At 61.3% G+C, this 48,121-nt stretch carries 53 protein-coding genes and 1 tRNA gene; 41 read left to right on the plus strand and 13 right to left on the minus strand.

Going from position 1 to position 48,121, the window contains the following annotated elements; genetic code table 11:
- The coding region (locus PLN84_RS05540) for a VWA domain-containing protein (RefSeq protein ID WP_348531965.1) at positions 1-2,965 on the plus strand (2,965 nt) is incomplete at its 5' end.
- 39 nt (positions 2,966-3,004) lie between these two features.
- Here PLN84_RS05540 and PLN84_RS05545 read toward each other — a convergent pair.
- Positions 3,005-3,076 (minus strand) — tRNA-Arg (locus tag PLN84_RS05545).
- 55 nt (positions 3,077-3,131) lie between these two features.
- Here PLN84_RS05545 and PLN84_RS05550 point away from each other — a divergent pair.
- Both PLN84_RS05550 and PLN84_RS05555 read left to right on the plus strand, forming a co-directional pair.
- On the plus strand, positions 3,132-3,557 hold the full coding sequence (locus PLN84_RS05550; RefSeq protein WP_292382448.1) for a dCTP deaminase: 426 nt from the start codon (positions 3,132-3,134) through the stop codon (positions 3,555-3,557).
- A complete protein-coding gene (locus tag PLN84_RS05555) occupies positions 3,554-4,522 on the plus strand; it encodes an NrpR regulatory domain-containing protein (RefSeq protein WP_292382447.1) in 969 nt (322 codons plus the stop codon). Before PLN84_RS05550 ends, PLN84_RS05555 begins: the two co-directional genes overlap by 4 nt.
- On the opposite strand, the gene PLN84_RS05560 is transcribed toward PLN84_RS05555, so the two are convergent.
- Positions 4,506-6,401, minus strand: a complete 1,896-nt coding sequence (locus PLN84_RS05560; RefSeq protein WP_292558964.1) for a tubulin/FtsZ family protein — start codon at positions 6,399-6,401, stop codon at positions 4,506-4,508. The two genes, PLN84_RS05555 and PLN84_RS05560, sit on opposite strands and share 17 nt — an antisense overlap.
- Positions 6,402-6,755: 354 nt before the next feature.
- On the opposite strand from PLN84_RS05560, the gene PLN84_RS05565 reads away from it, so the two are divergent.
- From PLN84_RS05565 to PLN84_RS05575, 3 genes are all read left to right on the plus strand, one after another.
- The gene (locus tag PLN84_RS05565; RefSeq protein ID WP_292382443.1) at positions 6,756-7,748 is read left to right on the plus strand and encodes a 5,10-methylenetetrahydromethanopterin reductase; all 993 of its coding nucleotides are present in this window, start codon (positions 6,756-6,758) and stop codon (positions 7,746-7,748) included.
- A gap of 175 nt (positions 7,749-7,923) precedes the next feature.
- Positions 7,924-8,853 (plus strand): galactose-1-phosphate uridylyltransferase, encoded by a 930-nt coding sequence (locus tag PLN84_RS05570; RefSeq protein ID WP_292382442.1) that lies wholly within the window; start codon positions 7,924-7,926, stop codon positions 8,851-8,853.
- A 25-nt stretch (positions 8,854-8,878) separates the two neighbouring features.
- On the plus strand, positions 8,879-10,300 hold the full coding sequence (locus PLN84_RS05575) for an aldehyde dehydrogenase family protein (RefSeq protein WP_292382441.1): 1,422 nt from the start codon (positions 8,879-8,881) through the stop codon (positions 10,298-10,300).
- A 188-nt stretch (positions 10,301-10,488) separates the two neighbouring features.
- On the opposite strand, the gene PLN84_RS05580 is transcribed toward PLN84_RS05575, so the two are convergent.
- Positions 10,489-11,331, minus strand: a complete 843-nt coding sequence (locus PLN84_RS05580; RefSeq protein WP_348531966.1) for a F420-dependent methylenetetrahydromethanopterin dehydrogenase — start codon at positions 11,329-11,331, stop codon at positions 10,489-10,491.
- A gap of 143 nt (positions 11,332-11,474) precedes the next feature.
- On the opposite strand from PLN84_RS05580, the gene PLN84_RS05585 reads away from it, so the two are divergent.
- From PLN84_RS05585 to cmk, 28 genes are all read left to right on the plus strand, one after another.
- Positions 11,475-11,879: a Tfx family DNA-binding protein gene (locus tag PLN84_RS05585; protein WP_292382437.1), complete on the plus strand. Its 405-nt coding sequence runs from the start codon at positions 11,475-11,477 to the stop codon at positions 11,877-11,879.
- Between the two features lie 818 nt (positions 11,880-12,697).
- Entirely contained in the window at positions 12,698-13,711 is a 1,014-nt protein-coding gene (locus tag PLN84_RS05590; protein WP_292382435.1) for a 50S ribosomal protein L3, read from the plus strand.
- Positions 13,712-13,717: 6 nt separating this feature from the next.
- Entirely contained in the window at positions 13,718-14,467 is a 750-nt protein-coding gene (gene rpl4p, locus PLN84_RS05595; protein ID WP_292382433.1) for a 50S ribosomal protein L4, read from the plus strand.
- Positions 14,464-14,712, plus strand: a complete 249-nt coding sequence (locus PLN84_RS05600; RefSeq protein WP_292382431.1) for a 50S ribosomal protein L23 — start codon at positions 14,464-14,466, stop codon at positions 14,710-14,712. The genes rpl4p and PLN84_RS05600 overlap by 4 nt, the downstream gene beginning before the upstream one ends.
- A gap of 12 nt (positions 14,713-14,724) precedes the next feature.
- Positions 14,725-15,444 (plus strand): 50S ribosomal protein L2, encoded by a 720-nt coding sequence (locus tag PLN84_RS05605; protein ID WP_292382430.1) that lies wholly within the window; start codon positions 14,725-14,727, stop codon positions 15,442-15,444.
- Between the two features lie 10 nt (positions 15,445-15,454).
- Positions 15,455-15,868, plus strand: coding sequence for a 30S ribosomal protein S19 (locus PLN84_RS05610; protein WP_292382428.1), 414 nt, complete (start codon positions 15,455-15,457; stop codon positions 15,866-15,868).
- Positions 15,869-15,873: 5 nt separating this feature from the next.
- Positions 15,874-16,335: a 50S ribosomal protein L22 gene (locus tag PLN84_RS05615; RefSeq protein WP_292382426.1), complete on the plus strand. Its 462-nt coding sequence runs from the start codon at positions 15,874-15,876 to the stop codon at positions 16,333-16,335.
- A complete protein-coding gene (locus PLN84_RS05620; RefSeq protein ID WP_292382424.1) occupies positions 16,335-17,039 on the plus strand; it encodes a 30S ribosomal protein S3 in 705 nt (234 codons plus the stop codon). Before PLN84_RS05615 ends, PLN84_RS05620 begins: the two co-directional genes overlap by 1 nt.
- Positions 17,040-17,243, plus strand: a complete 204-nt coding sequence (gene rpmC / locus PLN84_RS05625; RefSeq protein WP_292382422.1) for a 50S ribosomal protein L29 — start codon at positions 17,040-17,042, stop codon at positions 17,241-17,243.
- Positions 17,240-17,512, plus strand: a complete 273-nt coding sequence (locus PLN84_RS05630; RefSeq protein WP_292382421.1) for a ribonuclease P protein component 1 — start codon at positions 17,240-17,242, stop codon at positions 17,510-17,512. Before rpmC ends, PLN84_RS05630 begins: the two co-directional genes overlap by 4 nt.
- A 13-nt stretch (positions 17,513-17,525) precedes the next feature.
- Positions 17,526-17,852: a 30S ribosomal protein S17 gene (locus PLN84_RS05635; RefSeq protein WP_292382419.1), complete on the plus strand. Its 327-nt coding sequence runs from the start codon at positions 17,526-17,528 to the stop codon at positions 17,850-17,852.
- Positions 17,849-18,247, plus strand: a complete 399-nt coding sequence (rpl14p, locus tag PLN84_RS05640) for a 50S ribosomal protein L14 (RefSeq protein WP_292382417.1) — start codon at positions 17,849-17,851, stop codon at positions 18,245-18,247. The genes PLN84_RS05635 and rpl14p overlap by 4 nt, the downstream gene beginning before the upstream one ends.
- Positions 18,248-18,260: 13 nt before the next feature.
- A complete protein-coding gene (gene rplX, locus PLN84_RS05645; RefSeq protein ID WP_292382416.1) occupies positions 18,261-18,626 on the plus strand; it encodes a 50S ribosomal protein L24 in 366 nt (121 codons plus the stop codon).
- Positions 18,626-19,351: a 30S ribosomal protein S4e gene (locus PLN84_RS05650; RefSeq protein WP_292382414.1), complete on the plus strand. Its 726-nt coding sequence runs from the start codon at positions 18,626-18,628 to the stop codon at positions 19,349-19,351. The genes rplX and PLN84_RS05650 overlap by 1 nt, the downstream gene beginning before the upstream one ends.
- A complete protein-coding gene (locus PLN84_RS05655) occupies positions 19,348-19,851 on the plus strand; it encodes a 50S ribosomal protein L5 (RefSeq protein ID WP_292382412.1) in 504 nt (167 codons plus the stop codon). The genes PLN84_RS05650 and PLN84_RS05655 overlap by 4 nt, the downstream gene beginning before the upstream one ends.
- A 3-nt stretch (positions 19,852-19,854) precedes the next feature.
- A complete protein-coding gene (locus PLN84_RS05660; protein WP_292382411.1) occupies positions 19,855-20,034 on the plus strand; it encodes a 30S ribosomal protein S14 in 180 nt (59 codons plus the stop codon).
- A gap of 11 nt (positions 20,035-20,045) precedes the next feature.
- Complete coding sequence (locus tag PLN84_RS05665) at positions 20,046-20,438, plus strand: 30S ribosomal protein S8 (protein ID WP_292382410.1); 393 nt, start codon at positions 20,046-20,048, stop codon at positions 20,436-20,438.
- 14 nt (positions 20,439-20,452) lie between these two features.
- Positions 20,453-20,977 carry a 50S ribosomal protein L6 gene (locus PLN84_RS05670; RefSeq protein WP_292382408.1) on the plus strand — a complete coding sequence of 175 codons (525 nt, stop codon included), beginning with the start codon at positions 20,453-20,455 and terminating at the stop codon, positions 20,975-20,977.
- 5 nt (positions 20,978-20,982) lie between these two features.
- Positions 20,983-21,411 carry a 50S ribosomal protein L32e gene (locus PLN84_RS05675; RefSeq protein WP_292382406.1) on the plus strand — a complete coding sequence of 143 codons (429 nt, stop codon included), beginning with the start codon at positions 20,983-20,985 and terminating at the stop codon, positions 21,409-21,411.
- On the plus strand, positions 21,404-21,856 hold the full coding sequence (locus tag PLN84_RS05680) for a 50S ribosomal protein L19e (protein ID WP_292382404.1): 453 nt from the start codon (positions 21,404-21,406) through the stop codon (positions 21,854-21,856). The genes PLN84_RS05675 and PLN84_RS05680 overlap by 8 nt, the downstream gene beginning before the upstream one ends.
- On the plus strand, positions 21,856-22,383 hold the full coding sequence (locus PLN84_RS05685) for a 50S ribosomal protein L18 (RefSeq protein ID WP_292382402.1): 528 nt from the start codon (positions 21,856-21,858) through the stop codon (positions 22,381-22,383). Before PLN84_RS05680 ends, PLN84_RS05685 begins: the two co-directional genes overlap by 1 nt.
- A gap of 1 nt (position 22,384) precedes the next feature.
- Entirely contained in the window at positions 22,385-23,002 is a 618-nt protein-coding gene (locus PLN84_RS05690) for a 30S ribosomal protein S5 (RefSeq protein WP_292382400.1), read from the plus strand.
- Positions 23,002-23,463, plus strand: coding sequence for a 50S ribosomal protein L30 (locus tag PLN84_RS05695; protein ID WP_292382755.1), 462 nt, complete (start codon positions 23,002-23,004; stop codon positions 23,461-23,463). The genes PLN84_RS05690 and PLN84_RS05695 overlap by 1 nt, the downstream gene beginning before the upstream one ends.
- A gap of 5 nt (positions 23,464-23,468) precedes the next feature.
- Positions 23,469-23,894 carry an uL15m family ribosomal protein gene (locus PLN84_RS05700; RefSeq protein ID WP_292382398.1) on the plus strand — a complete coding sequence of 142 codons (426 nt, stop codon included), beginning with the start codon at positions 23,469-23,471 and terminating at the stop codon, positions 23,892-23,894.
- 20 nt (positions 23,895-23,914) lie between these two features.
- The gene (gene secY, locus PLN84_RS05705; RefSeq protein WP_292382395.1) at positions 23,915-25,348 is read left to right on the plus strand and encodes a preprotein translocase subunit SecY; all 1,434 of its coding nucleotides are present in this window, start codon (positions 23,915-23,917) and stop codon (positions 25,346-25,348) included.
- A gap of 366 nt (positions 25,349-25,714) precedes the next feature.
- Complete coding sequence (locus PLN84_RS05710; RefSeq protein ID WP_292382394.1) at positions 25,715-26,290, plus strand: adenylate kinase; 576 nt, start codon at positions 25,715-25,717, stop codon at positions 26,288-26,290.
- A gap of 6 nt (positions 26,291-26,296) precedes the next feature.
- Entirely contained in the window at positions 26,297-26,917 is a 621-nt protein-coding gene (locus PLN84_RS05715) for an EMC3/TMCO1 family protein (protein WP_292382392.1), read from the plus strand.
- On the plus strand, positions 26,917-27,465 hold the full coding sequence (gene cmk / locus PLN84_RS05720) for a (d)CMP kinase (RefSeq protein ID WP_292382390.1): 549 nt from the start codon (positions 26,917-26,919) through the stop codon (positions 27,463-27,465). Before PLN84_RS05715 ends, cmk begins: the two co-directional genes overlap by 1 nt.
- Here the strand turns inward: cmk and PLN84_RS05725 are convergent.
- From PLN84_RS05725 to PLN84_RS05735, 3 genes are all read right to left on the minus strand, one after another.
- Positions 27,462-28,106 (minus strand): V-type ATP synthase subunit D, encoded by a 645-nt coding sequence (locus PLN84_RS05725; protein ID WP_292382389.1) that lies wholly within the window; start codon positions 28,104-28,106, stop codon positions 27,462-27,464. The two genes, cmk and PLN84_RS05725, sit on opposite strands and share 4 nt — an antisense overlap.
- Before the next feature lie 9 nt (positions 28,107-28,115).
- The gene (locus tag PLN84_RS05730; protein ID WP_292558921.1) at positions 28,116-29,243 is read right to left on the minus strand and encodes a V-type ATP synthase subunit C; all 1,128 of its coding nucleotides are present in this window, start codon (positions 29,241-29,243) and stop codon (positions 28,116-28,118) included.
- A gap of 217 nt (positions 29,244-29,460) precedes the next feature.
- The gene (locus PLN84_RS05735; RefSeq protein WP_292382386.1) at positions 29,461-30,219 is read right to left on the minus strand and encodes a GyrI-like domain-containing protein; all 759 of its coding nucleotides are present in this window, start codon (positions 30,217-30,219) and stop codon (positions 29,461-29,463) included.
- On the opposite strand from PLN84_RS05735, the gene PLN84_RS05740 reads away from it, so the two are divergent.
- The 6 genes from PLN84_RS05740 (at position 30,218) to PLN84_RS05765 (ending at position 34,920) form a co-directional block, all read left to right on the plus strand.
- The gene (locus PLN84_RS05740; protein WP_292382384.1) at positions 30,218-31,210 is read left to right on the plus strand and encodes a histone deacetylase; all 993 of its coding nucleotides are present in this window, start codon (positions 30,218-30,220) and stop codon (positions 31,208-31,210) included. The genes PLN84_RS05735 and PLN84_RS05740 overlap by 2 nt on opposite strands.
- Before the next feature lie 27 nt (positions 31,211-31,237).
- Positions 31,238-31,471: a hypothetical protein gene (locus PLN84_RS05745; RefSeq protein ID WP_292558922.1), complete on the plus strand. Its 234-nt coding sequence runs from the start codon at positions 31,238-31,240 to the stop codon at positions 31,469-31,471.
- A gap of 206 nt (positions 31,472-31,677) precedes the next feature.
- Complete coding sequence (locus PLN84_RS05750; protein WP_292382381.1) at positions 31,678-32,244, plus strand: hypothetical protein; 567 nt, start codon at positions 31,678-31,680, stop codon at positions 32,242-32,244.
- Positions 32,234-33,778 (plus strand): energy-coupling factor transporter ATPase, encoded by a 1,545-nt coding sequence (locus PLN84_RS05755; RefSeq protein ID WP_292382379.1) that lies wholly within the window; start codon positions 32,234-32,236, stop codon positions 33,776-33,778. Before PLN84_RS05750 ends, PLN84_RS05755 begins: the two co-directional genes overlap by 11 nt.
- Positions 33,709-34,494 carry an energy-coupling factor transporter transmembrane component T gene (locus PLN84_RS05760; RefSeq protein ID WP_292382378.1) on the plus strand — a complete coding sequence of 262 codons (786 nt, stop codon included), beginning with the start codon at positions 33,709-33,711 and terminating at the stop codon, positions 34,492-34,494. The genes PLN84_RS05755 and PLN84_RS05760 overlap by 70 nt, the downstream gene beginning before the upstream one ends.
- 6 nt (positions 34,495-34,500) lie before the next feature.
- Positions 34,501-34,920: a hypothetical protein gene (locus PLN84_RS05765; protein WP_292558923.1), complete on the plus strand. Its 420-nt coding sequence runs from the start codon at positions 34,501-34,503 to the stop codon at positions 34,918-34,920.
- Between the two features lie 5 nt (positions 34,921-34,925).
- On the opposite strand, the gene PLN84_RS05770 is transcribed toward PLN84_RS05765, so the two are convergent.
- From PLN84_RS05770 to PLN84_RS05790, 5 genes are all read right to left on the minus strand, one after another.
- Positions 34,926-35,669, minus strand: coding sequence for a sugar phosphate isomerase/epimerase family protein (locus tag PLN84_RS05770; RefSeq protein ID WP_292382375.1), 744 nt, complete (start codon positions 35,667-35,669; stop codon positions 34,926-34,928).
- A gap of 10 nt (positions 35,670-35,679) precedes the next feature.
- A complete protein-coding gene (locus tag PLN84_RS05775) occupies positions 35,680-38,787 on the minus strand; it encodes a helical backbone metal receptor (RefSeq protein ID WP_292382373.1) in 3,108 nt (1,035 codons plus the stop codon).
- Positions 38,784-42,452 carry a PQQ-binding-like beta-propeller repeat protein gene (locus PLN84_RS05780; RefSeq protein WP_292382371.1) on the minus strand — a complete coding sequence of 1,223 codons (3,669 nt, stop codon included), beginning with the start codon at positions 42,450-42,452 and terminating at the stop codon, positions 38,784-38,786. The genes PLN84_RS05775 and PLN84_RS05780 overlap by 4 nt, the downstream gene beginning before the upstream one ends.
- A gap of 408 nt (positions 42,453-42,860) precedes the next feature.
- Complete coding sequence (locus PLN84_RS05785; protein WP_292382370.1) at positions 42,861-44,105, minus strand: ABC transporter ATP-binding protein; 1,245 nt, start codon at positions 44,103-44,105, stop codon at positions 42,861-42,863.
- Entirely contained in the window at positions 44,102-45,052 is a 951-nt protein-coding gene (locus tag PLN84_RS05790) for an iron chelate uptake ABC transporter family permease subunit (RefSeq protein ID WP_292382368.1), read from the minus strand. The genes PLN84_RS05785 and PLN84_RS05790 overlap by 4 nt, the downstream gene beginning before the upstream one ends.
- A 152-nt stretch (positions 45,053-45,204) precedes the next feature.
- On the opposite strand from PLN84_RS05790, the gene PLN84_RS05795 reads away from it, so the two are divergent.
- Complete coding sequence (locus PLN84_RS05795; protein WP_292382366.1) at positions 45,205-46,170, plus strand: EF-Tu/IF-2/RF-3 family GTPase; 966 nt, start codon at positions 45,205-45,207, stop codon at positions 46,168-46,170.
- 164 nt (positions 46,171-46,334) lie between these two features.
- On the opposite strand, the gene mtrH is transcribed toward PLN84_RS05795, so the two are convergent.
- Both mtrH and mtrA read right to left on the minus strand, forming a co-directional pair.
- Positions 46,335-47,372 carry a tetrahydromethanopterin S-methyltransferase subunit H gene (mtrH, locus tag PLN84_RS05800; RefSeq protein ID WP_292382364.1) on the minus strand — a complete coding sequence of 346 codons (1,038 nt, stop codon included), beginning with the start codon at positions 47,370-47,372 and terminating at the stop codon, positions 46,335-46,337.
- Between the two features lie 15 nt (positions 47,373-47,387).
- The coding region (gene mtrA / locus PLN84_RS05805) for a tetrahydromethanopterin S-methyltransferase subunit A (protein WP_348531967.1) at positions 47,388-48,121 on the minus strand (734 nt) is incomplete at its 5' end.

A 48,121-nucleotide genomic window follows, 5' to 3' on the forward strand; every position in this document is an offset into this window, starting at 1 on the left:
TGATCTCAGCATGAATTTCCAGAAAATAATCATCCTCACGATCTTGCTCGGCCTGATCGTTCCTGCGGTGGGTGCGGCAGACCCAGGCCGGATCGTCCTCTCGAGCGATATCGGCTGGCTGGTGGCAAACGGGGCCGATTCCTCCGGAATAACCGTGCAGGTTCTCGACGGGGACGGGGCGTCGCTTCCAAACTGCACCGTGGCGCTCGACGTCGACCCGATCTACGGCCGCCTCGCGCCCGCGACCGTCACCACCGGTGCGTCGGGGACTGCCGTCACCACGTTCACGGTTAACAAGACGAGCGGCGTCGCCGTGATCACCGCCCGGGCCGGAGCGGTCGAGGAAACCCTCTCCCTCTCAATCGACCATGACCTGCCCTCCCGCATCGTATACCTCCACTACGACTCTGAGGTGACCGCGGGCAATACCACCACCATCACTGTGGGCGTGGCCGACCGGCACGGCAACCCGGTGGACGATCGGAGGGTCGCCGAGACGGTACGTTTCAGCGCCGGTTCGGTCGACGACGATGCCGTCTTCATCGACGACGGGGGCTCGCCGGTGCCGGTGCTCGAACGGAGCACCAACGTCACGGGCTTTGTCCGGGCGGAATTTCGAACCGGCCGCACCGTCGGTGAGAATATCGTCCGGATGACCGTCCTCCCGGCCGGCGTCGACCGCTACATCTCCATCCGCGGGCTGCCCACCGGGCTTCCCGCCGCAATCGACGTCTCGGTCAGCCCTGATGCCGACCCTATCCCCTATCGGTCCGCGAACGGGGAAGATACCTTCACCCTGACCTACAGGCTCTTCGACGCCTGGGGCAACCCGGCGGCCGGCCGCGGCCTCCAGGTCAACACCTCCCTTGGAGAGAATGCCGTCCTGACGACGAACGGCACGGGCATCGCCTGCCTCACCTACGGCCCGAAGGACACCACCGGCAGGATCACCATCACCGTGACGACCGTGGACAACGCGAGCGTGACCTCATCAGAGACCGTCGAGTTCATCCACACCGACCCGGTGGATATGCTCCTGTCGGCAAACCCCCAGTCCATGCCGAGCCGGGATGTCAACCGAGATTCCATCTCGGAACTCCGGGCCAAGGTGATGGATATCAAGGGGAACCCGGTCGCGGACGAGACGGTGACGTTTGAGATTGTTCCCGGATCGGTCAATGTCGGTGGATACACCAAAATTCAGGATCCGGCACTGACTACGACGTCTGCCGAGACCGATGAATACGGGTACGCCACCGTTGAGTTCCAGCCGGGGACGTTTGCCGGTCCGAAGGAGAATGGCTGGGACGCCACTGCAAAGGGTACGGCGACTGTCCGGGCGACGTGGAGGGATCTCAGCCGGGATATTCTCCTGACCTGGATGAACTATCCTTATCTCTCCGTGGAGGCGAGCGTCTCTAACCAGACAGTTGCGGTGAACAACACGACCGAAGTCACCATCCGGCTGAAGGGAGATGGGTATGCGCTGCAGCCGGACCCGATCGATGTGGTGCTCTGCACGGATCGTTCAGGGAGTATGCTTTATGATAACCCCGACCGGATGCACTCGGTGAGGGAGGCGGCAAAGGAGTTTGTTGACAGCATGTCCGAGAGAGATAAGGTGGGTCTTGTCACCTTCGGGAGGAATACCGGTTCGAGAAATCAGATCGATGTTCCAGGGGAAAGTTCGTTTACCAATCCTTGGAACTATATCGACAATGACTATAGCACGCCGAAACGATATCGCGATTATGCGACGGTTGATCTGCCGCTTATTGATACTCTCTCTTCGGTGAAAACTGAGCTCAATAATATAGTGCCTGACTACGGAACACCGATGCGAGGTGGCACCTACAGGGCGATCAACGAGTTGAGCGTTAACGGCAGTTCCGATGCTGTGAAAGCGATCGTTTTACTCTCTGATGGGGATTACAATTGGTACGGTGATCCTCTGGCCAGAGGGAATGGTTATCCCTCTTCCTGGTATGGCCCTACTGCTTATGGAGATCTCGTTCAGGACTATTACATGTTCGACGGTCTGTTAGATGCCGAACAGAATCTTTCTGTCTATGCCCGGCATAAAAATGTCACGATCTACTCGATCGGATACGCGGACAGCATTTCTCCTGGCGGCAGAGCTGCCCTGAAAACACTTGCCGAGTCCACAGGCGGGAAGTATTACAACGGCACTGCAGCTAACATCGGTGCTGTCTACACTGCCATTGCAGGCGACCTCAAGACCGAGGCCGGCGTCGACACCACCATGACCCTCGACTTCGGCACGATCCGGGTCAACGACGAAGATCGGGAGGGGGAGGCCGTCTTCACTTACGTCCACGAAGACGGTATCTCAACCACCATCGAGAGCTGGGTTGAGAACGATACAGGACGCCACGAGATCACGCCATTTACCACTATCAACCAGACCGACGACTGGAACGACGACCACGCCCTGCAATTCGAGATCGGCACCGTCCACCTCGACCAGGTCTGGGAGGCGACATTCCGCCTCAGAGTGCTCACCGACGGCAACATCAACGTCTTCGGCCCCGGTTCAACGATCACGTTCAACGACGGTGCGGAGCTCGCCCTCCCCGACACCTTCATCACGGCCGTGCCGGACCTTGCCAACACCGGTCTCGGCTCCGCAACGCTCACGCTTGCAAACCCGCGTTACACCTGCACTGAGCCGGTGCTGGAGTTCCTCACCGCCGCCTGGGACCTCGCGTACACCGGGTCGGGGTCCGTGACCCAGGTCGTGGAGTACTCAAACGACGGCGGCCTCTCCTGGGTGCAGTTCGACACCCCGACCAGTGGTGCTTCCTCCCTCGACGTCCGAAACCGGCCGCCCGGAGAGTATCGGATCCGGGTACGTGCCTCAGCAGACGACGCGCCGGATGCCGGGGTAATCTTCCCCCCTATCCGGGTAGGAGAATGGCAGAATGCGTATATCCGACTTGCATAAGATCTCCGGGTGCCACAAGAGCGCACCCGGAAGAACTGACGGACCCAGCGGGAATTGAACCCGCGTCCTTGGGTTCGAAGCCCAAAAGGATGTCCTCTACCCCATAGGTCCCCACATGGTTTTCTATCATAAGTTATTAAGCGTTTTTATGTCAGTACAATATACAATGATTCTCTCGTCCAGCGAAATCGTTCGCCGGCTCCAGGACGGCGATCTCGTCATCGAACCATACCACGGCATCTCCCAGCAGCCCGCATCCTATGACCTCCGGGCAGCTGAAAAGACCGTACTCCCGTGCGGCACGTGCACCCTCGTCCCCTCGATCGAGCGGGTGGAACTTCCCGCCGACCTCGCGGCAACCCTCCGGTGCCGCTCCTCGCTCGCCCGCCGCGGCGTCCTCCTCGGCGGCGGATTCGTAGATCCGGGGTTCCGGGGTCAGCTGACGCTCTGCCTGACGAACACGGGTACAGAACCGGTTACTCTCGCCGGCGGAGACAGGATCGTCCAGATGATTCTCCAGGAAGTGCGGAACGGCGACCGCGTCTACCAGGGCCGGTATCAGGAAAGTGTTGGCGCGGTGCAGACACGATGACCTCCTCGATACGCTCGGAACGGAAGTACCTTGAGATCCTGCGAATCCTCGCCGATTCGCACGAACCCCTCGGCGCCAAAAGGTTAAGCGAGAAGATGGCTGAGAGGGGGTTCGTCTTGAGCGACCGCGCCGTCCAGTACTACCTCCAGTACCTCGATGAAGCGGGATTTACGGAGAAGGTCGGGAACCGGGGTCGCATCCTCACTGACGCGGGGATCGCAGAGAGCGAGAGCGCCCTCGTCGACGAGCGGATCGGCTTCATCATATCGAAACTCGAACAGCTCTCCTTCCGGAGCACCTTCGACCCGGCGACCGGGACAGGGAGCGTCGCCTACAACCTCTCCTTCGTGCGGGAGGAAGACCTCCCGGGCGTCGAGGCAGCCTTCGACGAGGTGGCAGGAGTTGGTTATGGATTCCTGAACACCTACCGGATCGTCGACACCGATCCCCGCATACCCGAAGGCCATGTGGGGATCATGACGGCCTGCAGCGTCACGCTGGACGGCGTCCTCCAGAAGATGGGTATCCCGACGAGGCTCGAGTACGCCGGCAGGATCGCCGTCGATGAGGATGGCTCTGCCGGGTTCCTCGACCTCATCGGCTACCGGGGGACATCGGTCGACCCCCTCCAGCTCTTCATATCCGCCGGCCTCACCTCGATCAACCGGCTGGTGACGACCCGGGCCGGGGTAGGGCTAGCCAACATCCGGGCGGTGCCCGCGGTTGCGCGGGGTCAGGTGGAGGAGGCCGCCGGGTTGATGATGGAGTGTGGGTTCGTATTCCCAGCCGGCGGGGGCATTGGAGAGTTCAATCTCCCGAAACATCCCTATCGGCTCTCCGTCGTCGCGTTTTCCGGCATGAACATGGTGGGGAACGCCCTTGAGAAGGGATACGCCATCAGGACCGAGATCGGCGCCGGGATCATACCGTTTGAACGAATGGCAGACGCTACCGGATCCAGGTGAACCCTTCACCGTCCGGATCCTCTTCGGCCTTCTTCTCCGCTTCCTTCCGGCTCCGCGACCGAGTGGTCGCGTCGATCACATCGAGCCTCCCGCGCGAGGGGTCAATCTCCTTCGGGCGAGGACCCCCGTGGCCGAATCCCCGGCCGTTCTGGTCCAGCAGGGCATCCTTCGGTGCGGGGGCCGCCCCACGCACACGCAGGTCGCGCCCATCGAGGGTACTGTCGCTCGGCCGCTGTATCCCACGATCGATCGAGGCCCGATCGCCGGTGAGCGCCCCGTCTTTCGGGCGCTGCACCGTTTTTATGGTTGTGGGGTATACGATTGTATCGTCCTTCGGAGCAGTCTTCTCGATGCTGATTCCTTTCGGACCAAAGACGGAGTTCTTCGGCGCAGGCATGGACGAGGTGACCGAGGTCGATCCCGTGAGGTCGATCTCCCTCCCGCCCTGCTTTGGGGGGAGGATGACGGCGCCGTCGTCTCGCTTCTTCTCGGCTTTCGGAAGGATATCGATGGTATCGTCCCTGCGCACGTTGCTGCCCTGGCCACTGCCCGGGAGCATGATCATCTCATCCCTCTCCGCTGCATGCTGTTCTGTCATATGCTTATTCTCCTCCTGAAACGCTGACTCCAGGGGAGAGACGAACTCCGGGGCGTCGTCCTCGTCCGGTGCCCCGGTCTCCGCCGCCCGGGCAGCTTCCTCGCGCAGCCGCTCCTCCTCTTCGGCCTTCAGTTCTTCTTCCTCGCATTCAAGCCGGTATTCGGTTCGGATCTCCCGGAGTTCTTCGACGCGGGGGACATTGGATAACCCCGAGAGCACGATGATGATCCCGACAAACGAGGTGTTCCTCACCGGATAGTCCCCGGACCGCATCTCGAGGCCGGCGATGCTCCGGTCGATCCATTTCCTGACGGTCTGAAACCCTTTCATCGAGAGCTCGGCCGAAGGCCCGGCGATCAGCACCAGTGCCTTATCGGCACTTGTGAGGTCGCAGGGGACCGATACCTCCTCGTAGACCGCTTTCTTCGCGAGCGAGACGATCCGGGCGGCCTTCTCCTGGGAGCCCTGAATGAAGTACTTCAGCGACCGCCGCCGGTAGAGGAGGTCCAGCCACCCGGTCGGCAGGCGTTCGGTGGCGTAACCGACCGCGACGAAACTGTTCCCTTTCAGGGTGTTGAGGACTTCCCCGGCATCCAGGACAACCTCGGCGAAATCGAGCCCGGACTCGTTGAACTCGCCTGCACGGAGGAGGAGGCCGATCTGGCGAGCGATCCGCTCGTTGAGCAGACCGTAGTGGGTCCTCGGGTCGAGCACCCCGGAGTTCCGGCGCAGCCTGCCCATGAAGCCGGGCTCTTCCGTCTCGGCTGCAGCCGCGGCCGCCCTGATCTTCTGCGACCAGGTCTCGTTATCGAAGAGGATGACCGCATCGACAAGCCCCTGGAGGGTATCAAGGTCGTCGGCGGCCTTGGCCGAGACCCGTTTCCCCTCATCCAGGCATGGCAGCATAGCGAGCGCGAAGATCGGTTCTACGTAGGACTTCCGGAGCTCTTCGATGATGGGCGGCGCGATGTCGATTACACTGCCTCCGAGCCCGCAGCAGAGCAGGACGGCGTCGATATCCAGTGTATCCAGGGCCTGGATCCGGGTCATCACCTCCTCGATATCGATCACGCTCGTGATATCGCCGGGATCCATGATATCGATCCGTGGGAAGAAGATCCTCGCGGGGTCAGGGAGGTGGCGGAGCTGCACGAGAGAGTTCGGGTCGATGTCGATCGCTACCGCACTCATGCAGTAAACTCTGCTTCGCCGATCGTGATCGTAGAGGCTATCCACAACCCGCGACCCGGCGCCACCCAACCCTATCGCCAGCACTCGCATACCGTTATACTCCCCCGTCCTCGTCGTATGTCCGGAGTGGCTTTTGCCGCAGAAAAGGGCGCGCATGCCACTCAAAACCATTGATGAATATGTGGGCGGGCGAACATATATATTTCTGTCACGTTCCGGGCCGGGAGCGCATCCGTTTTCAAAAGCAATGTATTTGAATCCTTCGGTTTCATCCCCTTGTGCTGGAGCCCTTCGTCGGGTTAGGAAGGAAATTCTCCGGATGTCCTGGAGAACACATTACATCTCTCCGTTTTGCAGTACCTGTGCAGTACGTGTCGTTCGGCGAGCACAAAATGGTAATATATATAACTCTCGGCACGTAACTACTCATTGAGGTGTATAGCCTTGACTACATATGGAATTGAATTTGTGCCCGGAGCAATCAATGTCAAGCAGGTGGTGAAGTTCACCAAGCTTGCAGAGTCAAAAGATATTGACTACGCTTGGATCACCAACCACTACAACAACCGTCATGCCTATCCGACCCTTGCCATGATCGCGGCAAACACCGACTCGATCAAGATGGGACCGGGTATCATGAACACGTTCACCGACACCCCGGCAGCCATTGCCTCCTTCATGGCTACCTTAAACGAGATCTCCGACGGACGCGCCGTCCTCGGTATCGGGCCCGGCGACCTCTCGACCCTCCCGAAGCTCGCCATCGACCCCGTCAAGCCCGTCGGCCACCTGAAGGAAGGCGTCGAGCAGATCCGAAAACTCCTCGCCGGTGAAGAGGTCAAGAAGAGCGGCAACATGGAGTTCTTCGACTACGACGGTGCCAAGCTGACCGGTGTCACCCTGCCCGGCAAGAAGGGCATCCCGGTCTACATCGGTGCCCAGGGACCCAAGGTGCTCGAGCTCGCCGGCACGATCGGTGACGGCGCCCTGATCAACGCATCGAATCCCAAGGACTTCGACATCGCGATCCCGATCATCAAGGGAGCCATGGAGAAAGTCGGCAAGAAGACGTTCGACGTCGGTGCCTACACCGCCATGTCCATCGACATGAACGAGAAGAAGGCCCGGAACGCCGCAAAGATTGTGGCCGCATTCATCGCCGCAGGCTCCCCGCCCGCGCTCCTCCAGCGTCACGGACTCGACCTCGCCAACGTCGCGAAGATCAAGGAAGCGCTCGGCCGCTTTGACTTCAAGACCGTCGGCGGACTCGTCGGCGACGCGGAGATCGACGCCTTCACCATCGCCGGAACCCCCGACATGGTCAAGCAGAAGTGCGAAGACCTCGCAAAGTCCGGAGTTACCCAGATCATCTTCGGCTCGCCTCTCGGCCCCGACATGACCAACTCCATCCGCCTCCTCGGCAAGTACGTCGTATAAGTCAGGAGACAGCACTCATCTTTTTTTTATCCACGATCCCGGGATCATTTCGTGCCGGCCCGGTATTCCCGGCTCTTCCGCCCGCTTCCACATCTCCCGGAGCCTTCGGCTTTCGTTCCCCGCAACCCGGACAGAGTTTTATACGGTCGGCGCGCCAATCGGATTACAAAAGGCCATGTTCACCACTCGCGAGATTCGGACCGATCGGGGAGTTCTCCAGTACCGCCGGGAGTCACTCACCGGCATCCGGTGCCGGATCAGTCCCGTCCGGGTCGAACGACGGATCGACGCCTTCCCAGCCCTGCCCTGCTCCCGTGACGGCTGCCCGTTCTGCCCCAACGCCATAGAAACATCTACCCCGACGTTCGCGGACGGCACCCGGCTCCGGTGCGGGAAGAGCGTGACGTTCCCGAACCTCTACCCTTACGCCGAGCACCATGTGGTCACGGTGATCACGCCCGATCACGATACGGCAGGTCCATTCGACCAGAGGACCCTTGCCGACGCCATATCCGGTACGGCGGAAGCCCTCGCCCGGGGACCGGGCTACGCGACCATCAACTGGAACTACCTCCCTTCAGCCGGTGCAAGCATCGTCCACCCGCACCTGCAGGGTCTGGCCGACCGGGAGCCCGCCCGCCTTGCGGACCTCTATATCTCCGGTGGCCGCCGGTACCTCGCCGACCACGGCCGCCTCTACTGGGACGACCTCGTGGAGCACGAGCGCACCTCGGACCGGTTCCTCTTCGAGGACGAGATCTTCTGGTCGGCAAGCCCCGTCCCCCTCGGCGAGCGGGAGGTCCGGGGGATCCTCCCGGTATCGACGCTTGCCGAACTCGGGCCGTATGTCGAGCCGCTGGCCGCCGGGATCCTCCGGGTCGTCGCCTTCTACCGGAGCCTCGGCACGCACGCCTTCAACGTCTCGATCTTCTTCGATGCTCCCCGTGCGGGGCAGGGTCACCGGGCCTTCTGTTCCCTCATCGCACGGCTAAATCCAAACAGCCTCTCCATGTGCGACTCGGCGTTCATGGAGCGGCTGCACCAGGAACCGGTCATTCTGACCCTCCCCGAGGACGTGGGCCCCCTCTTCCGGGAGAAAGGTTGATTCCGTCCAGTGCCGATTCTTTACCATGACGGGCGCGCGCGAATTCCTTGTCGGTGGGGAGTGGCGAGCGAGCAATGAGATCCTGGATGTCCGTTTCCCCTACACCCGGGAGACGGTCGGCCGGGTCTGCCTTGCCGGGAGCGTGGATATCGAGGACGCCCTTCGATCCGCAGCGGCAGGCTTCTCTCTCACCCGGCATCTTCCGGCCCACCGCCGGTCCGAGATCCTCTATGCCCTTGCTGATCTGCTCCGGGAACACGCGGCGGAGTTTGTGGAGACGATCGTCCTCGAAGCGGGAAAGACCCGGGCTCTTGCAGAGGGCGAGGTTCTGCGTGCCAGAGAGACGATCGAGGTCTCTGCCGAGGAAGCGCGCCGAATCGACGGCACGATCCTCCCTCTCGACTGGAACGAGGGCGGTGAAGGGCGGATTGGATGTATCCGCCGGTTCCCGCTTGGCCCGGTGCTCGCGATCACACCGTTCAACTTTCCGCTCAACCTCGCCTGTCACAAACTCGGGCCGGCCATCGCCGCCGGGGACTCCATCGTCCTCAAACCCGCGTCGGCAACCCCGATCTCCGCGTTGATGTTCGGGGAACTGATGCTTGACGCCGGGTTTCCCCCGGCGGCAATCAGTGTCGTCCCCTGTCGAAGCGAGCTTGCCGAGCGGATGGTGCAGGACGACCGGATCGCCTGCCTGAGTTTCACCGGAAGCCCGGCCATTGGGTGGCACCTTCGCGGCATCGCGGGCCGGAAAAGGGTCGGGCTGGAACTTGGCGGCAATGCGGCTGTGATAGTTCACGAAGATGCCGATATCCCCTTCGCGGTCGGCCGGATCGTCGCCGGCGGATTTTCCAACGCCGGCCAGGCTTGCATCTCGGTGCAGCGGGTCTACCTCCACCGGCCGATCTTCGAGGAGGCGCTCGCGCTGCTCGTCGACCGGGTCCGTGCCCTCACCGTCGGCGACCCGCGCGAGCCCGGAACTGCCGTGGGGCCGATGATAACGGGGGAGGCTGCCGGGACGGCGTTTGCAAAGGTGCAGGACGCGGTCGGGAAGGGTGCGAGGGCGATCACGGGCGGGAGCTGTGAGGGTCCGCTCTTTTACCCTACAGTCCTCCTCGACACGACCCCGGATATGGAGGTGAACCGGACCGAAGTCTTCGCCCCGGTGGTGACGGTCACCCCCTACGATACCTTTGAAGAGGCGATTGCACTCGCAAACGACTCTGACTACGGTCTGCAGGCCGGCCTCTTCACCCATGATGCCCGGAGGATCGCACAGGCGTTTGCCGGCATCCGGGTCGGCGGGCTGGTGATCAACGACGTCTCGACGTTCCGGATGGACCACGCTCCGTACGGCGGGGTCCGAGGTTCGGGGATCGGGCGTGAAGGGCCGAAGTATGCTATCGAAGAGATGACTGAAGAACGGATGATGGTCTTCTCTCCGTAGGCGGCAAGGATCGACCCGGGTTCCTGTCCTCTCGCATTGGTCCGATATCTTCTGGATCCCTGTTCGGGCTGTCCATCCGGGGAAGGCTCAAGCGTGCGTTACGGGTTGACTCATTCGTGCCGCTGCTCCAGGGAGCCCTGCGGCAGCAGTCGCTCACAAACGATGCAAAAAATAGACTGGTATTGGATTTACTCGGGCTTGCTGATGAGCGCAGTTTTCGAGACGATCTCGCCGGTCTTCTTGTGGGGCTTCCTGATGACCGCGTCCACACTCTTCTCGAGGTTGCGTGCTTCCTCGCAGAGGATCATCGCCTGGCGCATCATCTCGTGGGCGCTCGTGACGATCGGGATGTACTTCTCCCACTCCTTCGTCATGAAGCAGCCCTTGACGTTGACGCCTGCAACCGCCTGGGCGATCTCGTAAGCCGCGCGGGCCTTCGCGAGCGCGTAGGGGTTGCTGAACTCGCCCTCGACCGCCTTGTCGGAGGTCATGACGACCTTCGGGAGCGCGAGGTCCGCGCCCTTCTTGCCTGCCTTGACCTGGTCGATGACCTTGTCGAGCTCCGTCTGCATCTTCCGGAACGCGCCGGTGATAGCGAGGACCTTGACGAGGTTTCCATTGTAGTCCGCCATCTCGATGGGGTCGAGGAACTCACGGCGGGCGCCGATCATGGCGTCGGCCTTCATGATGATGTAGCCGAAGTTGCTCGCCTTGAGCGCGTCGAACTGCTCCTTCTTGGTGGTGACGTCGTCGGTGATGACGATGCAGGGGATTTTGGCCGCTGCGAGATCTTCACGGGCCTTGGTGGGTCCGGGGAGAACGCCGTTCGGGGAGACGACGATACAGAAGTCCGGGCCCCATGCCTTCATGTTGCTGACCACGCGGTCGATGTCCTCGGGCTGCAGTTTCGTGCCGGAGGTCGCCATGAACGTGATGATGTCCTCACGGTCGGCGCGCTCGTCGAGAAGGAGTTCACCCATTACACCGCTGGCGATATTTCCCAGTTTTGCAATTCCTACTTTAACAACCACTTTAACACCTCTCAAAATTTGAGAACACGATAGTATCGCCAAGTTCTCATATAAACGTTTTGAAATGGCCCGAAACCTCTCCCTGGAGTGGGTGAAGTTAAGGGGAAGTGTTTAAATTGAATGTGATTATATATATTTCCCTAATGAAACAGGGTCTGCTTACCGATCGCCAGAAGGAAGTGCTGCGCTACCGGAAGAAAGGGCTGACGCAACAACAGATCGCGGAGATTATCCATACCTCGAAGGCAAACGTCTGCACTATCGAAAAGGCCGCCATCGAAAACATCTCGCGCGCACGTGAGACGCTCGAGTTCCTCTACACCCTCGACGCGGCGCACCTCTGCACGCTTCCGGGCGGCCTCGACCTGCTCAAGGCGCCTGAGATCATCTACACGGAGGCCGAGAAGATGGGGGTAAAGGTCAAGTATGATACGATATCGCTCATTAACCGGCTCAGGGACGCTAACCCCGACCGGTTCAGGGGCAGGCAGGTCCGCGACGCGGTCGAGATCTACATCAACGAGGACGGCGACCTGTACTTCGGGTGATGGTGTTCCCTGGCGCGCGGGCTTATGCCGGCGCGGTCGTGTCGGGAGTCCTGCGGGCCGGGGTCTTCCCGCTGGGTGCCTGCGAGCGGCCCACTCGCGGCCCTTCGTTCATCCCCCGGGCAGCTCAGTTCGCCGAATTAATGCCGGACATGCAGCAGATATCCGTTTTGTCCGGGTTTCCGGGAAATTGGATGACAAGGTTTATATCCAATTTTAAGTAATGTTTAAGAAACCGCTCTCCATTGCTCCGCCCTGATCCACGAGATAACCGGCACTGCACGTGCCTCTGATCTCGGGGATCTCTCCGGTTTCGCTTCATACGCGGATCAGAGACTCGCGGCGGGGCAGTGTAGGGGGTACCAGACAAAGCAACGATCGAACCTCCTCATGGAGGGCCGATGTCGATATGGAGTTGTGCTCGTCACAACGGGATGACAGGAGCTGGATCTGATCGAGACGTTGGGCCAACGCCAGTGCAGCGCGCCCGGTTCCGGGAACCCCCTTCCCGGGAGCGTCAAAGTGTCAGGATCTATTGGCGAAGACTGGAACCACGCCCGGTGCACACCGGGCCGGCAACGGAGATGAGCGATCGGAAGGCGCGGAGACGGACGTCTCTGCGCCTTCTCGCTCCCCGCTGCCTCCATCAACTGTTTCCCTTCGCGTCGCGCCGTAATGGCGCGGCGTTCGATATCCTGCCCCGAATCTACGGGTTCGTCAGAAGACCGATCGTGCCGGCACGTCCGGCACGGAATTCGGCGTCGAGCACCGCTCTCAGGAGCGATGTATCGCACTACAATGCACGAAGGGTTGATTGAAACATGCCGAAGATTAACAGGCCACGCAGAGGATCCCTCGCGTACAGCCCGAGAAAGCGGGCAAAGAGCCCGGTTCCCCGCTACGGTTCATGGCCGAAGTACGCGGGATCCCCGGCTGTGCAGGGATTTGCAGGGTACAAAGTGGGGATGACCCACGTCATCATGGTGGACGACCACAAAAGCAGTCCCACCGAAGGCAAGGACGTGATGGTGCCGGTGACCGTGGTTGAGGTCCCGCCCATGCGGGTGGCGGGGGTGCGCGCATACAGCGAGGATACCTACGGAAAGCACGCGCTGACCGAGGCCTGGACGACCGACCTCGACGAGGAGTTGTCCCGCCGCATCAACGTCCCGAAGAACCACGACACCGCTGCCGCCCTCGATGCTATCAAGAATGCGATCGGTGAGGGCAAGGTCGCTGAACTCTACGCTCTGGCCTACACCCGGCCCATGGAGATCACCGGCGTTCCGAAGAAAGTTCCCGACCTGATGGAGATGCGGATCGCCGGCGGAAACCTTGACGATCAGATCGCCTACGCCGCCGGAATTCTTGGAAAAGAGATTACGATCTCCGGCAACCTCGAGGTCGGCGAATACGTCGATGTGACCGCTGTTACCACCGGTAAGGGCACGGAAGGCCCCGTCAAGCGCTGGGGCGTTCAGGTCCGGAAGCGGAAGCACTCCCGTGGCGGCAAGAAGCGCCACATCGGCAACCTCGGTCCGTGGCATCCGCACCATGTTCGGTGGCAGGTGCCCCAGATGGGCCAGATGGGCTACCAGCAGCGCACCGAGTTCAACAAGCGCATCTTAAAGGTCGGCACCGACGGCGCCGACATAACGCCGGCAGGCGGATTCCTCCACTACGGCCTTGTGCGTGGTCCCTACGTCTTGATCAAGGGTTCCGTCCCGGGACCGAACAAGCGCCTGGTCCGGATCCGGTCCGCAATACGGCAGGGTGAACACACCGTCCGCACGCCGGCGATCAGTTTCGTCAGCGCGCAGAGCCAGCAGGGGTGAGCAGCGATGAAGGCACAGGTTCGAACACTGACAGGCGAGATCGCCCACGAGATCGATCTCCCGGAAATCTTTAATGAAGAGTACAGGCCCGACCTGATTAAGCGGGCTGTCCTCGCGCTCCAGAGCACCCGGTTCCAGCCGCATGGGACAGACCCCTATGCCGGGATCCGCACCTCGGCAGAGTCGTGGGGTAGCGGCCGGGGTGTCGCTCAGGTCCCCCGTCTGAAGAACGGCAGCAAGGTGGCACGAGTGCCGCAAGCAACCGGTGGGCGTGCAGCACATCCCCCGAAGGTCGCAAAGATCCTCGTCAAGGAGATCAACCGGAAAGAGAAGCGCAAGGCCTTCCGGTCTGCCGTCGCAGCCAGCACGTACCAGGACCTCGTCCGGGGACGCGGGCACCTCTTTTCGGGTGAACTCCCGCTGGTCTTCGAGGACCGGTTTGAAGAGGTCGTCCGGACGGGCGATGTCATCTCGGCGCTCTCCGCCCTCGGGGTCTATGCCGACGTCGAGCGGGCGAAGGACAGCAGAAAGGTCCGTGCGGGACGCGGTACCATGCGTGGCCGCCGCTACAAGCAGCGCAAGAGTGTCCTCATCGTCACCGGGAGCGAACCGCTCCGGGCGGCCCGGAACCTTGCCGGCGTCGATGCCGTGGCGGTCAACCAGCTGAACACCGAACTCTTAGCACCCGGCACGCAGGCAGGACGCCTGACGATCTGGACCGAGTCTGCAATCCGGAGACTGGAGGAGTTCTCATGATGCTGAAATACCCGTTCGTTACTGAAAAGGCAACGATGATGCTCGAAGGCGAGAGCAAACTCCAGTTTATCGTGCAGAGGAATGCCACCAAGCAGGATATCAAGCGCGAGCTGGAGTCTTCCTTTGAACAGGAAGTGACCTCCGTCCGCACAATGATGACCATGAAAGGCGAAAAGAAGGCCATCGTAACGTTTGCGGATGCGAAAGCGGCTGAAGAGATTCTCAGCCGGCTGGGGATAATGTAAGGTGAGTGACGAATGGCACATCGAATTATAGCACAGAGCCGCGGAAAAGGCGGTCCATCCTACCGTGCACCGTCGCACCGGTATAAGGCCGAACTGCGGCACATGGGGAAGACTGACGCCCTGGTCTCCGGGATCGTCGTCGACATCGAGCACGACCCGGCCCGTCACGCGCCGATCGCTCTCACGAAACTCGAGGACGGCCAGAAGGTCTACATCCTCGCCACCGAAGGGCTCGGTGTCGGGGATGCGATCTCCTGGGGCACGGGAGGCGTGGTGAAGAACGGAAACACCCTGCCGCTCAGTGAGGTCCCGGTCGGTGCATACGTCTGCAACATCGAGGCCAGGCCCAACGACGGCGGCAAATTTGTCCGTTCAAGCGGCGTCCAGGCCCTCGTTATCGGCAAGGCCGACGACGGCAGAGTCGGTGTTCGGATGCCGAGCGGCAAGAACAAGTGGTTCAACGGTGCCTGCATGGCAACCGTCGGTATCGTTGCCGGCGGCGGACGGGGAGAGAAACCGTTCGTCAAGGCAGGAAAGAAGGCTTTCCACGTCAGGTCCTCCTCTGAACGGTGGCCGCGCGTCAAGGGTGTCTGCATGAACGTCATCGACCACCCGTTCGGTGGCGGTGGCCACCAGCACTGCGGACGCCCGAAGACCGTCTCCCACGGGACGTCCCCGGGGCGGAAGGTAGGGCATATTGCCGCCCGGAGAACCGGCAAGTGGAAGAAGTGAGAGGTGAATCATGGCAAAGAAGACACAAAAGCGAATGCCGCGGCGGCGTGAGGAATTCACCTATCGCGGCCACTCCATGGAGGACCTGCAGCAGATGGCTCTCTCCGAGCTGATGCCGATCATGCCGGCCCGGGCACGGAGGAAGTTTGATCGCGGTCTCTCACGGGAACACGAGAAACTCCTCGCCGATCTCCGGTCAGGAGACGAGAAGATCCGCACCCATCTGCGCGACATGGTCGTCCTGCCCGAGATGATCGGCAAGACGATCGAGATCCACAACGGGAAGGAGTTCCAGAAGGTGGAGATCCAGCCTGAGGCGGTCTTCCACTATTTTGGAGAGTTTGCACTGACCCGCAGGAGGGTCTCTCACGGCAGCGCCGGTATCGGTGCAACCCGGTCGAGTAAGTACGTACCGCTGAAGTGATGGCTATGGCACGAACAGAGTATTCAGCAAAGATTGAGGGCGAGAACGTCGCTCGCGCAAAGGCGAACGAGCTTCCCGTCTCTCCCAAGCACTCGATCGAGATTGCCAGGTTCATCCGGAACATGACCACTGTCGAAGCAAAGGCATACCTTACTGAAGTGGTGGCGCTCAAGAAGGCCATCCCCTTCAAGCGGTTCAACCGCAACGTCGCCCACAAGCGCGGCCTCCAGAAGTGGGCGGCAGGCCGGTACCCGGTCAAGGCTGCAGAAGCCTACATCAGGCTGCTCGAGTCTGTCGAGAAGAACGCCGAATACATCGGCCTTGATACCGCAAACCTCCGGATCGACCACGTTGCCGCGAACGCCGGCCGTGGCCTCCGGGCGTTCTTCCCGCGTGCGATGGGTCGCGCCACCCCGAAACGCAGGGAGACCGTGAACATCGAGATCGTAGTGACTGAGGTGGCGTAATGGCAATCGAGAAAAAATTTATCACTGACGGCGTGCGTAACGTCCGTGTCGAGAAGTTCCTTACGAAGGAACTCAAGCGGGCGGGATACGGCGGCATGGACATCACCCGGACGCCGCTCGGCACCCAGGTGACTATCTTTGCAGAGAAGCCCGGTATCGTGATCGGGAAAGGCGGCAAACAGGTCCGCCAGCTCACACAGGACCTCGCCACCGACTACGAGATCGAGTCTCCGCAGGTGGAGGTCCAGCAGGTCCAGAATCCCAACTTCAACGCCCAGATCATGGCTGAGCGGCTTGCAAACGCTCTTGAGCGGGGCTGGTACTTCCGAAAGGCCGGATCGAGTACGATTCGCCGGGTGATGGAGTCCGGTGCCCTCGGCTGCGAGGTTGTCGTCGCCGGGAAACTGACGGGCGCCCGGTCACGGACCCAGAAGTTCACCGAGGGCTACGTCAAGCACTGTGGTGAGCCCAGCGAGACGATCGTCGAGAAGGGCTACGCGCTTGCGATCAAGAAACTCGGGACCATCGGGGTTCAGGTCAAGATTGTCCCGCCGGATGCCCGGCTGCCCGATACCTTTGACGTTCTCGAGCCGGAGCCCAAGAAGGCTCCGGCCGAGCTGATCGAGACCGAAGAGGTCGGCGAAGAGGTCTTCGAGGAAGAGTTCGAGGAGACCTCCGATGAGGTATACCCGGAGGAGAGATAGATGGCAATCTTTCGCGCACGGGAAGTGAAGCAACTCTCCGATGTCGAGCTCCTCGAGCAGGAGCAGAAACTCTCCCTCGAACTGATTCAGGAGCGCGGGAAAGTCAGCGCCGGCGGTGCCACCGAGAACCCCGGGAGGATTCGCGAGGTCAGGAGAACGATCGCGCGCATCCGAACCGAGCAGAATGCACGGAGGAACGCATGATCTCTCCCCAGAACGTCCTGCGGCACGAATTGATCGGCCTGGACGTTCTGGTCGCCCGCGCGAGCAACCCGGGTCATGTCGGGGTGTCTGGTCGCATCGTCGATGAGACCAGAAACACCCTGGTCATCCAGACCGGGCAGGGAGAGACGCGGATACCAAAACGGTGCAGCGTATTCCGCCTCCGGCTCCCGGACGGCACGACCGTCGATCTGGACGGTTCGAGCCTCGAGACACAGCCGGAACGGCGGATCAGTATGCGCATCAGATAAACGAGGATGAATAATGGCACGAAACATTGGGTTGGACGTCCCCCTTCCGGAAACGGAATGTGAGGACGCAAATTGTCCGTTTCACGGCACTTTGCCGGTACGCGGCCAGGTGATTACCGGCAAAGTCGTGAGCGACCGTATGAACGGTACCGTCGTCGTGGAGCGTGAGTTCCTCCACTACGTCAAGAAATACAAGCGGTACGAAAAGCGCAGATCCCGGTACCACGCCCACAGCACACCCTGTATCAATGCGGGTGTGGGTGATGTGGTCCGGATCGCGGAATGCAGACCGCTTTCAAAGACCAAGAACTTCGTGGTGGTCGAGGTGATGAAGGAATGAAGGCAATGCAGTCGACCATTCCTCGCGCCCTCGCCACCGGCTCCCGGATGGTCTGCTCCGACAACACCGGCGCACGGCTCGTGGAGATCGTCTCGGTTGACGGCTACCACGGTGTCCGGCGGCGGCAGCCCTGCATGGGTGTCGGCGACATCGCGACCGTGAGCGTCAAGAAAGGCACTCCCGATATGCGGAGGAAACTTGAGAAAGCTGTGGTCGTCCGGCAGAAGAAGGAGATCCGCCGCCCGAACGGCATCCGGCTTTCGTTCGAGGACAACGCTATGGTGCTCATCAACGAGCGCGGCGAGCCGAAGGGAACGGAGATCAAGGGTGCCGTCCCTCGCGAGATCGCAGAGCGTTTCCCGAAGATCGCCTCCATGGCGACGATAATCGTCTAAGGTGTGGTGAAGCATGGTACGCATAGTAAGCAAACAACCAAGAAAACAGCGTAAGGCACGCTATAACGCGCCGAACCACACCCGGGGCCGGTTCCTCTCCGCACCGCTTGCCCCCGAACTCCGCGGCAAATACAATACCCGGCGGACCCGTGTGGTCAAGGGCGATACCGTCAAGGTGCTTCGTGGAGACTTCGCCGGCGATGAAGGCGTCGTCGATGCGGTCGATATGCAGATGTGCCGGCTGGTCGTGCACGGCGTGATGGTGACGAAGTCGGACGGAACCGAGGTTCCCCGGCCGGTTGATCCCTCGAACGTGCAGATCACGAAGCTCAACCTGAAAGACAAACTACGTGAGGAGAGACTCGGAGGCGGAGCATAATGTCCAATTATCTCAAGCGGCTGGTAGCGCCGGAATCCTGGCATATCCCGAAGAAAGTACAGAAATTCGTCATGAAGACCGCCCCGGGCCCCCACAACGCCGGCGCTCTGCCGGTAGGCGTCTGGCTCCGCGAGCACGTCGTTCTTGCACAGAATGCGAGCGAGGTCCGGAAGATCCTGCACCAGCGTGACATCATCGTCAACGGGCGGGCCTGCCGGAACCCGCAGATGGGCCTTGGCGTATTCGACATCGTTTCGATCCCGAAGCTCGGGAAACACTACCGCATTCAGCTCGATATGCGGGGCAACCTGGTCGCCGTCGAGATTTCGGCAGAGTCTGCGAAGACCCGGCTCTGCAAGGTCCAGAACAAGACCACGGTCCGCGGCGGCAAGGTGCAGTTGAACCTTGCGTTCGGTGCGAACATCCTCGCCGACAACACCTACAAGGCAAAAGACTCCATCGTCGTGACCCTTGGTGACGGCGAAGACCGGTTCCGCATCGTCGACCACTTCCCCTTCACAGAAGGCAACGTGGCCACAATCGTCGGTGGAAAGCACTCCGGAAAGGTCGGCAGGATCGTCGAGATTATCAAGACCGCAAGTTCCGTCCCGAACCGCGTCATCCTCACGGACGACTCGACCGGAACCCGGTTTGAGACCATCGAGGAGTACGTCTTCATGGTCGGCCGCTCCGCGATTGCACCTGAACTGGAGGCACTGGCATGAGCGCGATGCAGGATATCTACATCGACAAGGTCGTTGTGCACATGGGCGTCGGAGAGAGCGGTGAACGGCTGGTCAAAGCCGAGGATCTCATGAGAAAGATCACCGGCCAGAAGTCCGTCCGCACCATCGCAAAGCGGACCCAGCCCGCGTTCGGTATCCGGAAGGGCGCACCCATCGGGTGCAAGGTCACCCTGCGCCGGGAGAATGCCGAGAAGTTCATCACGACCGCGCTTGATATCATCGAGCGCCAGCTTGCAACCTCGCAGTTCGACCAGACCGGCAACGTCTCCTTCGGTATCGAAGAGCACACGGACTTCCCGGGCATGTCCTACGATCCGGCGATCGGCATCTATGGTATGGACGTCAACGTGGTGCTCGAGCGCAAAGGCGTTCGGATTGCACGGAGGGCCGTCGAGCGCAGGAAACTGCCGGCCGACCAGAAAGTGAATAAAGAGGAAGCCATCGCGTTCATGCGCGAGCACTACCAGGTGGAGGTGTAAAGAATGGCAGATGCATCAGGAGCACCTTCAGCAGGCGAGAACGTAAAGAAGTTCGGCCGTGGTGCAAACGAGTGCCGCATATGCGGCAGAAAGCAGGGCCTTGTGCGTAAATACGGCATCTACTTCTGCCGACAGTGCTTCCGCGAATGGGCAGGGAAGATGGGCTTTAAGAAGATGAACTAGAGGTTAGAGAAATGGCACGACTGAATCCAATCGCTGACGCGATGAGCACGATCAAGAATGCCGGCGACGCTGGAAAGAACGAGGTTATTGTCGAACCCGCCAGCAAGCTTCTCGGTGCAATGCTCCGCGTTATGCAGGAAAACGGCTTTATCGGCAGCTTCGAGTTCATCGACGACGGCCGCGGCGGCCAGTTCCGGGTCCAACTCTCCGGAACGATCAATAAGTGTGGCGCCATCACCCCCCGGTTCCCGGTAGCGATGGCCGATATGGAATACTGGGAGTCGCAGTACCTCCCCGCAAAGAACTTCGGTATCCTGATCGTCTCCACCTCGAAGGGAGTTATCTCCCACGCCGAGGCCCGGGGCGAGGGTATCGGTGGGCAACTGCTGGGATACGTCTACTAAAGGAGGGGAAGAGTATGGGAATAACACGACAGGTCGAGATCCCTCCCGGTGTGAACGTCACGCTCGAGGGCAGCATGCTCACGGTCTCGGGACCGAAGGGCACGCTGGTTCGTGATATACGCTTCCCGCAGATCGATGTCACGGTCGGGGACGGCGAAGTTGTCGTCTCCACGGCATCCGATAAGAAGCGGTTTCTCGCCATGAGCGGCACGCTTGAGGCACATGTGAAGAGCATGTTCCGGGGTGTCGTCGAAGGCTACGAGTATCGCATGAAGGTGGTCTATAGTCACTTCCCGATCCAGCTCAAACAGCAGGGCGATCGCCTCGAGATCAACAACTTCCTTGGGGAGAAACAGCCCCGGTTAGCAAAGATCCTCAAAGGCGTCACCGTCAAGATTGGGAACGACGAAGTGACTCTCACCGGTATCGATAAGGAGAAGGTGGGCAACACGGCCGCAAACATCGAGCACGCAACCAGGGTCACGAAACGTGATCCCCGGGTGTTCCAGGACGGCGTTTACATCACCGAGAGGGCGTGAAGAGCATGGATGAGACTAGAAGATTGATCCGCGTCCGCACCCGGCACAACAAGCCCGCCTTCAAGAGGCGGGGACTTCACCGCAAATCGAGACTGGCAGACGTCTGGCGGCGTCCACGCGGTCTGCAAAACAAGCAGAGGCGGCAGTTCAGCGCGAAAGGCGCCCTTCCCCGGCCGGGATACGGGAGCCCTGCTGCAATCCGCGGCATGCATCCGAGCGGCTATGAGGAGGTCCGGGTCTTTACGCCGGCAGAACTTGCGGGACTGAACCCGGAGGTTCAGGCTGTCCGGATCGGCGGATCCGTAGGAAACAGAAAGCGTGGGGAGATTCAGGCACGGGCCCTGGAACTGGGGCTTAAGGTGCTGAATGCAAAGGATCTTACCCGTGCGGCCGCGACTGCGGAAAGCGAAGAAGAGGTGAACGAAGATGAGTGATCTCGCCAGTCAGAGGCGAATGGCAGCCGCTATTCTCAAGTGCGGTGCCAACCGTGTCTGGTTCGATCCTGAGCGCCAGGCTGATATCGAGGCGGCTATCTCCAGAAACGACCTGCGCGAGCTGATCGGCGAAGGCGTGATCAAGGCTCACGTCGTGAAGGGGAATAGCCGCGGCAGGGCCCGGGCACGGATGGCAAAGCGTTCCTACGGCCACCGGAAAGGACCGGGGCGGAGGAAAGGCGCCGCTGGAGCACGTGGCCCCAGCAAGCGGGCATGGATACGCAAGATCCGGGCGCAGCGGCGCACGCTGCGCGAGATGCGCGACGAAGGAACAATCGAGCGGAGTCTCTATCGCGTGATGTACCGGCGGGCTTCCGGAGGGCAGTTCCGGAGCGTGTCGCATCTTGCATCTCATGTTGAGACGATGGCAGGGAGGATGAGATAATGGCAACCGGCCCAAGATACTTCGTGCCTTTCCGGAGAAGGCACGAGGGCAAGACTGATTACTACAAGCGGATGTCGCTCCTGTCATCAGGAAGCCCCAGGATGGTCGTCCGGAAGACAAACCGGCAGATCATCGTGCAGCTGGTCGTCCCCGAGATTGAGGGAGACCGCACCCTGGTGGCTGCATACTCGGCTGAGCTTGCCGACTTCGGCTACGAGGGATCGACCTCCAGCACCCCGGCAGCCTACCTGACCGGGATGCTGTTTGCGATCAAGGCGTTGAACGCAGGGTATGAAGAGGGTATCCTGGATATCGGGCTCGCCCGGGCGAAACCCGGAGCACGCGTCTTTGCTGCCCTCAAGGGGGCAGTGGACGGCGGTCTCGACGTTCCCTATGGTGAATCGATCCTCCCCGATGAGGAGCGGCTCAAAGGTGCACACATCGCCGGGTATGCCCCTGAGAAGGCAGGCAACCTGGTGGCAAATGTAGAGGCTGTGGCTCTGGCCATCAAGAAGGAGCTGGTGTGACATGGCATACGTACAGGAAGAATGGATTCCGCTCACCGGTCTCGGGCGCATGGTCGCTGCAGGCGAGATCACCAGTATCGATGAGGTGCTCGCAAGCGGCAGGCCGATCAAGGAGCCCCAGATTGTCGATATCCTCCTGCCCGACCTGGAGGACGAGGTGCTGGACATCAACATGGTCCAGCGGATGACGGACTCGGGTCGCCGTGTAAAGTTCCGCACCGTCGTGGTGGTCGGGAACAGGAACGGTTACGTCGGGTTCGGCCAGGGCAAGGATGTCCAGGTCGGCAACGCGATCCAGAAAGCGATAGCAAACGCAAAACAGAATCTCGTCAAGGTCTCCCGTGGATGCGGGAGCTGGGAGTGCGGTTGTGACACCGCCCACTCTATCCCCATCGAGGTGACCGGCAAGGCGGGCAGTGTCCGGGTGACGCTGAAGCCTGCCCCGCAGGGAATCGGTCTCGTGACCGGGGATATTCCAAAGAAGGTCCTGCAGCTTGCAGGCATCAAGGATGTCTGGGCCTTCAACCGGGGGCAGACCCGGACGACCATCAACTACGCCAAGGCGACGTTTGAGGCACTCAAGCAGACGAATATCGTCCGGATCGGAGGGAAAGAGTGATGTACGCGGTAGTGCAGGTGCGCGGCGTGGTCAATACCAACCGCGAGATCAAGGACACCTTGAAGATGCTCCGTCTGCACCATATCAACCACTGCGTCCTCGTGCCCGATACCCCCGCGTACCTGGGCATGATCCGCAAGGTCAAGGACTTCGTGGCGTACGGCGAGGTGACCGGAGAGACTCTGGCCACCCTCCTGCGCACCCGGGGCAGGCTGACCGGAGACGAGCGGCTGACCGACGAATACGTCCGTGCGCATACCCCATATGCCGGCATCGACGAATTTGCAACGGCGCTCTGCAGTGGCGAGGCAAGCTTCCGCGATCTGACTGAGATTAAGCCGGTGCTGAGACTGCACCCTCCACGAAAGGGCTATAAAACCATCAAGCGAACCTTTCAGCAGGGTGGGGCTCTTGGCTACTATGGTCCCGAGATCAACGATCTCCTCTACAAGATGAGGTGAGACTGATGCCCGTAAACAAGAGAACCAAATATCGGGGTTCACGAACCTGTGGCGGCGGCACGCACAAGAACCGGCGTGGCGCCGGTAACAGGGGTGGACGGGGTAGAGCCGGGCAGCGGGACCACCGCTTCTCCCACTTCTACCTGAAGGGTGAGATATCCAATGGCAAGCACGGGTTCGTCAACAAGACCTCTGTGTCGGTATCTGCTCTAGATATCGGTGATATCGACCAGATGGCCGAAGCGCTGCTCCGTGAGGGGTTTGCCACCCAGGAGGGTGATCTCATCACCCTCGACGCCACTGAGATCGGTATTGAGAAAGTGCTCGGTGGCGGAAGAGTCACCCACAAGATGAGTATCTCCGCCCGGGAGTTTTCAGAACGAGCCCGGGCAAAGATTGAGGAGATGGGCGGTCAGGCAACGACCGCCTGATCTTCTTTTTAGGTGAAATCATGGGAGATCTGCTGGATAGATTTGAACCCATCCTTGCAGCGATGCCTGCAGTCCGAAGCCCGGAGGGGCACGTCCACTTCAAGAACAAATTGATGTGGACACTTGCGATTCTGCTCCTCTACTTCTCATTGACGAATATTGATATCTTCGGACTCTCTGCGCAGTCGCAGGATATTTTTGGAATGTACCGTGCCTTGCTCGCTGGTGCGAGCGGTTCGCTCCTGCATCTCGGTATCGGGCCGATCGTCACCGCATCGATCGTGCTGCAGCTGCTCAAGGGCGCCGGACTCCTGCAGATCGACACCAGTGAAGCACGCGGTCAGGTCATGTACATGGGCCTGCAGAAGATGCTCATCTTCGTGATGATCATCGTCGAAGCGCTCCCCATGGTCGCGAGCGGGCTGATGTTGCCCGATCCGTCGGTGGCAATGCAGTTCTTCGGCGGGAATATGCTTGCGGTCTCGTTCCTGATCTTCCTCCAGCTCTGCCTCGGCGGCCTTCTGGTGATGCTGATGGATGAGGTCGTCACCAAGTGGGGTGTCGGATCAGGGGTGGGGCTCTTCATCGTTGCAGGAGTGTCCCAGGGTCTCGTGAACGGCTTCCTGAACTGGCAGACGGGCACTGACCCCTTCCCGATAGGATTCTTCCCGCGGCTCTTCGCCGTGGCGACGTCGGGAGCCGACTTCCTCCAGTACTTCGGTACGGACCTGCTCGCCCTCGTCACGACGATCGCCATCTTCATGATCATCGTCTACGTGGAATCGACCCGTATCGAGATCCCGCTTGCGCATACCGCTGTCCGCGGCGCCCGCGCGCGTTTCCCGGTGAAACTCATCTATGCGAGCGTTTTGCCGATGATCCTGGTCCGGGTGCTGCAGGCGAACATCCAGATGATCGGGATGTTCCTCTCGAATGCCGGGATAACCATCTTCGGTGAGTTTGAGGGGCAGACACCGATGAACGGTTTCATGTGGTATATTGCTCCCATCAACCAGCCGCAGGATTGGATGTGGTGGCTTGCCGATCTCGGGCATGCCCCCTGGGAGATCCTCCTGCGCATGGGAATCGATACTGTCGTTATGGTGGTCGGGGGTGCGATCTTCGCGCTCTTCTGGGTCAAGACCGCAGGTCTCGACTCAAAGGACGTGGCACGGCAGATCCAGAGGAGTGGGATGCAGATCCCCGGGTACCGCCGGAATGCCCAGGTGCTTGAGAAGTACCTCGACCGCTACATCCCCCGGATCACCGTCATCGGCGGTGTGTTCATCGGGCTCCTCTCGGTCGTCGCGAACCTCTTCGGTATCGTCGGTGCGGTCGGCGGGACGGGACTGCTGCTTGCGGTGAGTATCACCTACCGGCTCTACGAGGAGATCGCAAGCCAGCAGATCATGGAGATGTACCCGTTCATGCGGTCGTTCTTTGGGAAGGAGTAAGTCCGAAGGCCCGACCCGGGAGGGTCGGGCCGGAGGAGTCATTCTGGGAGAAGCGGCGCGAAGCGCTCGCTTCGACGGGAATGTCCTCCTCCTGCTCAGAGGTGCCTCAGCACTTTTTTCGACTGGGAGTGAGTCCGGAGAGAGATCCATATCCCGGATAGGATCTGGAGTCAGTCTGGAAAATCAGTCCAGAAGACCTGCTCTCCCCCTGACCAGACCACGCGGGGGCTCACAACTCCCATATCTGCCCAGCAACTCATTTTCTCGCCTGGTTGCCCGCCCGGGCCCCGAGTGATTCCGAAAGAGATTACTCTTCAAGCGTGGATTTATTTTATACTGAACTACAATCTACATGGAGTGATAGAGTTGGGGAAGAAAGTCGTCGTAACAGGAGTTCCCGGTGTCGGGAAGACTACCGTCATCAACGGTGCGATGGAGAGACTGGCGGCCGAGGGCGTTGCTTACACGGCCGTCAACTTCGGCACGTTCATGTTTGATGTGGCCAGGAATGAAGACCTGGTCTCGAATCGCGATGAGATGCGCAAGCTCGGGAAAGATGACCAGAAACGCCTCCAGCAGGCGGCTGCCTCGGGGATCGCTGCCATGAGCGCCGATGCGAACATCATCATCGATACTCACAGCAGCGTCAAGACCCCGGCGGGTTTCCTCGCGGGGCTGCCTGCATGGGTGCTCCGCGAGTTGATGCCTGATATGGTCGTGCTGGTGGAGACCGACCCGGACCAGATCCTGATGCGCCGGCTCGGTGACGCCTCAAGGGTCCGCGACATGGAAGGAGCCCGGGAGATCACCGAGCACCAGGAGTTCAACCGCGCTGTTAGCGCGGCGTATGCAATGTACACCGGCTGCACCATCAAGATCGTCAAGAACGAAAACTTCCTGCTCGAGAAAGGCATCGACGACCTGGTGAGTGTGCTGAGGTAACCTGATATGGCGGACCTGAAGAAGCACGGCCCGACGATCGCCCTCATCTTTACCATGCTCGTGATGCTCTCGTACAGCGTCGAATGGATACGGGTGACGGTCGGTCAGGGGATGGACGTAGTATTGGGCCCCTTGATCGATACCCTCGGCGTCCCGTTTTTCGTCATGATCCTGATCCTCTCGAGCATCACGGGCCTCTACTCGTCGCTCGTCCAGAAGTACACCATCGACTACGAGAAGATGCAGGAGACGCAGGCGAAGATGCGGGTGTTCCAGAAGGAGTTCCGGGAGGCCCAGCTCTCCGGAGACGAAAAGAGGGTCAAGAAACTCCAGGGGAAACAGGAGCGGATGATGCAGGACCAGCTTGACATCTCCCGGCAGCAGTTCACTCCGATGGCGATCATCCTCGTGCTGTCTGTCCCGATCTTCTTCTGGCTCCTCTTACGGCTCCCGCCGATCGGCACGCCGACCACCATCGCGAGCGGCATTGTGCTGCCCTTCATTGGAGCCGTTGGCCTCTCAAGCTTCGCGTTCTGGATCGTGCCGGCCTGGATCCTCTGGTACATGATCTGCTCGCTGACCATCAGCCAGGTGATCCGGAAATCCCTCAACATCGGAGGGCTCTGATGCGGATCACCATCAGCGGCCCGCCAGGGAGCGGCACCACGTCGCTCGCCCGCTCCCTGGCCGGGAAGTACGGGCTTGACCTCATCTCTGCGGGAGAGGTCTTCCGCCAGCTCGCCCGGGAGCACGGCATGGACCTTGCTGAATTCGGCAGGTTCGCAGAGAACGATCCCTCCGTCGACCGGATGATCGACGCCCGGCAGAAAGAGATCGGCGAAGGTGCCGACAACATCATCATCGAGGGCAGGCTCTCGGGCCGGATGATCGAGAACGCCGATCTCCGGATCTGGCTCTCCGCATCGCTCTCCTGCCGGGCGAAGCGAATCGCTGGCCGTGACGGGATGGACGAAGCGGGGGCCCGGGTCTACACCGAGAACCGGCAGCGTTCCGAGGCCACCCGCTACCGGAACTACTACGGTATCGAGATCGACGATCTCTCTTCGTATGATATCGTCCTCTCGTCCGAGACCTTCGGCGTGGGCGCCCTCGGGACGATTGTGGATACCGCAATCGGGTGCCTCGCGCGGCAGAAGCAGCCCGAGACCCTCTAGGGTTTCTCTGCTCTCTTTGCTTTTATTCTTTTAATGCGCCGGAGCCGCACCAGATCCTGCCGCTCTATCTCGTCGCGCTGATCCTCGATGAACCGGCGCAACTGGGTGAGTTCCGGGATGACCTTGAACTCCAGTGCGTTCACACGCCGCCGGGTCCGTTCGATATCGTCGAGCAGTCGCCTGACGCCTCCTTCGAGTTCGGCACTTGCTATGATCGTTTCAAGGAGGTCCTCGTAGGCATCGGCGGCGTCATCGATGACCGACGTGGTCCCGAGGATGCCGTAACCCCGCTGCTCGAGCGTCTTCTTCACCATCACCGGTTCGAGTTCCGGAAGACGGACCCCGAAGACGTTCTTCTGCCGGGCCGTGTAGATCGGGGTGGTCTCCACCGAGAGCGCTGCAAGGAGCACTCCCGTCGCCCCTTCCATCATGGCGGCGACCGCCACCATCTCCCGGGCCCGGGTATATTGTTCTTCGAGTTCTCGGCGCTGCAACGCGGCCCGGTCGGTGAGTTTGACCAGTTCCAGCATCATACCGTCGAGTTTCATCGCGAGGAGTCGATGTATCCGCTCAGCAAGAGCCATCCGCCGCCTGACGATCAGGAGGCCGGCCCGGGTGGGTTTGATCTCATCAACCGGCATGGTGCTTCCTCACAGGACGATGTACTGCCATACCCGCTCGGTCGGCAGACCGAACGCCTTTCCTCGCGCGATTGCCCGCAGGTTCGCCACCTCGTACTTCTTCCGCTCCAGGTACGCAAGCACCGGCAGGATCGAGAACGGATGACGCCTGGAGAGGGACTCCAGCCGGTGAAGCCTGATGCGGGTGACTGCTATCTCGACCTCATGAATGGGCCGCTGACGCTGGTGCCATCGTTGCCAGACCAGTTCCGCGGCGTCAATGCTTGAGAATCCCGGATCCCGCCGGAGATCGCGCACCGCCTGGGCCAGGACCGGAACGATGTCGGTCTCCAGGAAGGCGCTGACAAACTCCTCCTCCGTCTCGATGCCGTAGAGCCGCCGGAAGTGTCTGATGGGAATACGGCCGCCCGGGATCATGGTCTGGTCAATGACCGCAAGGTTGCACGCTTCTTCTGCGCAGTGGAGCCGGAGAAGGTTCCTCATGTTGGTGATATCAATCTCAAACCGGAGATAGGCGTTCAACTCCTGACACCCGCTGCACCTGGTTCTGCCGGGATCGAGCAGCCCGGCGTAGTAGTGCCTGTAGAGTTCGTTCTCGATCTGGGCAAAGACGCCCTTCTCCCCGCAGACCCGGTAGGATTCTGCAAGGACCGGGTAGAGTCGCCAGTCCTGAAGAGCTTCGATAGTCTCGCCGCAGGTCGTCAAAGAGAGAAGATGGTCGAGGAGTGCGCTGTCGATCTCGCCTGCCGGGATAAGGAGGTCGCGGACCTGTTGCCCGGGTATGTTGTGAACCGTGCCCCGCAGGATAGCCATGACGTTTGCTATATCCCATCGGGTGAGGTATTCACGGGTCAGGATCTGCAGGTCTCCGGGAGCGATCGCCATACTGCTCCGGAACGACCGCGCCAGACTGTGGTTCACCGCCTCTTCGATGAGCTGGGCGCCAGAGAAGTCGGGTGTGAGATTCGCAATCTCCCGTGCGTACTCCAGGCACCGACCGAGGTGGGCGATGATCTCCGGTATGCTCATCCGCATAAGCCGCAAGTACTCTTCACGGGGGAGGAGCGCGGTCCTCCGGACCCGGAACCGGGTGCAGGCATAGATGAACGACGGAGAGGTCATACCTGGCAGGGGCATGCACCCCCATTACCAGCCCGCCTTATAAATGCGCACCCGGAGGTCCGGCCGCAGGAAGGAGGGGTAGCGACCACCGGCACACCCTGTCTCTCGAACGGATTGCAGGGTCGGAAAGACCCTGGCGATGCCGAAGGCGTCGAGCGTATCAACGGCCCGGGGTGACCGAAGAAGATGGTGACCTCATCGGGGGACCGGGATGGCAGGGTATGCTTGCGACTTATACCACCGGCATGACGATCATCGTCAATAGTTCGTTCTCCGGATACTCGGGTCCGTTGTAGTAACATTCGTAGACGGTACCGGTAGGCTTAAGCCCGTTCTTCTCTATCCAGTTCGCCATCTCAGTGTACGTCGAGACCATCTCTCTATATGGGCCACGATACATGCAGGAGACAACGTTGCCTTCCGGGATAGAGCCCGGGTGGATGTCCCCTTTCCCCGGCAATATCTTCGATACGGGAAACCCAATCTCGACATCAAGACGTTGCATATCCATGTTGTAGTAGGCCACATACGGGACATCTGAGACAAGTTCGCCCAGTTCCTTCAGGTAATCAGCTATCCTGCAGTAACTCTCGCCGATCAGCATGGGTAGATGTTCGACGTTTGTTCTGGTGCGAATCGATACGGTAGGTTGCTCCCTTTTACGGAAGATATCAATGTTCGATACTTTCGGCATCGTACTCCTCCAGTTGTGCAATATCGTTGACACCCGCTTCTGTCCCCCGATAAGCGGTCTGAGATCTCCTCGTTTGATGATTTTTCCTCCCACCTCAAATACTTTCTGCCGGGCTGCCTGCTCCTCGTTGAGTTGCACCTCCGGTGCACGAGCGGCGCTCGTCTCACGACTCGACCTCATCAGGCACCCGGTTATGGTCAGCGGGAACCGGTCGGGTCCCCTGCTGCCATGCATACCCCGGTCCCCGTCCGGCAGGTAAGATTCATATTCGGTGCCGTCAACCCCTCCGATAACCATGCCATACTCGGTCGTTACGGGGGATCTCTTCCGGGCCCATGACGACCCCGGTCACCCCGAGTCGCAGGCACGCCTCGATGCCGCTCTCACCGGGGTGCCGGCTGATGCCTACCGTATCACCCCGGAGCAGACGACGCTCCGGGACCTCACCCGGGTACACACGCACCGGCACATCGCGACCCTCCGGTCGTTCTGCAGGGCGTGTCCTCCCGGACGGGCCTGCTACCTCGACTCCGACACCTACGTCACCTGTGGGTCGTTCGATGCGGCCCTGTATGCGGCGGGTGCCGCGTGGCAGGCGGTGGAGCGGGCGCTCGAGGGCGAACACTCGTTTGCCCTGGTCCGTCCGCCGGGGCACCATGCCGGGCCGAACCGGGCTATGGGATTCTGCCTCTTCAACAACGCTGCCGTAGCGACAGCCCGCGCGCTCGAGTCGGTCGACCGGGCAGCGATCCTTGACTGGGACCTGCATCACGGCAACGGGACACAGGCAGCGTTCTACACCTCGGACCGGGTGCTCTACTGCTCGGTCCACCAGGCAGGGCTCTTCCCCGGAACAGGCTGGCCGGATGAGCGGGGCGCCGGCGCGGGCGCCGGGTATACCGTCAATGCGCCTCTTGAGCCGGGTTCGACCGGCGCCGACTACACCCTGGTCTTTCGGGAGATCTTCATCCCGGCACTCCGGCAGTTCGAGCCGGACCTCGTCGTGATATCGGCAGGTCAGGATGCGCTCTTCGACGACCCGCTCGGTTCGATGCAACTCCGCCCCGACGACTTCGGGGCTCTGACCGGGATGCTGGCGGACGCGAGTCCCGTGGCTCTCGCCCTTGTGCTCGAGGGAGGCTACGGGCGGTCACACGCCGGGGCCGTCGGTGCGATATGTGCCGCCCTCGGCGGAGCGCGCGTTGTGCCCGGCGGCGGTAAACCGAAGACGAGCACCCGGCTGCTTGTGGAGGCATATGGCGACGACGGGCGAGCTGTCCCTCTCTGAGGGAGGTTCATCGTCTCCCTGGTGGGGATGAGTTGCACGCCGGACCGTGGTGGAACCCTCGTGGCGACCATTCCCGTCGCCCCCGGGGATACCTCCGGGAACTCCGGCAACGGGGCTGCCGCTTCGACTACCACGGTGCCCACGGAGCCGGGGACCCCGACGAGCGCACCCTCCCCCGCGCCGACCACAGCGGCATCCGGCTTCGCCGTACTCGCCGCGGCCGGAGCGGTTCTCGTTGCAGCGTGGCTGGCGTGGAGGTGATGATTCCCGGCCACAGGTATCTATATATACAATAATGTATAATTTTGTACAATGATGTTTGTAATGGGTTCCAGACCGGCCGCCCGGTCCATCGATGCCGGAGAGCGCTCTCGCCCCCTTTCGCAGCCACGTTGGCGTCCTTGCTGATCTCTCAGTCCTAAAAACCGCATAGCCCGTCGAATACCATACTCGAAAGATAGGATACTATGAAATCAAGAGATATTGCAATCATCGGCATACTCCTTGCCGTAGGGGCTATCATCAGGTATATGTCCCTCCTGATCCCCGGCCCCATCGTATCGAACCTCGTGATCGCCTTCTATAGCCTTGCCATCATACTGGTCGTGCCCACATTCCGTGAGGCGATCGGGATCGGCGTTGTAGCGGGCATCATCTGTGCCCTTCTCAGCCACTCGATCTTCCCGCCCGCGAATTTCGTCAGCGAACCCATCGGTGCGGTCGCCTGCCTCGGGGTCTACCTGATGCTGAGAGACCGGTTCGTCCTCGCCCCGGCGGTGACGACGCTTCTGGCCACCTTTGCGAGCGGGTTCTCGTTCATCCTCATCTCCATCCTTGCCGTGGCGCCGACGGTCCTTGGCAAGTTCGGGACCTTTGAAGCGTTCCTCGCGGTCACCGTGCCGATTGTCCTGATCACCGCGGCGGTCAACGCCGGCGTCGCGCAGGCGCTCGAGATGCCGGCATCGCGGGCGCTGATGCGGGGGGTCCGGCAGGCGGCCCCGGCGCGGGACATGAGGCAGGCGGATGAGTCCTGAGGCCGGCCGGGAGACCGCCCTCTCTCTTCGAGGCGTCTCTTACGCCTATCCCGGCTCCGATTCACCGGCGCTCGACGGGATCAACCTTGATATCAGGAGAGGGGAGGTCGTCTTCGTCACCGGTCCAACCGGGGCGGGGAAGACGACCCTCTGCCTTGCGGCGTCCGGCATCCTCCACCACGAGTACGGCGGCACGCTCGAGGGCGCGATCACCATCCTCGGGAAGAGCGTCCGGGACTACCGGAGCATGGCCGGGATCGGGAGGCACGTCGGCGTGGTCTTTGACGATGCCGATGCCCAGCTCATCTTCTCCACCGTCGAGGAGGAGGTGGCATCGGGGCTTGAGAACCTCGGTATCCCGAGGGCGGAGATGGAGCAGAGGCTCCGGCACGTGATGGAGGCGACCGGGATCGCCGACCTTGCAGACCGGGCCCCGCACACCCTCTCCGGCGGGCAGAAGCAGCGGGTCGCCATCGCAGCAACCCTTGCCCTGGGGACAGAGATCCTGGTTCTGGACGAATCGACCGCCGAACTGGATGCAGAGGCAACCTCTACGGTATCCGCTCTCCTTCGACGGCTCGCGGACGAGGGGACGGCCGTCCTCATCGTCGAACAGAAGCTCACCGAACTCGCTGCCGTCGCGGATAGAATGGTCCTCATTAACGACGGCACGATCACAAAGGTCGGGTCCCCCGCGGAGATGATGCAGGAGGTCGTCCTGCAACACCCGACGGCCGGCGACATCCGCGGTATCCGGCCGCCCGCACCGGGGGCAGCCTCCCCGGGCGGGGTGCTCCCCGTCATATCGATCCGGGGGCTCGTCCACCGTTACGATGGGGTTACGGCCATCGGGGGTCTCGACTTCGAGGTCGCTCCCGGTGAGATCGTGGCTGTGGTCGGGGAGAACGGGTCCGGGAAGACGACGCTCGTCAAGCACTTCAACGGGCTGCTCCGCCCCACCAGCGGCAGTGTTGTCGTCGACGGGCTGGATGCCGCCACCGTGCCGATAGCGGAACTTGCGCGCCACGTGGGCCTCGTCTTCCAGAACCCGGACACCATGCTCTTTGCAGAGACCGTGGAGGAGGAAGTGGCCTTTGGTATTCGGAACATCAACCCGGATGGAGACCCGGGACAGACAGTCGAGGCCGCCCTTTGTGAGGTCGGCCTCTTCCGCCGGAAGGGAGCCTACCCGCGGTCACTCTCCCGTGGCGAGCGGCAACGCCTGGCGATCGCCTGCGTCATCGCAATGAGGCCGAACGTGATCGTGCTCGACGAGCCTACGACCGGGCTCGATGCCCGGGAGTCGGAGCGGGTCATGGAGGTTCTTGAGCGCTTGCGGCAGAATGGTCATACAATCGTCATGGTGACGCATGACATACACCTTGGAGAAGAGTATGCCGACCGTATCGTCAGGATGAAGCAGGGAAGGATCGTCGGCGACGAGAGAATGTACGAGGAGGAACCATGCCCGAGATTATGCAGTATCTCACCCGGGAGAGCGCCTTTCACCGCCTCCACCCGATTACCAAACTGATCTTTGCAGCCGTCGTCGTTGCCCTCGCAGTGCTGACGAGCGATACCGCGATGCTCGCGGTCCTTGTCGGGGCGGTCGTAGCCGTAGCGGTAGTGGGGGGGCTCGCCCGTGATCTTCTCCGCCAGGTGCCTCTGCTGCTCTCTCTTGCGGCAAGCCTGCTTGCCCTCACCGTCCTCACCATCCGGAGCGGGGGTATCCTCGGTTACCTGATCCCGCCATCGGTCCCGGTCATCGGGGGGGCCTTCCCCGTCACGACGGGGGCGATCGACCTCGCCGTCGCGATGACGCTCCGGTTCGCGGCGATGCTCTTTGCCTTCCAGCTCCTGGTTATATCGACTCAGCCGCGCGACCTCGTCCACGTCATGGACCGCCTCAAGATGCCTGTGGACTACACGCTCATGTTCCTGATTGCGCTCCGGTTCATCCCGAGCCTGCAACTCGAAGGGAAGCGGATCCACGAGGCACAGCTCGCCCGGGCCTACAACCCGGGGAAGGGCCTCTCCGGGAAAGTCCGGGGGCTCTTTCCCATCATCATCCCCCTGGTTTCAAACTCCCTTGGAAAAGCCACGGTCCTTGGTCTGACCATTGATCTCCGGGGCTACCGCTCCGGCAGGCGGACGCCGATGCGTGACCTCTCTCCGGGCCGGGCCGATGTTGCCGGCATCTGCTGCATGGGGCTTCTCGTCGCAGGGTATTTGGCTGTGCTGGTCATATAATCCGATATGTGCGACGGTGCATCTCCCACTCCCTCTTTTCTGCTTCCGACGGCGTTTGAGTTCTACATCGGCGGAAGTGCCGGGCCGTCCCTCTACGTCAGGCTCGTGGACGGGCGGCTCCTCTATGAGTGGGCGAGTGCCGGCGGCTACTCCGGGGTGGTGATGGAGGCGTCGCCCACACCGGATGAGTGGGCACGATTCCACGAGACCGCCGACCGGCTCGGTGTTTGGGAATGGGAGCCGGAGTATGTCTCTGCCTACTCCTGCTGCGACGTCACCTACTGGCACCTGCGGATGGAGATGGGTGGACACAGTATCGTCGTGCGGGGCGCAAATGGGTATCCGGGCTCTGCCGGCCCGGAGGCATCGCGGGAGTTCCGCGAATTCCGCGCGGCAGTGGGAGAACTGATCGGGCGCGAGCCGTGATTGTTTCAGGGAGAGAGCCCGCCCAGGTGTTCGAGGCTTTGTTCGTAGTGCTGAAACGAGTTCGGCTCGACAACCTTCGTGACGCCCGGTGGAAGAGCGGCCATCACGCGGCGAAAATCGATATTCCCGTCACCGCAGGCCAGGTGTTCGTCACGGCGGCCGTGGTTGTCGTGCAGGTGGACATGGATCGTTTCTCCACACTCAAGGAACGATGCCAGGTTACCGTTTACATGGGCATGCCCCACGTCGAGGGCGAAGCCGAGGTCCCGGTCGGCAAGGCGGTCGAGAAAATCCGGTTCCCTGAAGAAACAGATCTCCCATGCCCCCATGTTCTCGACGGCGAACCGGACATCCACCATATGTTGAACTGCAGCGAGGTCGTCAAGCGATCGGTCGAGAGCGGCCTGCGCGGCGCTCCGCATCTCTTCTCCCCAGATGTGTCCCGGGTGGACGACCAGCCGCTCGGCGCCGATCCGGTCGCAAACTTCTGCAAGATCGGCGAGAACCTTGATGGCCGCCCTGCGCAGGTGCTCGTTCTCGGACGCGATGTTAATATCGGCGACCGGCGCATGGACGGTGTAGCGGAGATCGAACGAGTGGCAGACCTCTTCGCACCGGAAGAGGCAGTGAGGGCCGTCGGAGAGAATCTCCGTACGACCCGTACGGCCGGAGATGAGACCGAGCGCCTCCTCAAGCGCCCGGTCCATCAGGCAGCAGGTGGAGCACCCGATCGTATTCGTCGACTGCATGGCGTCCGACCTACCGCTTCCCTCTCCTCCACCAGGCCCGCGCGGCGACAAAGCACACGCCTGCCGTAACCGGCGCTGCCGGAGAGAGCGCCATCCCCTCTTGCGGAGCTGCGTGCTCCTGATCGGAGACAGCGGCAGTGCGCGACAGTTCACCGATAAGAGTTGCCTCCGGCAACGGCATGTCGAGCGTCTCGGCACGGAGGGGTTCCGGCTGCACCTCAAGCAGCGACACGGTCCCATCGAGTGCGCCGGTAAGGATCTGTGTTGTTTCGGACGACTGAGCCGAGACACACCTGATCTCCTCCTCCGTTGGGTGCGTCCACACGTTCTCTCCGTTCCGGTTGAATAGGGTGATCCCACTGCCTGCCAGCACAAGAGTCGACCCGTCTCCGGAGATCGATACATCCGCGATCCGCTCCTGTAGTGGAGATTTCCACAGGAGCCGTCCGTTCCGGTTGAGGAGATATGTAACCTGCTGGGCCGATCCTGCGGCAACCGTCGAACCGTCGCGGGAGATGGCAACCCGGATGCCGTTGCTGCCCGTCCTGTAGTTCCAGAGAAGCCGGCCTTCCCTGCTGAAGAGATATATGTTCCCCTGACCGTCGCCGACAACGATGCTCGAACCGTCGCCGTCGATCGATACGCTCTCGATCGGATCTCCGGTATCAAAGGACCAGGAGACGTTGGCAATCGTTTGTCCGTTGTCCTGGGAGAACACCCGGAGCATGGTGCCGATCCCTGCACCGATCGTACGCCCGTCTGCGGCGATAGCGACGCTCTGCACCCGGGATTCCGGTCTGGAACGCCAGAGCACCTCGCCTTTCCGGTCGAACAGCAGGAGGTGGTCCCCCCCGGCTACGATGCATTCGCCGTCGGAGGAGATGGCCACGCATCTGCTGCAGGATACTGGGTAACTCCAGAGCATTGTGCCTTTCTGGTCATAGAGGTGGATGCTCTCTTCTGTGGTGACGGCACCGTAGAGACCGCTCTCTGCGAGTGCGGCCGCCGCAATCCGGTTGCCGAGTTCCGCTCGCCAGAGTTCTTCGCCGGAGAGCGCCTGCCCCAGGACCGGGTACGCAAGGCCGCTCGCGACGATAACCACGAAGAAAATGGGTAAGATCTGGTTCCACCGCATTCCGCACCGGTCCTTCTTACCTGCCCTGATCAGGAGAACGGTGAGCAGCGCAAAGGCAGGCAAGATCGTGCAGAAACCCGGCGACTGGGCCGCATGAGTCTCTTCGGGGATGCCCGCATCAAAGAGGTCCGGGTGGAGGGTGGCCGCCACCTCTTCCAGCGCATCCACGATCCGCGGGCTTCCGCGGCTGATGATGTCAGCGTCGACGACGTAGACGTGGCCGTTTCTGACCGCATCGAGCCTCTGCATCCGGGGCTCGTTCATGAAGTAGTCGTAGACGATGTCGTATCCTCCATTGCTCATGCCGGTACCCGAACTGACGAAGATGTACTCCGGGTTCGTGGTGATGAACTCTTCGAGGCCGACGATGCCCCACCCCTCTGTCGAACCGAATGCATTGGTCCCCCCGGCCATCGTGATCACCTCGTCCTGGAATGTTGCCCCGCCGCTGACCCAGATCGGGTCGTACCAGACGACATGGGCGACGGACGGTCTCTCCGCCAGGGCCTCTGTCGTATCGGTCACCGCCTGAATACGGGCCTGCAGTTCCCGAACGCACGCCGCTGCCCGCTCTTCCTGCCCGGTAGCCACTCCGACCAGTTCGGTGTCCCGCAGGACATCGTCGACCGTCTGCGGGTTGAGGGTGACGACGGTCATCCCGAGAACTCTCAGGCGGTTGACCACGTCTTCGGTGTTGCCGGTAGCGGCGAAGATCAGGTCCGGTTCGGTTGCGAGCACCTTCTCGATGTTGATGGTGCTGTATCCGCCGACCTTCAGTTTGCCGGCGGCCTCTGGCGGGTAGTTACAGTAGTCGGTGACGCCGACGATCCGGTCCTCAAGGCCGAGGGCATACAGGATCTCGGTATTGGATGGTGCGAGCGAGACGATCTTCTGCGGCAGGCCCCGGATCGTGACGATCTCCCCATAGTCGTCGGTCACCGTCACGGCTCTCCCGGCCGCGTCCGTCGCTGCCGGAGCGTACGTCCCGGCCGGGGTCGTGGTAGGGGCGGCGGCCATGATGCCCGGCGTGGGTGTGGCGGACGGCGAGTGCACCGTCGGAGAAGGGAGTATGGGGTATGGTCGCCCGAGGAGTGCGGGAATTGCGCTTGCAGTCATGCCGCAGGGATTGTCGGTCACGTACGCCGTGTAGCGGAACGAACCGTCGGGGTTCTGCAGGCCGGCAAGGTGGTCCACCACACTCGTCTCACCCGCTCTCCAGTTCGCGGGGTTGTCTCCCGTGGCAACGATGCCCTGAATGACCCAGGCATCCGACGCAGCGTTTGCGGCGCTCGTTCCCCCGTAATGGAAACCGCCGTTCTCCTGCTGCATTCCCTTCAGGTATGCGAGCGCGTTCTGCACCGCGGCTGCATCGTGGGGGATGCCTGCCGCCGCGAGCGCCTCGAGTGCGGCACCCGTGTCGTCGGGGTCGCTCTCGGCACCCGGCGTCCAGGGGAAGCCGCCGTCGGCGTTCTGCCGTGACATCAGCCACCCGGCCGATCTCCCGGCATCCTCGCCGGCGGAGGCGAGGGCTACGATCGTCCAGATTGTCGTGTAAACATGGTCCCCGGCCTGTCCGTCGGACTTCACCCGCGACTTCAGTTCAGCAACGTAGTCGGTCCCGGAGAAGGCGCGGGGGTCTTCCCCGACTGCAACCAGCGTCAGGATCGTGCGCGCGATATCGACAGTCCCTCCTTTTGCCAGGATGTCGTCGTTCATCGACCGGAGGTAATCGATGGTCGAGTTGCCGTTCTTCACCCACATCCGCGGGTCTTCGCCCGCAGCGACGGCTGCCATGATCGTCCACGACGTCGTGCCCGGGCTGCTCTCGCGCCCGGCTTCCCCGAAACCCCCATCGTCTTTCTGGCAGGCGCGGAGATAGTCCAGGGAGGTCTGGACGGCCGGGTCGCCCGTGCTCAGTGGATAGGCGCCGCAGGAGGCGATGCAGAGGAGGAGGATGAGCAGGATGCTGCCGATCCGCTTCATTGTCTTCTCCTCCGCTCGATGAAGAGGTATGCCGCTCCGATGAGCAGGGCCATGCCCGTGCCGGCGATGATGAGCGGTGATGCTCCTGCAGGCGCAGGCGTTCCGGCTGCGGTCGGTGCACCGGAGGCGGCAGCGGTAGCGGTGCTCACCGGGATATTCTGTGCCGCGGGCGCTGCCGTGACCGTCAGCAGGCCGAAGGCCGAGAGGCCGCCGGGTGAGATTCCCTCGAAGATCAGGTTCCCGTTCCTGTCGGTCCCGGCAGGCCGGGTTTCGAGTACCTCGTATCTGCCGTCCTCCGCAGACCGTGCGATCCTGACGGCGTCCACGCCGCCGTGCTCTTCCACCCACGTGGGGCTTACGGTCATCCGGATCACCGCTCCGGCGATATCCTCGCCGTTCTCCAGGTTGGTCCGCGTGACGGTCATGGTATAGGCAAGAGCATCGATCTCCTCACCGTTCTCTGCCGCGGCGAGGTGGAAGGCACTTGCCGCACCTGCATCGGGTGTCTCGGTGATGGAGATCTCGATGCGGCCGTCTCCCGGTATGCCGGTGAGGTTCAGGTCCAGCGATGCGGCGACGAGACCTATCGAGCTGATGTTAGCCGTGACGGGCTCGATCGATGCCGTGACGCTCTCGATCAGGCCCGTGGCCGTCCCTTCCTTTTCGTTGATGTTCCGGGCGGTAAGGACCATGGTCAGCCCGTTCCGCTTGATGATAAAGGAGTTCCCCGATACGGTGACCTGCTCCGCGGACGTGTTCCCGCTGCCGGTGTAAAACGAGAAGACCTGACCCCACTCCCCGAGTTCGACGAAGGCCCCGGCCGGCAGCCCGAGGAAGAACGACGGGATTGCCGCTCCCGGCTTATTGGAGCCCTCGGTTACGGTGTCCGATGCGGAACCCGACGAACCGGAACCGCCGCCCGACGAACTCGATTCCGAACTGCCGGCCGATGCCGGGATCGTAACCCTGATCGGGACGATGTCCGACGATGTCGCCGGGGTCGAACTCATCCCCTCGCTCCAGAAGAAGACGACTTCATCGCCGTTAGCGAGCGCATATGTGTTTGCACCGACGGCGGGGCTTTCGCCGTTCACCTGGTACATCCAGCCCTTCGTCCCCGTGCCTGCTCTGCCCCTGACGGAGTTGAGGAAGAGCGACCCGTACTCCCGGTAGTACGAGTCGTCGACGGTATAGGCGGTTCCCGTCGCATCGAGGGCACCCAGTGCTGTCTGCCGGCCGACCGTGTAGGTCTTTCCGCTGTTTGCCGCGGTGATGTTAAACTTACCTGATTCGAGGGTGACGGTGATCCAGGAGGCCGGCGAATCGCCTCCTCCTCCCTCCCCTCCCGGTGTCGGGGTGGGCGTTGTCGGGATGGAGACGGTGATGTTGACCACCGCGCCGGCGCTCTCGGGTGGCGAATCCCATGCCCCGTACCAGTAGGTGACGACGTCCCCGTCGGCGAGCTGGTAGTCCGCTGCTCCGACGCCGGCGGTCACCCCGTTGACCGCATAGAGCCACGAGTCCCAGGAGGTTTCGTTGTAGGCGATACCGCCGATGGAGTAGAGGTACGAGCCCCAGCTTTCCTCCTTGAGGGTATAGTTGAAGTTGCCTCTCGTCGCTGCCGCGTCCAGCGCTCCGAGGGCCGAGGTCCGGTTGACGGTGTAGGCGGCACTCGCGTTGTTGAGCGGCGTGACCGTGAATGTTTGCCCGTCCGTCAGGTTGACTGTTCCTTCCCATGCGAAGTCGCAGACGTTGACGTTGATGTTGATGACGTGGTCGGCGGTCTCCGGGGTCGAATCCCACGCTCCGTACCAGTAGGTGACGACGTCCCCGTCGGCGAGCTGGTAGTCCGCCGCTCCGACGCCGGCGGTCGCCCCGTTGACCGCATAGAGCCAGGAGTCCCAGGAAGTCTCGTTGTAGGCGATACCGGCGATGGAGTAGAGGTACGAGCCCCAGCTCTCCTCCCTGAGGGTGTAGTTGAAACCGCCTGCCGTCGCTGCCGCGTCCAGCGCTCCGAGGGCCGAGGTCCGGTTGACCGTGTAGACGGCGCTCTGGTTGTTGAACGGCGTGACCGCGAAGGTCTCTCCCCTGGTCAGGGCCACGGTCCCGCTCCACAGGCCGGGCGCCGGGGTGGGCGTTGCCGGGATGGAGACGGTGATGTTGACCACCGTACCGGCGGTATCGGGCGTCGAATCCCACTCCCCATACCAGTAGGTGACGATATCCCCGTCGGCGAGCTGGTAGTCCGTCGTTTCGACGGTGGCGGCGACGCTGTTGACGCTGTAGAGCCATGAATCCCCGGAGGTCTCGTTGTAGACGATGCCGGCGATGGAGTAGAGGTACGAGCCCCAGGTTTCCTCCCTGAGGGTGTAGTTGAAACCACCTGTGATCGCGGCGGCATCCAGCGCGCCGAGGGCCGAGGTCCGGTTGACGGTGTAGACGGCGCTCTCGTTGTTGAACGGCGTGACCGTGAAGGTCTCTCCTTCGGCGAGTCTCACCATTCCGCTCCACCCGGAAAACGCCGATTCCGGGACCTGCCCTTCCCCGAAGGCATAGAGGTTCCCTTCATCGGACCCGATGTAGAGGATGCCGTTCGATACGGCCGGCGAGGACTGGAGGTAATTGGTCGTGGCGTACCGCCAGACTTCGTTGCCCGCAGTATCAACCGCGAAGATTGTGGCTGTCCTGGTGTTGGAGGCGAAGTAGACGGTATCGTTCGCAACAACCGGTGAGGTGTCGATCCTGCCGTTTGCAGTAAACGTCCACTCTTCGTCTCCGGTCTCTGCATCGCGGCAGTGCATGACCCCGTCGGCCGTGCCGAGATAGAGCCTGCCGCCGGCAACGGCGGGCGTGCCCCACGATGCACTGACTGACCTGTTCCAGACCTCGATACCCGTGACGGTGTCGAGGGCATAGAGCCGGTTTGCCGACGCGGCATAGACCATGCTGCCGGCGATCGCCGGCGACGACTTTACCTGTCCGTCGGTAGTGACGTTCCAGATCTCCTCACCGGTATCGATGTCGATACAGTAGAGGGCATCTGTCACGGCGTTGCCGGCGAAGTACGCCCGGCCTGCGGCATCGACAGCCGGCGAAGAGTAGGCAAACGTCTTGTTTCCGGTGGTATACGTCCGGACTTCGTTTCCATCGGGATCGAAGGCGTGCAGCGTCCCGTCGGTCATAGAGGTCACCAGGACCATGTCGTCGTACACAACCGGGCTGCAGGAGAGGCCGTGCCAGTTACCGCCTTCTCTCCCGGTATCGACGGGAACGTTCCAGAGCGTGCTGCCGTCCGTGGTATCGATACAGTAGAGGTTCCCGTCCATGCATCCGACAAAGAGCCTGTCGCCGGAGACGGCCGCGCCGGATACGGTGCCTTCGCCGGCACCCAGGGGGTTCCTCCAGACCTCGCTGCCGGTGGAGGCATTCAGGCAGAAGAGGTAATATTCCTCCTCGGAATCAAAGTTCATGTCCGGCCAGACCCCGATGTAGACCCGGCCGCCATCCACCACTGGTGATGCGCCGACGAACTCACCGAGGTTGGCCTTCCAGAGGATAGTGTTGTTCTGCGGCCCGTCTTCGGGGACGTAGCCGGTTCGTTGCCCGTCGTGGTGAAACATCGGGTATGCCGCGCTCACCACGCCGACGAGCATGAGTGAGAGCATGATAAGCCCGATAGAGATTTTAAAACCGTTTGATTTCATTAGTACAAGTACACTTGATATAACTTAATAAAATTTTACAAATTGATTCTTCAATAACTAATTTTCATTTGTATTCAGGCCGGTTCTCCACCCGGACGCCCTGATGCCGGCGCGCCTTCCAGGGCAGTTTCCGGCCCGATTTGACGACGTTATCGCGGAGAAATGCGGGGGATGGCTGTGCCGGATCCGCCAGCCGGGGTGGCGCCGCGCGCATACGGTTGATCCAGGAGAGGGCACCCGGCACGCAGAGCCGTACAGCGGACCGGCTCCATGTGACTACCGGCAACAGCCCATGCCCGCCCCTCTTGCTTCCCGGGCACGCCCTTGCACATCATCTCCGGTCGGTACCCGCGATCCTGCAGCGGCGGGTCACGCCGACCCCATAAGGAACTGCAGGACCTGCTCGATCCGCTCCGCCGTGACCGCCCCCCGTTCAAGCAGCCCGTAAATGATCGCTTCTGCCTCTCCTCCGGTGCAGTCCTGGAAGGACCGGTGCGTGTCGCCGTTCAGGAGCACAATCCGCTTATTCCGGTAACCTTCCAGTATCCTGATGTTCTCGATATTGCCCTGCCCTACGGGCATTGCCGTTACGACGACCGCATCCGCGGCAGCGATGCACCGCGCGAGGTCCTCGCGGGCGCCCGGAGAGATTGCGCTGAACGGTGCCTCGGTAACGCAGGGTATGTTCAATGCCGTTGCGGTTGCATAGTCGGTATCGAAAACGTTGAGCACACCGGTGCTCACCCGGAATCCCTCCTTGTGGAGAGCGTAGAGGAGATCGGACCCCGTCCCGCCGCCGCAGACGACGTGCACGCCCCGTTCCGGCTGGCGTTTCGCGGCGTATTTGTACGTAGGGAGGATATACGGCTTCCCTGTCAGGGGATGGGGTTTTACCAGTGCATCGATCCCGTATACTGTATTGAGTGTCTCACGGGTCAGGACATCCTTCGGCGGTCCGGCAGCATAGACCCGCCGGTCTTTGAGCACGATCAGGCGGTCGCAGTAGTATGCAGCCAGATTCAGGTCGTGAAAGACGCTGATCACGGTGATATCCTCGGTGAGACCCTTGATGATGTTAAGAATTTCGATCTGGTGACTGATATCGAGGTTTGAGGTGGCCTCGTCGAGCAGCAGGACCTCTGGTTCCTGTGCGAGCGCCCGCGCGATGAGCACCCGCTGGCGTTCGCCGCCGCTGATCTCGTGGACCGACGAACCGGCGATGTGAGTGACGTTTGCAAGGTGCATGGCGTGGTCACAGATCTCCAGGTCCTCCGATCTCTCGGAAGCGAATCTCCCGATGTAGGGGTGCCTCCCCATCATGACGATCTCGCGAACGGTATAATCGAAGCTGATTGAGATCTCCTGCGGCACGACGGCGACCTGTTGCGCCAGATCCCGGAAACTGAAGGTGCCCAGGCCCTGTTCGGAGAGACGGACCTCTCCCGAATCCGGGGCGACAATCCGGCTCATCGCTTTGAGCAGTGTCGTCTTCCCGGACCCGTTCGGCCCGATGATCCCGAGAATCTCGCCCCTGTCCGCGTAAAACGAGACTGCCTCAAGAATCTTCCTTGCGCCGTAAGAGACGTCGATATCGATGATTTCGACCGGCTTCATGCTCTCATCCGACTCCGCAGAAGGTATATGAAAAACGGTGCGCCGAAGCAGGCGGTGATGATCCCGACCGGCATGTCGTTCGCGAACGTCCTTGCGAGCGTGTCGGACCAGACGAGGAGGATCCCGCCTGCAAGGGCGGCTGCAGGAAAGAGGATGCGATGGTCCGGCCCGACGATCAGGCGCATCACGTGGGGGGTGATCAGGCCGATGAACCCGATTGCCCCTGCGATAGAGACCGCTATGCCCGTCAGGGATGCGCTCGCAAAGAGGAGGATCCGCTTTAATCGTTCGACATTCACGCCGAGATGGATCGCGTCCTCTTCCCCGAGCGATATGATGTTGATATCGCGTGCATAGAGGTAGATGGCCACGCACCCGATCGGGATGAGGATGGCGATGAAGACGTCGTCCCATGCGACATTCCAGAACCCTCCCATCAGCCAGAACATGATCTGGTGCAGGCTCCGTCCGGAGGTATACATGAGGAACGAGAGAAATGCGGAGAGGAGCATGGAGAGGGCGACGCCGGAGAGCAGGAGCGTCTCGACGGGAATCTTCCCGCCCTGGCGGGCGATGGTGTAGACGGCAAAGGTGGTGATTGCCGCTCCTGCGAATGCGAGAACCGGCAAACCTGCACCTGCCAGGAAGACGATGGACAGCGTGGCCCCGAGGGACCCGCCGGTCGACGTGCCGATGATGTAGGGATCCGCCATCGAGTTCTTGAACAGTCCCTGCATGGCCGTGCCTGCCACGGCAAGCGCACAACCGACCAGCGCTGCAGCGATCACCCGTGGAAGCCTGACGTCCCGGACGATCATCCCTGCCGTCTCCGGACTGAAGAGTGATGCGATCGAGACGTTGGTTGGTCCGATGGCCACAGCAAGGATCATGCTGGCAAGAAGGATGCAAATGAGTATCGGAATCGCAATCAACCTGATTCTGGACATTCTCTGTTAAGTAAAGTATTTTTTACTTTATTAAACTTATCTTGTGTATAGCCGCGCGCCAGGTTTCTAGAAACGTAGATTGACCGGATTCTTGTGCATTGGAGGGAATCTGGGTAAGCCTGATACGATGAGCCGTCAAACCTCTCTGCCATATGGGCAACCTGAACATTGCTGTGCTGGGACCCGGTGGTTACGCCAAAGACCTCGGGAAGAAGGGCACGGAATCCGATATCACCTTCTATAACCTGAAGAAGGGCGATGATACCGTCACCATCATCGAACCGACCCGGTATCCCGAGCGGCTGGCCCCGCTCTTCTACGCCGCATCGATGGCGGATGCGGTTCTCATCGTGGTGAGCGAGATCACCCCGACACTCGGGGAGTGGGTGCTGATACTCGATGAGGTAGGGGTAAAGCAGGGTTACATCGTCCTCCGGAACTATCTGACCCCAGGTGACCTCGCGCCGCTTCTCCGGGGAACGGTGCTCGAGCACTACGAGTTCGTAGACGCTGACCCGATCGCGCTCCGAGACCTCCTGCTCGACCTGGCGCACGCTCGACACCCTGTTCCGCCCGGCGCCGGTGCTGTGGGAACGATCCCCATCGATCATCACTTCAACGTCCGCGGTATCGGGACGGTTATTCTCGGCGGCGTGGTGCGGGGTGGGATCAGGAAGCACGATACCCTGAAGATCTACCCCGGGGAGCAACCGATCACGGTGCGGTCCATCCAGAAGCACGACGACGACTTCGACTGGGCCGCCGAAGGCGACCGTGTGGGGCTCGCGCTCAAGAACGTCGAGTCCGACGACCTTGACCGCGGCTTTGTCCTCTCAAACGATCCCGCGATCCGGACCCGGACGAGCCTTGAGGCGCGGGGGACCCTGGTCAGGTATTGGCCGGCGCCGCTCACGGCGGGGACGGTCCTTCACATCGGCCACTGGATGCAGTTCATCCCGGCGCGGGTGGAGGCCGTGCGGGACGAGGGGAACTGGCGGCAGCCGACGCTCTCACTTGTGCTGGAGAAAGATCTCGTCTACCTTCCCGGCGACACGGCGGTGCTCCACTATCTCGAGGGTGGGAAACTCCGGATCGTCGGACATATCGAACTGCCCTGAGCAGTTTGGGCGGGAAGATCCCGTCAAAGATATCAACTCATTTTTAATCAGGCCCCGGGGGCCTCTGCCGTACCCGTGAACCCGGAGACTCGCACCAGTCACGCCGGGTCTGTGATGCTGGAGCAACCACGGCGAAGAGCCGTGCGACCTAAAAAAAGGGGGGGTTAGACGAGTTTGAAGAGCGGGTGGGTATCGACCTTGGGCTCGATGCCGAGGTCGCGCACCGCTTCCAGCACAACGATATCGACGTAGGCCTGTGCGGTGATCATCGCCTCGACATTCTCGATCGGGCCGTACATGATCAGGTCGGCACCAAGCGTGCTTGCAACCATGTTGCATCCGATATCGGGTGCAGACCAGGCCGCCTGGCGCATACCGTCCGTACCACCGAGGTAGTGGTGCGTGAGCTGCTCGATGAGGGCATCCTTGCCCTCGAGGCCGGCCAGCTGCTGGGAGGGGACTTTCTTCGTTCCCTTCCACCGCTTGAGCCAGGTCCAGGAGACGGTCATGTTGTGGTAGGCACCGCCGGTCGGCAGACCGTGGATCGCCTTGCAGGCGAGGATCTCGCGGTATGAACCGCCGGAACCGAGACCGAGCGGGGTTGCTGCGGTATCGAGGATCGGGCGGGTGATGCCGCACTTCTCCGCGATCTCGAGCATTCCCATCTCCTGCCCGGCGACGCCGCCCTCGGTCAGGACCTTCTCACGGCCGGCAACCGACGGGTCGGCGGGGTTGAAGGCGAGGACGATGGCTGCATTCACATCGCTCTTGGCCAGCGCCTCGATGTTCTCCGGTCCGATCGAACCGTTGATCGAGTTGTAGATCGCACGGTCTGCGGTGCCCGACTGGGTGACGTACTCGCACGCATGGGCGAGCGCCGCCGGGACGGACGAGTCCATCAGGAACGCGGTCTTGTCGTCGATGCTGCAGAACCAGTCGATGTAACTCTCGAAGGCCTCGCCGTATTCCCCGATAATCTGAATGAAGTGGGGAATACCGGTAAGGTCCGAGAGTTCCTGGCAGCGGTTCCAGAGCCCCTCTGCTTTCAGCTTGTCGATCTTTCCGGTGTGGTCATCCAGAACAACCTCGTGTTTGTTGTAGAAGATGGATGCACCGAGCACGGTCGGGTATTCACCAGGCTGCCCGCCGATCATGGTACCGTTAAAGTCGTGTACCGTCTGCTCTTTTTCGAACTTGAACATATTCGTCAATCCTCCTTACAGGTACCCAACCAATTTGGGCAGTAATACCAACAACATCATGAATACAATCAAACCTGCAACCAGCCCATACAGGATGCCGATATCGCGCCCGATCTTTCTTCCGACGCGTTGGGCTATCTCTGCATCGACGAACTCGATCCTCTCCTCGATAGCGTTGAGCCGCTCCTCGATCTCAAGGAACTGTGGGTTTGCGCCTGCGGCGGCAACTTCCGCCGCGCCGCCTGCTTCCTTGACCTCGACGATCATGGGTTCTGCGGGGAACGCACCGGGGTCTCTGGCCTTGAGTTCGTCGATCTTGGCCTTGATGGTGCCCATATCCTCGCTTTCCATGATGTTGACCATCTCGACCTGGTCCTGGAAGCGCTTGATCGCCTCGTCGGTAAGGTTCTCGATGAACGGGATGGCTCCCTGAGCGCCGACGATCTTACCGCCGGAGACTCCTCCGGCATGCAGCGCTATGAAGCTCTGACCGGAAAGGTGTCCCTTAACCTCCGTACCACAGCAGAGGATGAACCTGATGTTGGGATTGGAGATGACGTTCGCGATGATCTTCTCGATACCGAGGTTCTCGGTCTTACAGGACCCGGCGATTGCCGCTCCGGCATCGCAGATGCCCTGCTCGTCGAGGTGGGATCCCATGGTGACGACGCCGACGCAACTCTGTGCATCTCCCGTGTGGAAGTCGCCCTGAACAATCGGCCATCCGCTGGCCGGTGATTTCTTCTCAA

The sequence above is a fragment of the Methanoculleus sp. genome (genome assembly GCF_035363275.1).
GTDB lineage: Archaea > Halobacteriota > Methanomicrobia > Methanomicrobiales > Methanoculleaceae > Methanoculleus.

What these genes read in the sequence shown, in the direction of transcription:
- PLN84_RS05650 (WP_292382414.1), top strand. Translation starts at nt 18,626, where the DNA reads ATGTCCAATTATCTCAAGCGGCTGGTAGCGCCGGAATCCTGGCATATC.
- PLN84_RS05775 (WP_292382373.1), bottom strand. Translation starts at nt 38,787, where the DNA reads ATGAAGCGGATCGGCAGCATCCTGCTCATCCTCCTCCTCTGCATCGCC.
- PLN84_RS05740 (WP_292382384.1), top strand. Translation starts at nt 30,218, where the DNA reads ATGCCATACTCGGTCGTTACGGGGGATCTCTTCCGGGCCCATGACGAC.
- PLN84_RS05620 (WP_292382424.1), top strand. Translation starts at nt 16,335, where the DNA reads ATGGCAATCGAGAAAAAATTTATCACTGACGGCGTGCGTAACGTCCGT.
- PLN84_RS05690 (WP_292382400.1), top strand. Translation starts at nt 22,385, where the DNA reads ATGGCATACGTACAGGAAGAATGGATTCCGCTCACCGGTCTCGGGCGC.
- PLN84_RS05725 (WP_292382389.1), bottom strand. Translation starts at nt 28,106, where the DNA reads ATGCCGGTTGATGAGATCAAACCCACCCGGGCCGGCCTCCTGATCGTC.
- PLN84_RS05605 (WP_292382430.1), top strand. Translation starts at nt 14,725, where the DNA reads ATGGCACATCGAATTATAGCACAGAGCCGCGGAAAAGGCGGTCCATCC.
- PLN84_RS05550 (WP_292382448.1), top strand. Translation starts at nt 3,132, where the DNA reads ATGATTCTCTCGTCCAGCGAAATCGTTCGCCGGCTCCAGGACGGCGAT.
- PLN84_RS05735 (WP_292382386.1), bottom strand. Translation starts at nt 30,219, where the DNA reads ATGGTTATCGGAGGGGTTGACGGCACCGAATATGAATCTTACCTGCCG.
- PLN84_RS05770 (WP_292382375.1), bottom strand. Translation starts at nt 35,669, where the DNA reads ATGCAGTCGACGAATACGATCGGGTGCTCCACCTGCTGCCTGATGGAC.
- PLN84_RS05630 (WP_292382421.1), top strand. Translation starts at nt 17,240, where the DNA reads ATGATCTCTCCCCAGAACGTCCTGCGGCACGAATTGATCGGCCTGGAC.
- rplX (WP_292382416.1), top strand. Translation starts at nt 18,261, where the DNA reads ATGGTACGCATAGTAAGCAAACAACCAAGAAAACAGCGTAAGGCACGC.
- PLN84_RS05560 (WP_292558964.1), bottom strand. Translation starts at nt 6,401, where the DNA reads ATGCGAGTGCTGGCGATAGGGTTGGGTGGCGCCGGGTCGCGGGTTGTG.
- PLN84_RS05685 (WP_292382402.1), top strand. Translation starts at nt 21,856, where the DNA reads ATGGCAACCGGCCCAAGATACTTCGTGCCTTTCCGGAGAAGGCACGAG.
- rpl14p (WP_292382417.1), top strand. Translation starts at nt 17,849, where the DNA reads ATGAAGGCAATGCAGTCGACCATTCCTCGCGCCCTCGCCACCGGCTCC.
- PLN84_RS05655 (WP_292382412.1), top strand. Translation starts at nt 19,348, where the DNA reads ATGAGCGCGATGCAGGATATCTACATCGACAAGGTCGTTGTGCACATG.
- PLN84_RS05700 (WP_292382398.1), top strand. Translation starts at nt 23,469, where the DNA reads ATGCCCGTAAACAAGAGAACCAAATATCGGGGTTCACGAACCTGTGGC.
- mtrH (WP_292382364.1), bottom strand. Translation starts at nt 47,372, where the DNA reads ATGTTCAAGTTCGAAAAAGAGCAGACGGTACACGACTTTAACGGTACC.
- PLN84_RS05715 (WP_292382392.1), top strand. Translation starts at nt 26,297, where the DNA reads ATGGCGGACCTGAAGAAGCACGGCCCGACGATCGCCCTCATCTTTACC.
- PLN84_RS05570 (WP_292382442.1), top strand. Translation starts at nt 7,924, where the DNA reads ATGTTCACCACTCGCGAGATTCGGACCGATCGGGGAGTTCTCCAGTAC.
- secY (WP_292382395.1), top strand. Translation starts at nt 23,915, where the DNA reads ATGGGAGATCTGCTGGATAGATTTGAACCCATCCTTGCAGCGATGCCT.
- PLN84_RS05555 (WP_292382447.1), top strand. Translation starts at nt 3,554, where the DNA reads ATGACCTCCTCGATACGCTCGGAACGGAAGTACCTTGAGATCCTGCGA.
- PLN84_RS05795 (WP_292382366.1), top strand. Translation starts at nt 45,205, where the DNA reads ATGGGCAACCTGAACATTGCTGTGCTGGGACCCGGTGGTTACGCCAAA.
- cmk (WP_292382390.1), top strand. Translation starts at nt 26,917, where the DNA reads ATGCGGATCACCATCAGCGGCCCGCCAGGGAGCGGCACCACGTCGCTC.
- PLN84_RS05755 (WP_292382379.1), top strand. Translation starts at nt 32,234, where the DNA reads ATGAGTCCTGAGGCCGGCCGGGAGACCGCCCTCTCTCTTCGAGGCGTC.
- PLN84_RS05610 (WP_292382428.1), top strand. Translation starts at nt 15,455, where the DNA reads ATGGCAAAGAAGACACAAAAGCGAATGCCGCGGCGGCGTGAGGAATTC.
- PLN84_RS05780 (WP_292382371.1), bottom strand. Translation starts at nt 42,452, where the DNA reads ATGCTCTCACTCATGCTCGTCGGCGTGGTGAGCGCGGCATACCCGATG.
- PLN84_RS05670 (WP_292382408.1), top strand. Translation starts at nt 20,453, where the DNA reads ATGGGAATAACACGACAGGTCGAGATCCCTCCCGGTGTGAACGTCACG.
- PLN84_RS05695 (WP_292382755.1), top strand. Translation starts at nt 23,002, where the DNA reads ATGTACGCGGTAGTGCAGGTGCGCGGCGTGGTCAATACCAACCGCGAG.
- rpl4p (WP_292382433.1), top strand. Translation starts at nt 13,718, where the DNA reads ATGAAGGCACAGGTTCGAACACTGACAGGCGAGATCGCCCACGAGATC.
- PLN84_RS05615 (WP_292382426.1), top strand. Translation starts at nt 15,874, where the DNA reads ATGGCACGAACAGAGTATTCAGCAAAGATTGAGGGCGAGAACGTCGCT.
- PLN84_RS05585 (WP_292382437.1), top strand. Translation starts at nt 11,475, where the DNA reads ATGAAACAGGGTCTGCTTACCGATCGCCAGAAGGAAGTGCTGCGCTAC.
- PLN84_RS05750 (WP_292382381.1), top strand. Translation starts at nt 31,678, where the DNA reads ATGAAATCAAGAGATATTGCAATCATCGGCATACTCCTTGCCGTAGGG.
- PLN84_RS05680 (WP_292382404.1), top strand. Translation starts at nt 21,404, where the DNA reads ATGAGTGATCTCGCCAGTCAGAGGCGAATGGCAGCCGCTATTCTCAAG.
- PLN84_RS05760 (WP_292382378.1), top strand. Translation starts at nt 33,709, where the DNA reads ATGCCCGAGATTATGCAGTATCTCACCCGGGAGAGCGCCTTTCACCGC.
- PLN84_RS05765 (WP_292558923.1), top strand. Translation starts at nt 34,501, where the DNA reads ATGTGCGACGGTGCATCTCCCACTCCCTCTTTTCTGCTTCCGACGGCG.
- PLN84_RS05660 (WP_292382411.1), top strand. Translation starts at nt 19,855, where the DNA reads ATGGCAGATGCATCAGGAGCACCTTCAGCAGGCGAGAACGTAAAGAAG.
- PLN84_RS05785 (WP_292382370.1), bottom strand. Translation starts at nt 44,105, where the DNA reads ATGAAGCCGGTCGAAATCATCGATATCGACGTCTCTTACGGCGCAAGG.
- PLN84_RS05575 (WP_292382441.1), top strand. Translation starts at nt 8,879, where the DNA reads ATGACGGGCGCGCGCGAATTCCTTGTCGGTGGGGAGTGGCGAGCGAGC.
- PLN84_RS05600 (WP_292382431.1), top strand. Translation starts at nt 14,464, where the DNA reads ATGATGCTGAAATACCCGTTCGTTACTGAAAAGGCAACGATGATGCTC.
- PLN84_RS05590 (WP_292382435.1), top strand. Translation starts at nt 12,698, where the DNA reads ATGCCGAAGATTAACAGGCCACGCAGAGGATCCCTCGCGTACAGCCCG.
- PLN84_RS05675 (WP_292382406.1), top strand. Translation starts at nt 20,983, where the DNA reads ATGGATGAGACTAGAAGATTGATCCGCGTCCGCACCCGGCACAACAAG.
- PLN84_RS05635 (WP_292382419.1), top strand. Translation starts at nt 17,526, where the DNA reads ATGGCACGAAACATTGGGTTGGACGTCCCCCTTCCGGAAACGGAATGT.
- rpmC (WP_292382422.1), top strand. Translation starts at nt 17,040, where the DNA reads ATGGCAATCTTTCGCGCACGGGAAGTGAAGCAACTCTCCGATGTCGAG.
- PLN84_RS05790 (WP_292382368.1), bottom strand. Translation starts at nt 45,052, where the DNA reads ATGTCCAGAATCAGGTTGATTGCGATTCCGATACTCATTTGCATCCTT.
- PLN84_RS05665 (WP_292382410.1), top strand. Translation starts at nt 20,046, where the DNA reads ATGGCACGACTGAATCCAATCGCTGACGCGATGAGCACGATCAAGAAT.
- PLN84_RS05730 (WP_292558921.1), bottom strand. Translation starts at nt 29,243, where the DNA reads ATGCCCCTGCCAGGTATGACCTCTCCGTCGTTCATCTATGCCTGCACC.
- PLN84_RS05745 (WP_292558922.1), top strand. Translation starts at nt 31,238, where the DNA reads ATGAGTTGCACGCCGGACCGTGGTGGAACCCTCGTGGCGACCATTCCC.